This is a genomic window from Halopseudomonas sp., from assembly GCF_047631575.1.
In the GTDB taxonomy this organism is placed as follows: Bacteria; Pseudomonadota; Gammaproteobacteria; order Pseudomonadales; family Pseudomonadaceae; genus Halopseudomonas.
This window is the reverse complement of record NZ_JBLIAB010000011.1, coordinates 1-56,306: the sequence shown is the minus strand read 5'-3', so window position 1 is coordinate 56,306 and position 56,306 is coordinate 1. Positions and strand designations below refer to the sequence as shown.

The window sequence follows — 56,306 nt, the reverse complement described above, 5'->3', positions numbered from 1 at the left end:
TATCTTCTACCTGATTATGGACATCGCCATTCATTGGGGGGTGTTGCGTTATCTGCGCGAAGATATCAAGGCGGTGAGGTGGGTACCGGTAGTAGCCATTGTGCTGGATCTGCTGGCGCTTGGCGGCTTTGTCTGGGTCAAGCTGAACTCGGATCCCTTCATGCTTGCCGTGGCCGTTGTGGCCATGATCGTGATTGCAATTGGCGAGCAGATATTCCTGACATCGTCAGCACGGAAAAAAGCGGTGGACGATGAGAATACTCACGCAGACCACCATTAATATCTACGATTTGAAAAGGAGGTCAACACCATGATGAACGAGAGCATGTATGGAAATGCCATGTGGAGTGGGCACTGGCTATGGATGCTGGTGGTAGCCATCGTCGTCGTCGTGCCGGTCTGGCGAATATGCCGGCGCACTGGGTATCCGGGCTGGCTGGGACTGTTGATGCTGGTTCCGATGGTCAATCTGGTTTTGTTGTACTTTATCGCCTTTGCCGACTGGCCTGCGAGTAAAGTAGGAGCACGCAATGAGTGATCCCCAGCACGATCATCATGATCATGAAGGCCACGGCGAAAACGCTGTAAAAGACCCTGTTTGTGGCATGTCGGTCGATCCCCATACGGCAGAACATCGCAGTCAGCGTGCAGGCAAGAGTTGGTACTTTTGCTCTTCTCGATGTCAGTCAAAATTCGAAGACGATCCAGAGAAGTACCTCGGCGAAAAGAGTGCCGAGGCAGAAACGGTAGCACCCGGCACCATGTACACCTGCCCGATGCACCCCGAGATCCGTCAGCAAGGCCCCGGTGATTGTCCCATCTGCGGCATGGGCCTGGAGCCCGAAGAAGTCAGCCTGGACGACGGGCCCTCCGCAGAACTCACTGATATGACACGCCGATTCTGGATTGGTCTCGTTCTGGCGTTGCCTGTTTTTATACTTGAAATGGGGGGTCATCTTTTTGCGATTGATCACATCCTGTCTCCGCAAATATCCAACTGGATTCAGTTACTACTGGCCACCCCAGTGGTCGTTTATTGCGGCTGGCCGTTCTTTGTTCGAGGCTGGAAATCTCTTCTCACCCGCAACCTGAATATGTTCACGTTGATTTCCATAGGCACCGGCGTTGCGTTGTTTTATAGCCTGGTCGCAACATTGATGCCGCAGATTTTCCCGGGTGCCTTCCGCCAGGACGATGGCTCGGTCGCTGTGTATTTCGAGGCCGCGGCCGTTATCGTGGTGCTGGTATTACTCGGACAGGTACTGGAGCTGCGGGCCCGAGAGAAAACCTCCGGCGCCATCAAGGCTTTACTGGATCTTGCACCAGCAACCGCTAGGAAGCTGGGAGAGGAGGGCGCAGAGTCCGATGTGGCACTCGATCAGGTAAAAGTCGGTGACCGCCTCCGGGTGCGCCCCGGCGACAAGGTACCACTGGATGGTGAGGTTCTTGAAGGCAGCTCGAACGTGGATGAGTCCATGGTGACGGGAGAGCCCTTGGCAGTCAGCAAAAAAGCAGGCAGCCAAGTGGTCGGTGGCAGCATCAATCAGCAGGGCAGTTTCATTATGCGCGCCGACAAGGTGGGCCGCGATACGATGCTGTCCCAGATAGTGCAGATGGTGGCTAGCGCCCAGCGCAGTCGAGCGCCGATTCAAGGTCTGGCCGATAAAGTAGCCGGCTGGTTCGTGCCGGCGGTCATCGTCATCGCCGTCATTGCGTTTGTCGTCTGGTCAATATACGGACCTTCGCCGCCAATGGCTTTTGGGCTGATTGCTGCGGTGAGTGTATTGATCATTGCCTGCCCCTGCGCCCTTGGTTTGGCAACTCCCATGTCGATCATGGTGGGTGTTGGCCGTGGCGCTCAGATTGGGGTGCTGATCCGTGACGCGGAAGCCCTCGAGCGCATGGAGAAAGTAGATACGGTCGTGGTGGATAAAACCGGAACGCTGACCGAAGGCAAGCCGCAGGTGACCCAGCTGGTGCCAGCAGATGGCTTCAGCGACGAGGACCTGATGCGCTACGCCGCTGGTCTTGAAAAGGGCAGTGAGCATCCGCTGGCGCATGCCATTCTCGAGAAAGCCAAGGCCATGGAGCTGAAGCTCTCCGATGCCGAGGATTTCGACTCCCCTAACGGTAAAGGGGTAACGGGCAAGATCGATGGTAAACGGGTCCTGCTCGGTAATCGGCTGCTCATGGAGTCTGAGGATGTCGATACATCCGCTTTTGACAAAGAGGCAGACGAGCTGCGCAAGGACGGAGCTACGGTCATTTTTGCCGCAGTGGACGGGAAGATCTGTGGGGTACTGGCGATCGCCGATCCGGTCAAGGAGACCACCGCAGCGGCTATTGCCGCGTTACAAAAGGAAGGTGTTCGCGTGGTTATGCTGACGGGCGACAATCGCACCTCCGCCGAGGCTGTAGCCCGCAAACTCGACATCGATGAGGTAGAAGCGGAAGTGCTGCCTGAAGACAAGGGCAAGATCGTCCAGCGTCTCAAGGATGAAGGTCGTATTGTGGCAATGGCCGGCGATGGTGTGAACGATGCACCCGCCCTGGCCACCGCAGACGTCGGTATCGCCATGGGCACCGGCACGGATGTTGCCATTGAAAGTTCGGGCATTACGCTGCTGCGCGGTGATCTGATGGGGATTGTTGAAGCCCGGAAGTTGTCACGCGCTACGATGCGCAATATCCGCCAGAATCTGTTTTTCGCCTTCGTTTACAACGCGGCGGGAATACCGATTGCGGCGGGGCTTCTGTACCCATTTACCGGCCTTCTGCTGTCGCCAATCATTGCGGCGGCGGCTATGTCGTTGTCTTCGGTCAGTGTGATTACTAATGCTTTGCGATTGAGAGTTGTGAAGCTCTGATGCTAGTCCTTCCAGAGATTGACTCGGTAGATAATGGTTTCGTCTCAGTCTTCGGCTATCAGAAGTAAGGGTAGGGGATTGTAAGAATCTCCGAAAATAAAAAAGGCACGCTACCTATTGGGTAGCGCACCCTTATTTCTTCCCTGTATTTTACAGCTCGGCATTGCTCTGATCAGCGGCTTAACGCATCGTTTTCAGCTCGCCATAATCACCACTGGTCCGCAGTACCAGGGTGATGTCATTACTGTTCCGGTTACGAAAGAACCAGCCGTGGTTGCCATCGAACGCGGCCTGCAGCTCGCCTTCCCCTTCCAGCACTTCACGGCCTTTTTCATAGGAAATTGACTTGCCGCCGCCGTCGCCATGAGTGTCGTAGTTAATGGGCCCGCCCTCTGATGTCCAAGAGAAACGTGCAATGGCACCTTCATCCATTGTGAGTTTGAACTCGGTCCCTTCGCCGGGGGTGAGAACAACACGGATCTCATCTTGCCATTCGACTTCAGCAGTGGGTGCAAAGGCAAGCGCTTGCGTTATTGGCTCGGCTTCAAGGACAGGAACTGCAGGTGTTTCGGAGATGAGCTTAACTGGCGCTGTTAGGTTTTCATCGCTGGAGGATTGTATTGGCACCCGCTGGGCGGCTTCGTCAGCGGCTGCATCCAGCACCAGTTGCTCCTTGATCTCGCCCATCGTTGTCAAACCGAGCAGACGACCAGCGCCTGTTGGGTCCAGAGCGTATTCGGCTGGCATTACCACAGTGACTAGCAATACAAGCGCTATGATAAAAGCGATGATGGTAGAGCGAATCAGCTTTGTGGTGCTGGGTAACTCGTTAGCGGTTGGCATATCAGTGTTGTACATAAAAAGTCTCCAGAGTTAGGCAACGAAATAACCGGTTAGCTGATAACCGATGAGCAGGAAGCCGGCGCTCATCATGGCTACGTTGGCGGTATAGGCGTGACGGAAAAAACTATTGGTTTTACGCCAATAGCTCATGACAATGAGGATCATTGCCAAGGCCAGAAGCTGGCCGATTTCCACACCCACGTTGAACGCGAGCAGATTGGGCAGGAGTCCATCCGGAGAGATGTCGTACTCAATAATCTTCGTCGATAGACCAAATCCGTGAAAGAAGCCGAAGATCAGCGTGGCCGCTTTGGTATTGGGTTGGAAACCGAACCAGCGCTGATAGGCGCCCAGATTATCCAGTGCTTTATAGACCACCGACAGTCCAATGATGGCGTCGATGATGTAGCTGTTGATACCGACGTTGAAGTACACACCCAACAGCATGGTGATGGAGTGCCCCAGCGCAAAAAGGCTGACATAGATTGCGATGTGCTGCATGCGATAGAGGAAGAAAACGACCCCCAGAAGGAACAGCAGGTGGTCATAACCGGTGACCATGTGCTTGGCCCCCAGATACATGAACGCAATAAGGTTGACCCCGGATATTTCCTGGATATATCCCTTGTCTCCCTGAGCAATAGCATGAGCCAGGACATCGGCGCTCATTGCGAGCAAGCCGAGTACCAAGAAAATCCAGACAAGGTGACGACCGCCGGCGGCGGCGCTTGCGCGCCAATGGCCGTCAAACAAAGTTGACAACATAAAGACTCCAATTGTTTACGTTTAGGAAGCTGCAGTGCAGCAAGACTTAAACAATCAGCGAGTTCTTTGGCGGGCGGTCGAGTCGATAATGAATACTGCGGGGAGCGTCCTCAAGGGGGCCGGATTGTTGCAGTGAAACTGGATTTCTGGAGATTAAATGGATCGTCAATTGATCTGCGGATTCATGGGAGTGGTTGCTAGAGTCGTGGTGCGGGGACGACTCCGTCATTGACTCAGCACCCTGGAGGTGAGCATCGTGATCGTGCATGTTGTCATGCTGATCTATTGCCATGCCGTGAGTCAGGTAAACGACACCATGGGAAGAGGCACCACCGATGACCGATAGATTCATGCCCGCTAGAGCCAGCAGCATGACAAGCAGTGGAAGCAGTTTTTTGCGGTAGGTGCCTATAATCATGGCGGGAAGTTTAACATCCGGCCGAGTGATATAGGAATCAGGAGCGCAAGAAAATCCTACATAGCGAAATGCCTGACCCCCTTAGTCCGGCATTCCCCCATTGACCAAACCGCGATACTCGGCCGTTTCGTATCAATCACGCCCCTGACCGGGCTTAATCGTGAGCTGTTCTGATCGACTACGTAGTCTAGAGCACTGTTGATCTGGCGTGCATGGCTGGGCGGCTGATCGCTAGTTCAGCCTATTAGACTATGTCCAGCCTTGGGCTTGCGCACAGGGCCTTTCGATAGCAGTGCCGTTACATTGCAGGTAGAACGGTAATATCAATAATGCCATCAGGCAGATCGGTGATGTTGACCAGTGGTGTGGGGGTGCCAGTCTTCAGATCGATTGTGTGTAGAGTTTTACCGGCCAGCACATAGGTGATGGTGCTGCCCATGCCGTCGCTGACAATATCCATTGCCCCTGTCTCGAGACCCTTGGCGAGTTAGCCCACGGGCTGCTGTACACCATTGTTCGGTGGGTTCTGCAGCATCAACATGCCGGTGGTCAGATCGACGGTATACAGTTCGGTTTTTTCAGTTCCTGCGTAAGAGTTGGTGTAGGCGCCTGCGACGACTTTCGCCATCATATCGGCGTCATCAAAATCAGCTGAATAGGCAACGCTGCCGTCGGTAGCGACCTCACCGGTCTCAACGTTAGCGCGCAGGTTGGTGCCGTCGGCCGCTAGCAGACGCAGGCGGTCAGCAACAGGGTTAAAATCAACGACAGCGTGTCCCGAGCCGGGCAGAGCAACCAAGAGTTCCACGCCTGGGGTGGCTTTGCCGGTTGCTGGGTCGAGTGTATATAGCTGGGTCGCGCCGCCGATGGCATAGATCATGCGTTCGGCAGGACGCACGTCCATCCCACGCAAATCTTTTGCGCCGGCAACCTGCATGCTGGCGGTAACGCTGACCATGTCAGTGTCTATTGTGTGCAACATGCCGTCTGAACCCAGAGCTAGCAGCTGGGCAGCGCTGACGGCACCCGCAGCCAGTGTCAGTGAAGTGGTCAGGATAAGTTTGTTGAAAGTTCTCATCTGTACATCCTCGTGTTCGCAAAGGGTAGGTTTAGCCCACCTGGCAAGATGCTGTTACTAGCCACTTGCCAAGTAATACACGCGAACAAGGACTCTGGATGTCGACCACTATAAAAATTTTTCCCGGTCACTCAATTACTGGCAATCAGCACAGCACGACCGATGTACAGCACTGGCCCCGTCGGTTTCTTAAGCGGTGAGCCGCCAATGGGTTCAAGGGTCAGTTCAAATAGCTGTCCTGCTTCCACGGCGCCTATTTGTGTTCCATGCTGAGTCCCGTACTCCATTGCTTTACCGTTCATATAGGTTTTACCCGCTAGAAGCTAATACAGATGTCTCACGCGTAAACAAAGATGTTTGCACGTGTTTAATTGTTTTGAACGTGAAATTTTTTTGGAATAGATCTTCTGCCCAAACGTTACCTTGATGAAGACAACGAAAATCAGGAGTTTGACGATGATGAAACGCACATTAGCACTCGCAATTTGTTCCATTTTTGCTATCTCCGCACATGCTGCGGAAAACGCTAGCTCTGCCAATGCCAATGCCAATGCACGCATGAGTGCTCAGGGTGGCGGTGGTATGGATGCCGGTAATGGCACAAACGCTAATGCTGGTGGCCAGGCAGGAGCATCTGTGGGGATGTCAGCGAGCTCGCAAGGATCGGGAGAGAATAGCGGGGTCGATCAACGGGAGCGCGCTGAAGCTATGGGCGATGCCGCTGCTGGTCAGGCTCGTACGTCAGGTCAGGCAGCGCGTAACGCGGCTACCGGACAGATAGATCAGGCCCGCAGCACAAGCCGCCAGACTGTGGAAGCCGGTGTAGCGACTGGACGTGCGACGCAGGGTGAAGCCGAGTCACGAGCCCGTTCAGGCTTGAATGGGATATCTGAGCGAGCCGGTGATGCTAAAAGTCGCTTGAACAGCAGCTCGCGTTCTGAAGTGGGGGTCGGTATTAACCAAGGGATGGGTACATCCATTTCGGGCGGTGCTCGCTCTGAATTCCGCAGCAATATGGGTGCCACGATACGCACGCCTGCTGGCAATGGCGGTCTGCTTTAAACGCTCGCACGAAACACAGCTTGAGTGACATCAGCCGGGCCTCTAGGCCCGGTTTTTATTCGCCCACCAGACCATGGCCAAATACAGAGTCGGGCCCCGCTTCCCCCAAATCAACGGTGTCTCTTGCCAGACTCTCAGTCAGATTTGAAGATGAAGTTGGACTGCTGCCCATGGAGCACGCCAGGTAAGCTGTCACTACTGGCGTTGCTATGGATGTTCCGCTTTGGCTGCTGAACTTGCCTTCCCCATTAGCGAGTACAACATCAACTCCGCGTGCGGCAAAATCCACATGGGTGCCTTGGTTAGCCCACCGATAAATTCTATTGAACGAATCAACAGCGGTTACAGCTATTACATGGGGATATGCTGCTGGATAGAGTGGTGGAGCGGCGGGCCCTTGATTGCCCACCGCGGCTACTAACGGGATACCTGCTTCGACCATGCGTTGCGTTACTACCGCCAATAATCGGTTGTCAGGGCCCGCCATGCTGATGTTTACAATACTGACTTCCTGGGAGATCAGCCAGTTGAGACCCTCCACAAGATGCATTAGCGTCGCTCCGTTGGTCAGGTCCTGTCGGCTGAAAAAAACCGAGGCATTGACCAGTGTCGTTTGCGGCATCCGAACCTCAGATCGACCGGGCAGCCGCCCGACCAGTACGCTCGCGACAGCCGTGCCGTGTCCTGTGGGCTCAGCAATGTCAGCCAAAAAGCGTTTCTGTACGATAGAGGCATTGCTAAAGCTGGGGTGTTCAGTCTGGATAGCGGTGTCGACCATGCCCACGACAAGGGGCTTATTGCAAACATAGGGACGGGAGGGCCTATTGGTACCTTGGCTTTGCCCGGTCTGTGGGCTGTAGATATGGTTGCGATCCAGGCGTTCAAAAATAGACGCTGGCAGCATACGAGCCATGGCGGCCGGCGAATCCAGTGTTTCAGTCACGCTAAAACGCACCACGTTCAAGCCAAGCGACGCAAGGGGTACTTGGTCGATGATTCGGATGCCGGGTTGATCCAGCAGCTTTATCTCGCTCGACTCCAGCACCACCAGCCATTGCTTTTCAACGGCGCGCCAGCCATCTTCCACGCGGACATCAACAAAAGCCTGCGAGCCATCTGTTGCCATAACTAGGATGCGATCGGGTAATTCGGGTGTTAATTGCGGTAGCGGTACAGATGTTTCCACGACGGGATCGGCTATCGGCATCTCTCTGCGCCGCTCGGCTGCCCGTTCGATTAGTCGGTCAGTGCGATCCTCCACCCGCTGCTGGATGATACCTCCAGGTTGCTGCAGTTGGCCAAGACCAAGGGCATGGCTCGGTGCCGCCAGGCTAAAGCTGGCGAAGAGAAGGGCAGTACCGTAAAGAGTAATGTGTTTAGATTTCATAGAGTGAAAACGTCCCGGCAAGCAAAAAATTCCCTGATCAATGGAATAAAACTCCCTGAGTTTCGTTAACTGAATATAACGATGAGAGACGGCTCAATGAATCAAGAATTGAACCAAGAATTGAAGCAGTTGTTACCCGGGCTACGACGCTTTGCCTATTCGCTCACTGGCACGGTGCCGGATGCGGACGACCTCTTGCAGGGTACCGTTGAAAAGCTGCTGCGGCGAGCGCCGCCCGAGGGGGTGGAGCTAAATCGATGGGCGTTTCGAGTTTGTCGGAATCTGTGGATAGATGAATGTCGGTCCAGAAAGGTTCGCCATGAAGCCGCGCAGAAACCTGAACTGAGCGATGGACACATAGTGGATGGCGAACATGCGACGATCAGTCAGATAGAGTTCGAACAGGTCAATGCGGCCATGGCGCGCTTACCTGCCGGCCAGCGAGAAATTATTTCGCTGGTCGCGTTACACGGGCTGTCCTACCAGGAGGTCTCCGACACTCTGGAGGTTCCCAAGGGCACAGTCATGAGCCGTCTGGCCCGAGCGCGGGTTGCTTTGAGTGCGTTGTTGAACGTTGAATCTGCGAGGGCGCTGCCATGAATATCACCGACGAAACCCTATCGGCTTTTCTCGATGCTGAATTGTCCGAGCAGGAGATGCAGGCTGTTCGTGAGCTTTTACAAGTTGATCCCGAAGTAACTGATCGTCTGGCGCAGCTTGCCATTGTGGATCAGCAATTGCTGCGTCACTTTTCGGCTATCGATGCTCAGCCACTGCCCCAGGCTGTCATGGATTTGCTGGCGCAAGCAGAGCATGACGAAGCTTCTGACTTATCCGCTGCTGTCAAAGCGGGTAGCGTGCTGCCATTTCGCCAGCCCGCGCAGATCAAATCGAGATCTCGTCGATACTCCGGCATGGCTATCGCCGCGGCCGTGGTCATGGCACTAGGCCTGTCACAGCTGCTGGGCACTAACTCAGATGCGCAGTGGCAGCGTGTGGCAGGCGCGCTTGAGTCTTTTCCCAGTGGCGCCGCTCTGGAGCTGGAAGATGGGCGATTGCTGACGCCAAGATTGACCTTCGAAAATCAGCAGGGTGACTATTGTCGTCAGTATCATCTGCAAGGGGCTGAGCAAGCCTCCGAAAATATCGCCTGCCGTGCAGGGGGTGACTGGACTCTGACCGCTTCGATGGAGGTGGTGCAAACCGTATCAGCGGCTGAATATCAGACGGCCAGTGGTGGTTTTATTTTGGATGGTGAGCTGGATCAGATGATGTCAGATCAAGCGCTCAACTCAGATCAAGAACGTCTGTTGATAGCGTCAGGCTGGATCAAATAAGGATTGTAATGCATGAAATGCCCTGGCCTAGGACAGGCCAGATCAGTCTGATTCTGGAGCCTGTCAGCATGGGTTTGGGTTTTACCGTACTGCCAGCTTATGCGGTGGATGCTTTTCAGCACTTTGAGCTCGTGAGATCACATCGGCTGCCTAATCCAGTGAGCGAAACGCTTTATCTGGGGGTTCAGCGTCAGAAGGCCCTGCAGCGCAGGATGCAAACGGTGATTGTTGAAGCTCAAAAATGGCTTTAGATCGAGGAACGAGATCCTTTCAAAGCTTTTCCCTTTTTTATAGTGCCTCGCGCATCAACTCGATATAGCGCTTTGCTCCAAGCCCCAGCGGCCGATGCTTGACCCAGACCATATCTACCCAAAGCCACAATTCGTTAGTCATGTTCTCGAATTCGATCTCTACCAGACTACCCGAAGCGATCAGAGGCTGGATCAGGGTTCTGGGTAGCCAAGCCCAGCCGAGGCCAGCCTGAACCAAGCTGAGGGTTGCGAGGTGACTGTCGGTCAACCATATCTGTCTGGAGCGCACCATGCGCGGGTCGGACTCCGTCACATCGCCACTGGCCACGACGATCTGGCGCATATTCATCAGCTGTTCTTCTCTAATCGGTCTGCCATCAGCAGTCATGGCCGGGTAGCCGGGGCCCACCACAGCGACCAGCAGTTCGCTTCCGAACTCCTCAAAGCGCTCGCGCTCGTCGATAGCTGGGCGCTCAAACACCAGTGCAATTTGTACCGAGCCTTCGTGCAGCAGGCGCAGTGCATCCGCTTGGGGTTCGGACCGAATTTCAAGCTCCAGAGTAGGGAACTCGCTTGCCAGCGTCGCGAGTGGACCGTTCCATGAAGCGGAAAGCAGTTCTGGTGCGACTGCCAATGTTAGCCGCTTTTCGAGTCCTTGATGCAATTGTAGCGCCTGAGTCTGGAGCTCACGTAATTGCCGCTGTACTTGCCTGGCATTTGGCTCCAGGGCGCGAGCGGCGGTTGTCGGAATGGCTTCACGGGCCGAACGGTCAAACAGCTGGATATCCAGTTCGGCTTCAAGTTGAGAAATGCTCATGCTGATCGCTGAGGGTACGCGCTTGAGTGTGCGAGCAGCGGCCGAGAAGGAGCCACTGTCGAGCACTTCGAGAAAGACTTTTACGGTTTCGCTGGTGAATGCCATGATCTATCAGTTTTTCTGATTGGAGGTTTCTTTTTCTATCAGAAAATAGCACGTATATTCCAGCTATAAATGCAACGCAGTTGACATTCAACGCGCCATCGGAGTTCTTCATGCAAGGTTTAAAACGCAAGCTGGTTTATGTAGCGCTATATGAGGTGCTTGCGATCGCCGTTATCACGCTGACATTGCTGCTGCTGGAGCACCCATTGCTCGACGCGGGCATCGCCTCAATCATGACCTCGGCGGTAGCCGTCAGCTGGAACCTTATGTGGAATACGCTGTTTGAAGCCTGGGAGAGCCGGCAGCCAGACCGAACGCGCACCTTCAAGCGCCGCGCAATACATGCGCTGGGTTTCGAGTTGGGCTTGTTGGTCACACTGGTGCCATTGATGGCCTGGTGGCTGAGTATCTCGCTGCTACAGGCTTTGTTGTTGGATCTCGGTCTGCTGGTGTTTTTTGTGATCTATACTTTTTTGTTCAGCCTGGCATTTGACAAGATTTTTGGCTTGCCGCTATCGGCTCAACCTGAATTATCTGGGCCGCCTTGAAGAAAACGAACGCCGGGTTGAGGTTGAAGGACAGATATATCCGGTAATGCGACCTGGGCGGGATCAGGCCTTCAGCCTGTTACCATCGCGCCCTTTATTACATCTCACCTAATCGAGCAGCCGGCCCACAAGGCTGGCTGCTCCGGAGACATACCATGTCAAAAGCATCTGCGTACGCCGCATTAGATTCGTCCACCCCCCTTGAGGCCTATGAGTTTGAGCGTCGTGAGCCTGGCGATAATGACGTTCAGATCGATATTCTGTTCTGCGGTGTTTGTCACTCAGACCTGCACACCGCACGTAACGAATGGAATAATACCCAGTTTCCGTCAGTGCCTGGCCACGAAATTGTCGGCCGCGTGACGGCTGTGGGCGCGCATGTAACCGGCTTCAAGGTCGGCGAGTTGGCTGGTGTGGGCTGCATGGTCGATAGCTGCCAGTCCTGTGGCTCTTGCTCAGAAGGGCTTGAGCAGTACTGTGAGAATGGTTTCACTGGCACCTATAATGGGCCGGCCTTTGGCGGTGAAAATACCCTGGGTGGGTATTCTGACCATATTGTTGTAGATCAGAAATTCGTGCTGCGTATCAGCCACAAGGACAATCTGGCTGCTGTTGCGCCGCTGCTGTGCGCGGGCATCACTACGTACTCGCCGTTACGCCAATGGAACGTTGGGCCCGGTCAAAAGGTCGGAGTGGTTGGTCTGGGCGGCCTGGGGCACATGGCGGTGAAGATCGCTACAGCAATGGGCGCGCATGTTGTGCTGTTTACTACCTCGCCAAGCAAAAAAGAAGATGCCCTTCGCTTGGGTGCCAAGGAAGTCGTCATCTCCAAAAACAAGGATGAGATGAAAGCTCACCTGAACAGTTTTGATTTCATTCTCAACACGGTGGCAGCGCAACATGATCTTGACCCCTTCATGGCGCTACTCAAGCGTGATGCGACCATGACGCTGGTGGGTGCGCCCTCCGAACCGCATCCCGGGCTAAATGTGTTTGGTCTGATTTTCAAGCGCCGCCGCCTGGCTGGCTCGCTGATTGGCGGCATTGCCGAAACCCAGGAAATGCTCGACTTCTGCGCGGAGCACAACATCGTTTCCGATGTGGAAATGATCGATATTCAGGGCATCAACGAAGCCTATGAACGCATGATCAAAAGCGATGTGAAGTACCGCTTTGTGATCGATATGGCTTCGCTGAAAGCCGCTTAGTCAGGCTGGGTGTCGAATAGTTCTTGCTTTACTTGCCATCCGGCTGAGCAAAGCGAGGACTGCGTTTTTCCTTGAAGGCCGCAATCCCTTCCTCAGCTTCCGCACCACCCAAGGCAATTGCCATCAGCTGCTTTTCCTGGTCGAGTTGGCGTGCAAACGCCTCTCGGTCCGGGCCGTCAAGCAATTTCAGAATGGCACTCTGCGATTCGCGTGCGCCTTCGGCCAGTTGCTGACCCATCTCCAATGCGACTTCTAACGCAGACCCGGGCTCGACCACTCGGTTAACAACGCCTGCCTGGGCAAAACGCTCTATGGGTAAGCGACCACCAAACAGGGCAAGCTCCGCTGCTAATTGATGGGGCAATGATTGCGCCAGGAATACCGAGCCGCCACCGTCCGGCACCAGCCCTGCCTTGACGTAGGCCATGGAAATATAGCTGCCTTTGGCTGCTACGATCAGATCGGCGGCGAATGCCAGGGAAGCGCCGGCACCCGCCGCGCCGCCCTCAATCGCCGCAATCACGGGCTTGGAGCAAAATTTTAACTTCAGCACCAGGTCATGCAATTTTTGAATGAGCGCGGCGCGTTCTTCAACGGGCAGTGCTGCCCGAGTTTCAAGCGAGCGCAGATCGCCGCCCGAGCAGAAAAAGTCACCGGTTCCGCGCAATATGATATTGGCGATCTGCGGATTTGCTACCGCTTCATTGATATGGTGCTCGAGCAGAATGTACATCGCCGTTTCCAGAGCATTGCGCTTGTCCGGCCTATTTAGCGTCAGCACGAGTGAGGGGCCGCGGCGTTCAGCTAGAACGATGTCGTTGGTAGCGGGCAATGTCATGATGGCTCCTTAGGCGATGATTATGGGGTATGAATATACGCCTTTGACGCTCTGCGGCGGTGCGTATAAGTGGGTTGAATGGTGCGCAATCCTGGTGCTGTAGTAACAGCCTGTTGCAATGATACGAGTGCGATTCGGAGACAGCCTAAGGATAATAAAATGTTTTACGGGAGCTAAAAAAAATGTCCCAAGCGAGTAGTTGGAGCGCCGTGGATGAGTCACGCATTATTGAGATGGCGTGGGAAGATCGTACGCCCTTCGAAGCAATTGAAGCCCTGTACGGCCTCAACGAACCGGCAGTCATTCAACTTATGCGCTTGCAACTCAAGCCAGGCTCTTTCCGTCTGTGGCGCAAGCGCGTCAGTGGGCGCAAGACCAAACATGGCGCATTGCGTGATCCGGGTGTGATCAGGGGGTATTGTCCTACGCAATACAAACGTTAGCGTTTGCAACGCGCTCGCTCGTTATATCACCCCCCAAAGTATCTGAGCATCCAGATTCCCATTCCCATCATCATCAGATTTTCTGTCAGTGAGACAAATCCCAGGGGTACATTGCTGTCGCCGCCGGTGCAGGCGCATTTGAGTTTGCGCCTGTCGATATATACCGCCTTGAGCACCGATGCTGCGCCGATGGTCCCGATGAATAAGGCCACCGGAATGGCTAGCCAAAGCAAGCTCCCAGCAACCATGAGCACGCCGGCAAATAATTCAGCGTAGGGGTAGATGTAGGAGTAGGGCACTTTGCGGCGGGCGAGCAAATCGTAGTTCAGAAACATGGTAGAAAAGCTTTCCACATCCTGCAGTTTGAGTAGCGCCAGAATGCACATGCTGAAGGCGATAAACAGCTCAATGCTGCGCAGACTCAACAGCGCACCACCCGCCATCCAGATCACCGCTAGAGCCAGCAAGACCGAAACGGCGAATACCGTCAGGACGGGACGATAACTGGTTTCATCTGCAGATTTCACTTTCTTGCCAAAGTGCTGGCGCAGTTCGTCATAGCCACCGATACGGTTCTCACCGATAAAAGCCTGGGGTGTGGTATCAACACCATATTTTGCCATGAAGGCATCGGTTTCTTCCCGGGATGTCAGCCAGTTGTCGTCAACGGTGTAGCCTTCACGTCTGAGCAAATCGAGGGACTTGAGGCCAAAGGGGCAAAGATGCTTCTTCATCACCATGCGGTAAAGGGTGGCCTGCTTGTACGATTCTGTCGCCACTGAATTCGATGTCATTGGGTTCTCCTTGATGAACAGGGGTCTTGCGGACCCTAGAACGAGGCGACCATATGCCCGGCTAACCAAGTCTGAGGATCCTGGCCTTCGCTACTAATGTTGGCGTTGAGGATAAACTTGACGGGCGAGAGTTTCCAAATGCCGCCGACGGAAGCGCGCAACCAGGTATTCTGATCGCTATCAGTGTTGATGTTGAACTGATTGCCGCCGAGTAGTGTGCCGTTGATACCTGAGCTGGACTGGTTGAAGCGATGCACCGCTTCCAGGCCGGATGTCAAACTGAAACGCGGGCTGAGCGGTTTAAGTGTATTGACCCCCGCACGCCCCTCTGACGTCGAGAAATCACTGTCATTAAGCTTCGCCGGAGTTGTGCCGGAGCGCTCGGTGTAGCCGTCGATATCAGTTTTGATATGAGACAGATCTACGAACGGTGACAGTGCAGCCCCTGCAAACATCCCTGCGCGCTCCCAGTCTGTGCGTGCGCGAACTGACCAGGTCGTGGCATCAGTCTTGCCCACGGAACCGTCCAGATTATTGGCGGTTATGTAGCCGCGCTGTATGTCGAGATCAGCATCGCTGTAATAGGCTGTGAAGGTGCTCCAGGCATTGCTGCTCAAAGCCGCTACGGGAGTGATCAGCTCGAGTACGACGTATTGCCCGGTTTGCTCTTGCGACCCACCGAAAGCGGTATCCTGATCACTCCAGGATTTGCCCAGACCCAAACCGATCTGGGTGCGATTGTCATCAATGATCCAACAACCGCCCAGCTCCGCTAGCATGATTGATCCATCACCTTGATCACGGCTGTTTGAGCCCCAGTCACCCGAGGCCCACAGGCACGACTGGCTGCCAGGTTCGGCGCGCATGTCCAGAGGGTTGCCATGGCTGCCGTGCATCACGAGTGCAGCCTGATTAACCGCAGCCTGCAATAAACGTGTCTGCTCGGACAGGCTTTGCAAGGTTATAAAGGGCGTTAAGATCGTTTGCAGCGCCAGGTTTAACGTAGACTCTTTCTGAATATTGTAATCGGCCAGTGTGCGACCCTCTTCCAGAGTCTTGCCTTCAAAGACCAGCCGCTGCGCAGCTATTGGAATGTTCTCCTTTTCCAGAATCTTCTGTTTGACGTTGTCGATGCTATCGCTTGGTTCCACCTCCAGAGCAATAGTCTTGCCGGTCAGCGTCTTGACAAAAATCTGTAGGGCATAACTGGGCAGGGAGTAGGACAGGATAAGCAGTAAACCCATGACGTTTATTGTGTGCTTCACAGATATATCCATATCGAACAGAGTTATGCGCTTAATGCGCCATCAATAGTGCGTCCAGCACTTTAAAGTATATGCTCTAGCTATAATGCGCGAAAAGCTGAATCACAAGGTCAATGAATGGTGCCGGTCTTCCATATGGGCGCTGTCATGCTTTTTAGCCAAGTAATTCAACGCTTCAAACTGATCCAGGTGGCTTCAGCACAGGCCACACGCTCACCGTTAGTGCGGTACAGCGCGCTGCCAGCATTATGCTTTCGGCCGTCATGACTGATTGCCCAGGCTGAGACTGTGAGGATTTCGCCGGCGCGGACCGGTTGCTTGATACGCGCACTATAACGTCCCAGTAGGGCCATGCCCGAGATCGGTTTGACCGCAAAAAAACCGGGGCAATCCAGTGCTGCCCAAAGATACTCGCTGGCCACGTTGCCGTCGGCAGTGGCCAGATCGGCTTCTGGCTGCCAGAGCGCCGCAACTTGCTCTTGATGATTGCAAACATCACCGGCAAAGATACGCAGGCCGTCGCCCACGTCGCGGTTGGTACCGCACACAAAACAATTTGGTAGCTCATGGCCACCCTCGCGGCTCACACCGACAAAGCGTTTTTGGGCTTCTTCGGCTTCCTGCATTGAAGGCGATGTCGGGATATCCATCTCGAAGGAATAAGGTCGTGCGGTGGCCAGCAGCTGCTCACCGAGTTTCAGCTGCAGGCTGTCTTGGTAGGGATGCAGCTGCAGATCAGTATCCAGTGGTGGTGGTGCATGCAGGGTGACCTGACAGGGTTGCTTCATATGATTGGCCACAAGACCGCAGACATAACCGCCGTTGCCGCTGTTTGGCGGTCCGCAAAAGCGCCGCGCAATATGCAGTGTTGTACTGTTCATGGTAGCTTCAGTCCAAGAGTAATGCCCCATGTTACCTGTATGGCGCATTTATGCGGCCGAGAAATACGCGCCATCCAGAACGCTGATGTTGCTGTATCAAGACAGATATCCGCTCAGACTGTGGCCACTTCACCGACTATGTTGACAACGCCAGGGTAGGAGTCGAGGCCCCGATACGAAGGTTTTTGCACGCAGATCCTGATGAGCACAAATGCCGTAAGCCTTTACCTCACGGCACCTAACGACTAACGTCAGGTTTACTGATACTACGCGAAATCCCACCACTGCGTGCTGGCGGATGAGAAAAACACCTGAAATGACGAGAACTATTCTGAGAAATCTGTCGGTCGCCTTGTTTGTCCTTGCGGTGGCTAGCTGTAGCAAGATGCCGACGGGTGACCGCGGTAACTGGGTTGGTTATACCGAATCGGGGCAGGCTTCTTTTTATGCGGATAAATTCCAGAACAGGAAAACGGCCAGTGGCGAGCCCTACAGGCATAACTTGGAAACGGCCGCGCATAAAAAAATGCCCTTCGGATCCATCGTCAAGGTAACGAATAAGAACAACGGTAGAAGTGTCATCGTCAGAATTAACGATCGCGGGCCTTTTGTAAAAGGCCGGGTTATAGACCTGTCAAAATCGGCGTTTAGTCGTATCGGGAGTCTGTCTTCAGGCTTGGTCAACGTAAAGATTAATGTCATTCGTTAGGACAAATACGGGCTACCGATTCTCTCGGAGTCTGAGCAGGCCAGGTATATCGGCTGATCTGAACTGGCCTGCTCACGGCTTGCTCCGTTACTTGGCTTTCTGCCATTCAAACTTTTTGAATGCGCCATCGATCGGTGTTTTTGCGATGTGGTTGATGTAATTACTCATGATCTTCTGGGAAAGCACCAGGATCACTTCCAATACCTGCCGTTGGGTATAGCCGGCATCAAGGAAGCGCTGTACCGCATCAGAGCTGACTTCGCCACGCTGACGGACGACCGCAAGAGTGAAGGTGCGCAGGGCCTCTAGTTTATCGCTAGGCAGCGGTGTTTCATCGCGCAGTGCGTTGGTGATGTCGTCTGACACGTCCATCATTTTTGCGATACCGGTGTGTGCAGGGACGCAATAGTGGCAGGCATGCTCCACATTTATTGTCTGCCACACCACAGTGGTCTCGTCGTTATCAAAGCTGCAATCCAAAATCAGTTCATGCAGTTGATTATAGCCTTTCAGGACTTGAGGGGATTCAGCCATGACTGCGTGTAATCCGGGAATCATGCCGAAGTTTTTGAGGGAGTCCTCAAGCAGGGGCTTGGATTGTTCTGGAGCGGACAGCTTATCGTGAAGGGTAAAGGTAGGCATTGATGAATCCTCTTGAAGAAAGTTGTTGATTGATCACTCAACAACTGCAGCCTATCTATTTTTGAGCGATTATTCAATATATAATTCACTCACTAAAGTCTTCTGTACAGTCACATCGAGACGTTGAACACCATGGCAAGAATAGCCCGCTACGATCGACAATCGGCAATCGACAAGGCCGTCGCCCTGTTCTGGGAAAAGGGTTACTACAACGCGTCAATCAAACAGATCGAGCATGCTCTCGATATGCGCCCGGGAAGCATATACGCGGCCTTTGGTAGTAAAGACGGCTTGTTTCTTGAAGCACTGGCTCGTTATTCCAGAGAGTCTGGAGACTTCCTTACCAATTACTTGGCAAAAAGTCCGCAGGTCATTGATGGTCTTCAGGCGTATCTTAGGGAAATCGCGTCGGCCTGTGTGTCAGGTGGGCCAGTCCCCTCCCGCGCCTGCATGATAGTAAAAACCCTTCTGGAAACCAGTAGCACCCACCTGCTGATCAACCAAGAGGTTAACCGGGTTCTTGATTCAATCGAGCAGCGCCTCGGTGAGGTGCTTGAGCAAGCCAAAAGTAATGGTGAACTCAAGGCCGATATTGACTGCAAACGTCTTGCACGCCTTCTTCAAGCGCAGATCATTGGCTTGCGCTCCTTCGCACAACGGGATATCGGCGCTAGCGATGTCGTCGAGCTTGGCGAGGACATGGCGCGTATTCTCGACTCTTACCGAGTTTAACGTCTCGCCAAAAAGGCATGCAGTTTGACGCGATTCAAACCCTTTGCGGTCTTATGAGGCGTCGACTAAAGTATCTTGAAGGCGCATGCTGTATTTTGACAAGGCGTGTTTTTATTAGAATATTAACTGCCTGCAAGGTTCATTGGAAAACAACCAGAGACCACAATAATGTCTATTAGAATCAACGATGTTGCACCCGACTTCACGACGGCTTCCACTGCCGGTGAGCTCACATTTCATGATTGGATCGGCGATAGCTATGCCATCCTGTTTTCACACCCTAAAGATTTCACTCCCGTGTGCACCACCGAATTTGGCGCGGTTGCTCAACTTGCCCCCGAATTCGCCAAACGCAACACTAAAGTAATGGGCGTGTCGGTAGACAACGTCGAAGAGCACAAGAAGTGGAAACGCGATATCGAGTCTTTCTCCGGCGCCCCTGCTGATTTCCCGATCATAGACGACACGTCTCTGCAGGTATCCAAGCTGTACGACATGTTGCCCGCCGATGCCTATATGCCCGATGGACGAACGCCAGCTCACAGCGCCACTGTGCGGACTGTATTCATTATCGGTCCGGACAAAAAGATTCGCCTGACCATGTCTTATCCCATGGCCGTGGGCCGCAACTTCGCGGAAATCATGCGGGCACTGGATGCTATCCAGGCGACTGACGGCGCATCCATTGCCACCCCCGCCAACTGGGTACCCGGTCAGGACGTGATCGTTGCCCTGTCCCTGAATGATGCCCAGGCTGAGGAAAAATTCGGCAAGCTTGATATCAAGCTCCCTTATTTACGATTCGCGAAGGCTCCGAAGACATCCTGAAGTGAGTTAGCACCTGCTTGTGGGCAGAACAATTAAAGCTGCGAGAAGCCAAGATCAGTATGCCCGCATCGAGTCACGACACTGCGCAATCCCTGGCCGCTGCCACCTTGGCAGCGCAATTGCCTCATGGTATTCGCTCCCGGCAGGTGAATAACGGCAACGGCTTGAATATGCATATTCTCGAGGCCGGATTTGAGCAATCGGGCCGTGAGTGTGTATTGCTCTTGCACGGCTTCCCTGAGCTCGCTTATACCTGGCGCAAGGTAATGCTGCCTCTGGCTGCAGCGGGCTACCACGTGGTCGCGCCGGACCAGCGTGGTTACGGCATGACCGAAGGGGCCGATCTGCGCTACGACGGCGATCTTAGCCAATACCATGCGCTCAATCTAGTACGGGATGCCTTGGGTCTGGTGCTGGCGCTTGGCCATGGGTCCGTTGCAGCGGTCGTGGGCCACGATATTGGCTCGCCGGTGGCGGCAACCTGCGCCCTCACACGGCCCGACATATTCCGATCAGTAGTGCTGATGAGCGCTCCCTATTCAGGGGTGCCCGCCTATCGCTTTGACGGGCGCAACAGTGCTGAACGGGCGGCCCGTGTGCATCAGGATCTAGCGGAGCTCGCCACGCCGCGTCTGCACTACCAACGCTATTTCTGCATGCCCCAGGCCAATACTGATCTGCTCGATTGCTCGCAGGGGTTGCATGATTTCCTGCGTGCCTATTTCCACATGAAAAGCGCCGATTGGGCAGGCAATACACCCGCGCCCTTGGCATCCGCCAGTGCAGCAGATTTGGCCACCATGCCTGAGTATTACGTTATGGCGATGGGCAACACGATGCCCCAGACGGTCGCGTCTTGTATGCCGGCGGAGGCGCAGGTGAGTGCTTGCCATTGGCTGCCCGAGGAGGATCTGGCAGTGTACGCGCGCCTTTTCGCTACAACTGGATTGCAGGGTGGTCTGCAATGGTATCGGGCTTTTGCTTTGGCAGCGTCCCAGGCCGAATTGCTGCTGTTTACGGGTAAGACTATCGACGTACCGTCCTGCTTTATAGCTGGTGCCAGCGATTGGGGTATTTATCAAAGCCCTGGTGCTTTTGAAGCAATGCAAAGCCGCGCATGCACGGATTTGCGCAGCTGCGACCTGATACTTGACGCAGGACATTGGGTTCAGCAGGAGCAGCCCGAGGCTGTGGTGGAAAAGCTACTGGGGTTTCTGGCCTCACGGTTGAAATAACTGATCGGTTTCATCGAAAGAATGCATTTGGCTTCTGATTGGTTGGCGGTCAGACTTGTTCTTATCATTTATTTAGTAATTCAGAGGCCAACCCTATGAGCGATGTAATGCAGAGCATTCGATTTACCAACCAGACACTTGCCAACCGGTTTGCCCTTGCGCCCATGACACGTACCAGCGCCGAGCCTGACGGCGCGCCCAACGAGGCCATGGCCGATCACTATGAGGCTTATGCCAAAGGCGGCTTCGGTCTGCTAATCACTGAGGGTACTTATACCGATGGTGGCGCCAGCCAGGGTTACGCTAACCAGCCAGGCATTATCAATGACGCTCATATCGACGGTTGGAGGACGATCGTTGATCGTGTCCATGCGGCGGGCAGCACAATTTTTGCTCAACTTATGCATGCCGGCTCCCAGTTCCAGGCTAACCATTACACAGACCAGCCCATTGCCCCCAGCGCGGTAAAGCCCAAGGGAGTTCCACTGGGTATCTATGGCGATCAGACCGAATGGAAAACGCCGAAGAGCATGACCGAGGAAGACATCGAGTTCGCTATCAGAGGGTTTGTTCAGTCGGCATTGAATGCCAAGACTGCCGGATTTGATGGCATTGAGTTGCACGGCGCTAACGGTTACCTGCTACACCAGTTCCTGAGCACTTATTACAACCAACGAGATGATCGTTACGGTGGCAGTCTGGAAAATCGTTTGCGCGTTGTGGTTGACGTCATCAAAGCTGTCCGGCAGGCAGTAGGCAACGACTTCACGCTAGGGATACGCCTTTCACAAGTGACGGTAACGGATCCAGACTATCAGTTCCCGGAAGGAGAAGTCGGCTTCCGTCAGATTGCCGAAGCGGTACGCGACGCGGGTGCGGACTTTGTGCATACCACCGATGGCGATGTGCGCCGGGCAAATTTCATCGACGGGAACAAGACCTTGGCCGACGTAGTGGCTGAAGTGGATAACCTTGAGTTGATCATCAATGGTGGCATCGACGAGATCAATCTGCAGGATTGCGCCGCTGACTTCCCGCAAGCATTGTTGGCAATCGGCAAGAAAGCCTTGGCCAACCCTGACTTTGTTCAGCGCCTCAAAGATGGCAAAGAAATTGTTGATCTAGACTTTGCCATGCTCAAGCCCAAAGCCACCATCACCAATGAACTGGCCTGGCGCGCAAATCAGGTCGTCTGACCCCACTCCCCGGTAATCTGAACCCCCGCGCTGCTCTATCAAGGATTTGAGCGGCCGGGGGGTTCTCGTTTCTCTGGGCTGAAAGCTAGCGGCCGTTATTGCCCATCCACTTAGCTGTCGGGGGCGCTTCGTAGGCTTTTACTCTGGCCAATATCGATTCCACATCCGCTGCGACAATCAGCATTTCGCGGTAGGATGGCTTCATAAAGCCTTCGTTCATGGAATGATCGAGGAAGGCGATCAGTTTGTCGTAATAGCCGTGCACATTGAGCAGCGCGCAGGGCTTCTGGTGATGGCCGAGCTGAGCCCAGGTCCAGACCTCGAACAACTCCTCAAAGGTGCCGACGCCGCCAGGCAGAGCGATAAAACCGTCGGACAGATCCGCCATAATCGCCTTGCGTTCATGCATAGAGCCCACTTCGCGTAGCTCAGTCAGACCGCTATGAGCCAGCTCACGCTCGACCAGCTGACGGGGGATTACGCCAAGGACCTCACCGCCAGCGGCCAGCGCCGCATCCGCCATGGCGCCCATCAAACCGACTTGCGCGCCGCCATACACCAGACCGATGCCTGCCTTGGCCAGCGCCGTACCCAGCTGCTGGGCGGCTTCAAGGTATACAGGTTGATTGCCGGGACTTGAACCGCAGAAAACACAGAGTCTCACAAGCGCTCCTCAGATGGAGTAGGGGAAAGGCATGTCCGCCAGGTATGGAGAGCAATGCCGCACATTAACTGAAAAAGGTGCGTTTCTCAAAGCGGCGCGCTACGTCTGGGGTATCATCGCATTCGGCATACACACTGAATATATATCCGTCATAGAGAGGTTGCTGGATGGCGCTGAGAGTTGCAGTGGTTCTGTTGGTCCTTACCGCACTGGCGGGTGCCTGGTGGTTATTACAGATACTGGGAATGCCCGCGAGTCTGGCACCGGATATGCTCTCCGAGTGGCTTTCCAGTCAGGGCAGTGTCGGGCCACTTTTGCTTGTCATGCTGATGATTATCGCGGTGGTGGTCGGCCCCATTCCTACGCTCCCTGTAAGCGCGACTGCGGGTCTGGCCTTTGGTGTGCTCACGGGCACAGCAATCGCCGCTAGCGGTGCATTGATTGGTGCTATGGCAGCCTTCTGGATTGCTCGATTTCTTGGGCGTGAGGTAATCTGCAAGCGCTTTCCAGACAACCCGGTATTTGCCAGAGGGGGCTCACAACGCTTTCTGACCATCACCATTTTTTTGACCCGACTGATACCGGTTTTTTCCTTTGCCCTCATCAGCTATGCCGCGGGTGTCACGGCAATACACGCCTGGCGCTTTGCGGCAGCGACCTTGATCGGCATGCTGCCCATGACGATCGTTTTTGCTGGCCTGGGCAATACCTTCACGCTGCATCCCGTCTGGACCGTCCTGGCCGGGTTGGCCATTCTGGTCGTGATGGTTTGGCTACCCTGGTCCATCAGCCGTCACCCGAACTCCCGGCTAGCCCATTGGTTGAAGCTGCGATAAAGGAATAGCTCCTGAGAGGGCCAATTTTTAGCTCGGCCACCGAGCATAGCTCTTAGAAAAATCGATCCTCTTTCGATGTTATACCTTGTAGTAAGCCAGCAAGGTGCGCAGCTTATCGGCCAACAGTGTTAGATTCTGGCTGGCATCTCGCGTTTGGGCGACCAGTTCACCATTCTTCATCGCTTCGTCGCTGATACGCAGCACATTGCGATTGATATCTTCGGCTACGTGACTCTGCTCCTCTGCCGCACTGGCAATCTCAGTGTTCACTTGACTGATGCGCGTTACAGCCGCCATAACATCGCTGAAGGCCTTGCCTGCGCCTTGGGCTGCCTCGGCATTACTCACCGCGAGCGTACGGTTTTCAGCCATCATCGACGAAGACCGACTCACACCTTGCTGCACGCGTTCAATCATGCCGCGAATCTGTTCGGTTGAAGCTTGTGTGCGCTGGGCCAGGGAACGCACCTCGTCGGCAACGACCGCAAAGCCACGTCCTTGCTCTCCGGCGCGTGCTGCCTCGATCGCAGCATTGAGTGCCAACAGGTTGGTTTGACCGGCAATATTCACAATGACTTCCAGCACCGATCCGATGTCGTGGCTTGCGGAAGCGAGTTCATCGATCACGACCATGGACGAAGAAATCTCTTCCGCCTGGCCTTGAATACTACGAATGGTTGCAGCGAGCGAGTCTCTGCCTTCAAGCGCCTGTGCGCTTGCTTGATTGGCGGCGTCCTCGCCTGTCGCTGCACTTTGCGCGACACTCTGCGCGGTCAGACTCATCTCGTGCATGGCCGTCGCGACCATCTCGGTTTCAGTATTTTGAATATCTATTGAAGCATTCGATTTTTCAGCGACTTTCGACAGTTCATTAGCCTGAAGCAGTAGAGTGTTAGCTGATCCCAGCGCCTCACTAATAGTATGTTGTATGCGGTCCAGAAGCCGATCAAACGCGCGGGCCAGAATGCCGAACTCATCTTTGTTGGCACTTTTGAAACGAACGGTCAAATCGCCATTGCCGTCGGCTATGTCTTCAATGGCTTTGATATTGGCTTTCAGGGGTTGGCCGATCATAAGGTTCATCAACAGACTGATACACACGGCCAATATGACGCCTGCCAGGGTGATCATAAAGGCGATCGAAGTTGAGCTGGAGAACACCAGTTCACGTACTTCAGCCTTGGAGTATCCAGCGATAATGTTATATCCCCATGGAGTAAAAGCGCGTGTATCGACGTGCCAATCTGCATTGTTATCCGCGACGGCTGCATTGATGTCGTCTTCAGTCAAATGATCGGAATACATTCTGAGCTTACCGCTGGGGTCGCGTAGAGCAACAAAGCCATCTTCCAGTATCCGTGCACTGGAGATGGCTTCGGACAGGGCGCTCAGGTCTGCAGAGTAACCCACATACCAGATGCCCAGCGTATTGCCCTGGGCATCTTTGATGGGCTCGTAGCCGGTCAAGTAAGGCTTGCCGAGTATATCTACCTGGCCATAGAACGCGTTGCCCGCAAGGATCGCCTTGATTGCTGCACCATTGGGATCCAACAGCGTGCCAATGGCCCGTTGACCATCGCGCAGCACGTTGGTGGATACACGCACAAAATCGTTACCCTGCCGCGAAAAAAGTGTTGCCGTGCCGCCCATGATCTCGGTAACGCCATCTACCAGTTCAAAGTCATTGGCCTGTGGCAAGCCGCCCAGCAGCAGTTGCGGGGGGGAAACCGAACCCACACTCACATTGCTGCCAAGCGCAGGATTGCCTAACGTGGTGCCGCGTTGAATCAACAGCTGCATGCTGTTCTTGACCCGGTCGCTCATGATCGAATCGGTCAGGCCCAGAAGCCTCGCCGCTTCGCTAAGCCTGCTGGAGGCGCCCTCCAAGGCCTGATTGTTTATTTGTTTACTTTGAGTGACGGAGCTAAAGGCAACCGCGGCAATAATAAAGATCAACAGTAGGCAAGCCAGGGTAAGGACAAACTTTTTTTGAAGTGTCATCAGCGGTCAGCCTTTATGAGATATAACAATGCGATTTTTGTATCATCGATATCAATTATTAATAATAGTATTCGATTATTTTGATCGGCAACACTTTATTAGCTAAACCTCAAGATATTCAAAATCTGTTTTATGAATATTGCTCAGAACGACTGCATGAAAAATCAATCGTCCTACTCTGCGCTGCAGACAACTCAGCCCTAGATTATTCTCAATTATCTGCTGGTCTGCGATATCAGTTACGCTCTCTTATCGCGATCGAGATGATCAGCGTTTATTGGTCCAGGTTAAACATTTATGGCTTGAAAGTGGCGACGTGTATGGTTATCGCAAGATTCATCTGGATCTTGGTGACGTTATCGATGGGTCGATGAAGCCACGCATGACTGCTGAATTAGTGCTGGATGCTCTATTAGCAGCGGTCTGGCGCCGTAAGTCGTAAGCTTGTGTCATCGGTCGAGTGCGAAAAGCATCACTCCCAAGGTCGGGTGAGCGCCTGGAATATCCGGGGCGATTTACCGACATGTTATGCACCAGCAGGCAATATCCAGTGCTGCCGGTTAAAGGCACAGACGAAGAGGCTCACAATTGCCTCTGCAATAGTAGCGCCAATTGGAATTCTCCCGCATGCCGCAGAGCGGCGGCCTATAATCCGGTCTAATGATTACTTTATAAATGAGGGAATATGCACGAGATCATCTGTCCGCATTGCGGCAAAGCTTTCAAGATTGACGAGGCCGGGTACGCGGACATTCTCAAGCAGGTTCGCGACAGCGACTTCGACAAGCAACTGCACGAGCGGCTTGAGCTGGCGGAGCAGGATAAGCGCAACGCCGTGGAGCTCGCGCAAACCCGGGTTGCCAACGAATCGCAAAAGATTGCCGCGCGCAAAGATGCCGAGATACAGGAGTTGAAGGCCAGGCTGGAGGCGGGTGAGGTCGCACGCAAGATGGCTGTGACCGAGGCGCTTAACGCGGTGGAGAAAGAGCGTGATGCCCTTGTCAACGAACTTGCCCAGGCGAAGTACGATAAACAGGCGGTCTCTCAGCTAGCTGAATCGCGGCTTGAAAACGAACGACAAAAAGCCGCTGCTACGTTGAGCGCTGAGACTCAGAGCCTGAAGGCGAGGCTTGACGCAAGCGAAGTTGCGCAGAAGCTTGCGATCAATGAAGCAGTCGGTGTGGTTGAAAAGGAGCGCGACCTGCTGAAAAACGGGTTGCAGCGCGCCGAGCTGGAAAAGCATCTTTCCGAGACAGCGCTGAAAGACAAGTATGAGACGCAGATCAAGGACCGCGACGATGCAATCGAGCGGCTGCGGGACATGAAGGCGCGCCTGTCGACCAAGATGGTGGGTGAAACCCTGGAGCAGCACTGCGAGACCGAGTTCAACCGCATACGAGCAACTGCGTTTCCTAAGGCTTATTTCGAGAAGGACAACGACGCGCGCACCGGTAGCAAAGGTGATTATATCTTCCGCGATCTTGATGATGCCGGCACTGAGATCGTCTCGATCATGTTCGAGATGAAGAACGAAGCTGATCGCACCGCTACGAAAAACAAGAACGAGGACTTTCTGAAGGAACTCGACAAGGATCGCATCGAGAAGGGCTGCGAGTATGCGGTGTTAGTTTCGCTGCTTGAACCTGACAGTGAGCTCTATAACACGGGGATCGTTGACGTGTTCCATCGCTACCCGAAGATGTACGTTGTCCGGCCACAGTTTTTTCTGCCCATGATCACGCTGCTGCGTAACGCGGCGATGCACTCGCTGACATACAAGAAGGAGCTGGCGCTAGTGAAGGCGCAAAGCATTGATATCACCAACTTCGAAAACGAGCTCGATTCCTTCAAAAACGCATTTGCGAAGAATTACGACCTCGCTTCTCGGCGCTTTCAAACGGCGATTGATGAGATCGACAAGTCGATCGATCACCTGCAGAAGACCAAGGAAGCCCTGCTTGGTACTGACCGCAATCTGCGTTTGGCGAATGACAAGGCGCAGGACGTGACGATCAAGAAGCTGAACCGGGGCAACCCGACCATGGCGAACAAGTTTGCTGAACTAAAAGGTAAAGATCCTGCCGATGAAGAGTGATATGTGATAATCGTCGCATTCACTTGCCTGGCTTAACCTGGGCACTGATTCGGCGAACCGCTCACAGGGATTTCAACGGGGTCATCTTGGATGTCGGACTTTATGGCAGTAAACAGCAAGCAGGGCGCTGCAGCCCCGGCGTTTCATTTACAGCTACCCGATGGCTACCAGGCACCGGCTGAGTGGCGTGGTCAGAGCTGTATCATGTTGCCCGCTGCTCCGTGCTGGGCTGTGTTGGATTATGCCGCCGTGATGGCCAGCCGTGAGCTGCTGCAGGGCTTGTTTGCCGAGAATGATGCCTGGCCACCTGCTGATCTCACGGCCGCTGATGATGCCGCCGACCTGGCTTGGCATGAAGTTGAGTTTATCCACGGGAAGTCCTTTGCTTACAGCCTGCTGAGTACGGATTTGCAGCGTTGCTTGGGATGCCTCTATCTTTACCCCACAGCCAGTCGCGACCATCAGGCAGAGGCTTACCTGTGGACCGCGGTAACCGAAACGGAGTTACTGCGTTGTGCCGTGGTCGATGAAGTTATGCACTGGCTTGAAAGTTACTGGCCATTCAGTGCGCTGGCGTGGCCTGGGCGCTCCATTGCTTTTAGTGACTGGCCCCACGCTAACTACTACGCAGTGCAGCGGAACGCAATCTAGGCCCACCGACGAAGCGCTCGATACCTGCGCTCTTGAAGAAGGGTGGTGGTGCCTGGAATACGGTGAATGTTTACTACCTGATTGAGGATGTCTGAATGGATTGGCGTGGCAGGCGGCAAAGCCGCAACGTTGAAGATCGCCGGGGACAGCCCCTGCGCAGTGCCGGGGGTGCCGGTGGCGTTGTGATGCTGGTTCGGTTTCTACCCATGATGTTGCGCAGCAAGATCGGGCGCGTCGTTCTGGTGTTGGGGGTAGTAGTCTTCTTCGGTGCTCGGCTGCTGGGTATCGATCTGCTCCAAGTAGTGGACGGCAGTTCGCAAACTGCGTCGCGTCCGACCCAGCAGTTTTCCCCACAGGAGCAGGAGCTGGCCGAGTTTGTATCCGTTGTACTGGCAGATACCGAAGATACCTGGAATGGTATTTTCGCTGCTTCCGGCCAGCGCTATGAGGAGCCGCGCCTGGTGCTGTTTTCCAACCGGGTGAAGTCAGCCTGCGGCACGGCGAGCTCAGCGGTTGGACCTTTCTATTGCCCCGCAGACAATCAGGTGTATCTGGATCTGGTTTTTTTTCGGGATCTTAAGTCGCAGCTGGGTGCGCCTGGGGATTTTGCCCAGGCCTATGTGGTCGCCCACGAAGTAGGGCACCACGTGCAGAACTTGATGGGCATCAGCCAGAAGGTGCGTGCGTCCGGTGCTGGCAAGAGCGCGGCGCGGGTGAACGAACTGTCAGTGCGCCAGGAGCTTCAAGCAGACTGTTTTGCTGGTGTATGGGGTCATAACGCCAACAACCAGCAGCTGCTGGATGCGGGCGACCTGGACGAGGCGCTGACCGCTGCATCGGCCATTGGTGACGATCGTTTGCAAGGCCGTTCGGGTGGGGACGTTGTGCCCGATAGCTTTACCCATGGCACCTCCGAGCAGCGGGTAACCTGGTTCAAACGTGGCTTTACCAGCGGTGACGTGGCGCAATGCGACACCTTTAGCGCGCAGCTCTGAAGTCACTAATCGGTTTTGCTCATCCCTCGCGCAACAACTGCGCTGGATTGAGTCTCAGTGCCCGCAGTGTCGGCAACAGCCCACCTAGCAATGCCAGCGCGCTGACCGTACCTGCCACAAGAGCGCCAATCCACCACAGGTCGCTCACCGGCAACTTCAGCAGCGTGGCTGCCAAGGGCAGGGCGATCAGTGCGCCGAGTGCGGTGGCGAATAACGTTGAGAGAGCCGTGAGCAACCCGGTTTCCAGCAGCATGGATGCCGCAATAGCCTGGTGCCGGGCACCTAGACAGTGCAGCAGGTTGGCTTCATAGAGTTGACGCCTGCGGCTGACACTGACCACGCTGGAGAGTACCAGCAGGCTGGCCATGAGGCTGACTAGGGCGACGGCGGCAAGACCGGCAGCCGCCTTGTTAAGAAGACCGCCTGCTGTCTCGAGCCAGTCGGCGGTGCTGAGCGTCATCACATTCGGAATGTTTCTGGCTAGCCACTGCTGTGAGCTTTTCGCGGCTGGGTCGCTCTGATAGACCACGCCAACGTAGCGACCAATCAAGTCATCCAGTGCGCCATCCTGGAGTACACCTTCAAACCAGAAGCGGGTCTGCAGACCTTTTTGTCGGTAGATGGCCTTTATTTCAGCGGCAATGGGCTGGCCTACAGCGAGAAATTCCACCTGGTCGCCAACAGTCAGGCCGAGTTGGTTTGCTTCCCGGTCCTCCATCGCCATGAAGGCCGGTTCACCCGCTGATGCAGGGGCCTTCCACCAGCTACCGGCAACCAACTCGAGATCTTCCGGATTGCCGGACAGGTAACTGAGTTTGTATTCATCCCCCATGGCTTCGCGCCTGGCTTGGGCATTGTTTGCGAGCACATCGGCGATCGGTTGCTGGTTGATAGTTGCCAGGCGGCCACGGACCAAGGGCAGCAGCTCAGTGTGGCTCGCCGGGTCAAGCGAGGCAAGGCCAGACTCAAGCATTTCGATTTGGTCAGGCAGTACGTCGTACAGAATCAGGGCAGGGGATTCGGCCGGTATGGTGGATTCTAGCGCGCGCAGAAGGGTGCTCACCAGCAGGGTACACGCGACTACCAGCGTCAGCGCCGTGCCCAATGAGAGTAACGTTGCTCGCAGGGGCGAATCGGGTCGGTGCAGATTTGTCAGTGCTAGTCGTCGGGCAAAGTTGCGACCGGCAAAGCCGCTGTTTTCTAGGGCTTTGGCACCCCGTTGTAGACCTTTGATCAGCACTTCCAGCAGACCCCAGAGCACGACTACGGCGAGCAGGAACAGCAAGCCAAGTTGCGGCGATGGTAACCAGAATACCGTAGCCGTTATGTATACCGCCAGCAGCAGATAACTGGCGATGCGCCAACTGTGTGGTTCATGGCTAGCGGCCTGAACCTGGCCGCGGAACAGCCCTGCCGGCGAAGCCGCCAGGGCTCTGGCCAGCGCTGGCAGCGCAAAGACGTAGGCGGTGAGTACCGCAAAGAGCCAACTTAATAGAAGCGGTACTATCCATAAACTGATCCATTGGTCAGCGCTGCTTGCTCCGGACACGGCAAAGGCGTTGCCCGCAAGGGTGATGGCGGCAGCCGACAGTAGCAGGCCGATGGCGCCGCCGATCAGGCCAGCCAAGCTGCCGAGTATGCCAATCTGTAGCAGATAAATGCCGACCAGCGGGCGCCGACGCAGGCCAAGGGTTTGCAATGTGGCGATGGTGCCAAGTTTTTCGTCCAGATAGGCTTGGATGCTGTTGGCGACACCCAATCCGCCGATGAACAACGTGGTGAAGGCGATCATAATCAACGCCGTGGCAATCTGGTCCAGCCGCTCGGCGATGCGTTCGCTGCGCTCGGCAAAGGTGGTGGTATCCCAACGTGTCTCGGGAAAGGCCTGCTCGAATTCAGTCAACCAGCCAGTTAGCTCGCGGTCGGTCTGTACGCGGTATTCGTAATCAATGCGGCTGCCTGGGCCGATCAGCGTGGCTGCATGCAGCCCCTCTTCGGATATCATGATCGGCAGGCCTCGCCAGTTGGCGTTCAGACTGCGATCTGGTTGCGCTTGAATCAGAGCGCTGATGCGAAAGGTTGCGGTGCCAATCTGAATGGTGTCGCCAACCGACTGGCCCAGTCGTTCAGCCAGCAGGGGGTCCATGACGGCGCCCCACAGATCATCCTGACGTGCGGTAAGTTCGCCAAGGGATTGGTTTGGCGTGAGCAGCAGTTCGCCGTATAGCGGGTAGGCCGCATCGGGAATTAGGATCCCGGCCCTGAAGAAGTTCTCGCCTTGCTTGTCACTGACCATGCTGTCGAGTTCGCGCACCAGTGAGATGCGTCCGGTCCCGCGAATCCATGCCAGCACGCCCTCTGGCAGCGGCTCACTGGCATCCAGTTCGACATCGCCGCCCATTAGCGCACGGGTATCTGCCAGTAAACTCTGCTCGATCACTCGGTAGAGGCTGGCGGTGGCTGCTACCAGGGTGACGCCGAGTATCAGGCAGGCCAGAAAGACCTTTAGGACGGAAATACGCGAGCGCAGATCAGTGATCGCGAATCGCAACAACCACAGGGCCTTAGCGGACCTAAGGGGTTTGGCGGTTTTGTCAGATTGCATGCAGTCGTCCGCCCTCCATCCGCACGCGATGTTGACAGCGCTCGGCCACACGCTCGTCGTGGGTCACCAGCACCAGTGTGGATTGGCTTTGCTTGTGCAGGTCGAACAGCAGCGACAGTATTTTTTCGCCGGTTTCCTGGTCCAGATTGCCTGTTGGTTCATCGCCCAGCAGCAAACTTGGCTGGTGCACCAGTGCGCGGGCTATTGCGACACGCTGTTGCTCACCGCCTGAGAGCTGCCCAGGAAGATGCTGCACACGGTGGCTAAGTCCCACAGCATCAAGCATGTCCATGGCGCGCTCACGGGCGTTGGCCTGGCCGGTAATGTCCAGCGGCAGGCTGACATTACTCAGCGCAGTGAGGCCCGGCAGCAAATGAAATGACTGGAAGACGATGCCCAAGTGTTCACTGCGCCAGTCGGCCAGCGCGTTCGCATCCATGCCGCCCAGGCGTTGGTCACCAATCAGTATCTCGCCCTGATCGGGCCGCTCTAGGCCTGAGAGCAGCAGAAGCAGGGATGTCTTGCCGCTGCCGGAAGGGCCGGTAATCGCCAGTGTCTCGCCGGGTAGGACGGTGAGCGATGCATCTTTAAGTACGACAACGGTCCCTGACTCTGTTGGGTAGGCGAGATGAATTCCGTTCATTTTGACGCTGCTGGTCACAGGGTCTCCTTTGGCTGGTCTTGGCTCAAGAAAGATACCATGCCAAGCCAGCGTTGGTGTGTGATCTTGGTATTAGCGTTCAGAGGGAGTTGATTTGTGGCAAGGGGTTGCGTTTGCGATGATGCCGAGCATCCGTGTCGGGACCGCCGCCCCTGCCGGGGTGGTGGGAGCGCAGGAGTAGTTGTGGTTTCAGTGAGTCCGGATGTTGAAGTGGTTTGGGAGGAGCCGAGGCCTCGAGGCGAAACTCTGACATTCGCAGCGGGGCCGTCGCTCCTACCTGGGGAGTGTGTGTGCTGAATCTTTAAACGTAGAAGTCCAGTTCTTCCTGGGCTTTGAGCAAGTCCCTCATCGTGATGGGGTCTTCGCCGAAGAAAAAGATCAGGCCCCAATGGGTGCCGAAGGCCGATCGATCCGGAACCGTTTCTTCTGCGGGTGCAACCAGTTCGTGGGACTCGAAGTAGGGGTGATCAATCGTTTCCGAAGGCATTTCCAGCTTGCTGACCACACGACGCCGTGGATACACACCAAAGCACCCTGCATAGCCCTTGGCATCGACCACTTCGCGTGGGAAAAAGGCATCCACTTCTTCTTTAGTGCTTTTGGGATCGAACACCAACATCGAGGCCTGGTACGCGCTGAATCCATAAGCTCGCTCAATCAACTCAAAGGCCTTGAACCCTGGCGGACGGTAGGCGACTTCACCAAAGTACATCTCACCGTCTGCGGTGACGAAGTACTCGGGATGAATCAAACCGAACTGGATGTCGAAGGTTTTGATCAGCAGTTCGATCTGCTTGGTGATCGCTGGACGCCAGCTCTCGAGCTGCTCGGTAGCAGGGACGAATACCGAGTAGCCCAAGGTGACGTATTCGGAAATATTCAGGAATTGGATTTTACCGTTATGGATCCAGGCCTCAACAGCAAACTCCCAGCCATCCAGATGACTTTCCATCAACAGCGGATATTCCTCGACGGGAATGGCGTCAATATCTTCAATTTTGCGAATCATCCGATGGCCGAGGCAACCGGCTTTGTCGAACGCTTTGACATGAATCGGGTCATCGGGGTCGCCGTCCAGTTTGAGCAGTGTCTGGTTGACGCGCTTCATGAAGCGAATGATGTCTTCTTTCTTGTGGGCTTCCTCGAAAATACCGACACGAATACCGCCAAGCTGAGCGCGGCGCTTCATTAGCGATTTGTCGCGAAACAGAATGGATTGACCATACATGCGCGGGCTGTCCATCAGGACCGAGTTGATGGCACCAGACCATTCGACCGTTTCTTCGAAAAGCGGTATGGCGACGTCAACGCCTTCAGCCTTTAGCTTTTCGGCAATCTCCATGGAGCGATCATTAAGACGGGTGAAATCCCAGGATATGTAAGGGATCTTGTTTGCAGTACAGAAATCTGATGCCCAATCCGGAGCAACCACGATATAGCGACGGTCAAACTTCTGCGCGGCCTTGATTGCATTGACACTCCAGCCAAGCAGGGCAATGTAGCCTTTGTTCGGGTCCTTGGCGGTTTCGGTTCCTTTGACAGAATCCATGTTGGGATCGAGCTAGGAAGCTACATCAGCGGATAGTTGAGTTTCTGACATTTTAGACATGTACATTTTCCTTGTTGACGACTCCTTACAGACTGCACTTTTAGGGTGTGCATCGGTCTGGTGGAGTCTTGAGATAGCCTCGACTACTAGAGGCTGGGTGACCACGCATTGGATGGAAGACGATGGCTCGAGACACTTCGCTTGGAGCACAATTGGCGGGTCAATTTGTTTCAATATTAAGAACAGTGTAGACGAATTTTCGTCATCTACCCATTTTGGAGTATGAAATGGATTGAAAGTTGACGGCGGCCGTTGAAATATTCGATAGCAGGTTGACCAATGCATTGAGTGGTTGGCTACCGCTCTGGCACGCTATCTCGGGGCTCTGAGGAATTTAAGAGCTACGGTTATGACCACGACACAAGAAATGACAATGCCGACATAAAACAGGAAAAACGCAATGCCGTTGGCGATGGATGAATCGGCATTAAAGATCAGCCCGCGAGCATCAGGGAATATCGGATCCATTACCGATGCAATCACGATGGTCCATGCCACAATAACCATGGCTGCGGCCAGACGATAAATGGGTATCACACGCGTATGTATGATCGGCACGATAGCCGCCAGTATCCATAGCAGCAAGCCATTGGTGATGCCTTCCATGTGGGCCATCCGCCAGGAATCATAGGTGCCGGGTAGCTGGTAGGCGATTGCCCCGGGGAACGGCCAGAGTCTGATTTCGCCAATCAGAAAAAACAAAAAGGCAAAGCCCACGACAAAACCAAACATTAGCACCAGGGCGCCATGTCCAATGAGTAAGCGTTGGGCCCTTGCAAGTTCATCTATCATTATTGAGATCCCTTGTCTGGTGGTTATAGCTGAAGCTGGTTTTCAGGTTGTTGGTGTCCAGTACGGCGAGTTCACGATTGCCTCGGTTGTAAGTATTGACCCAGTCAATGCACCACTGGGGATCTTTGATCGTCGAGGGGTGATGACCGGGCAGGCAGGCAGTCATCAGCGCAGGCAGCATGTTGGCGAAGAATTTTGTAATTATCTTGAGCAGTGCCCAGCGTGAGCTCAGATTGGTCCATAAGCCGTCTTTTTTAAGCATGGCCTGATAGGCTTTTCTGCTGTACTTCACCACATGCGCCGTGGCAAATAGGGTGCCGTAGACGCGATAGAAGTAGTTGCCATACACGGTTTGGTAAGCATCGAAAGCGACGTTCTTGTGCTCTATTTCTTCGACAAAGTGCCAGAGTATCAGTGATGCCACGCGGGAGTCTGAGCCGCCGAACAAAGAGTCCCGATTATTGACCAGCCAGTGGCCAATGCCCAAGGCCATGGACTCGAAACCGCAGGCATAGGCCAGGTTGAATTTCAGTGAACGGTTTTTTTCGAAGTGCGCAAAGTCGGCTTTCATCTGCTCCTCAATACCTAGGAGTTCTGGGTATCCCTGTTTGATCAGCAGGTCATTGAATCTGCGATGTTGCTGATAGTGCTGGGCTTCCTGACCCATATACAGCTTCACTTCATTCCTCAGGGTCTCGTCACCGATCTTCTCGAGAGCCTTGCGCATGGTCTTGATCAGGTAGGGTTCGAGAAAGGGCATGGCCAGTGATGCGCCATTGACCATGTGGCTCCACTCCGGTTTGCTGTTATTCCAGTGCGGATCGAAGATGTCGGTAAAGCTGAACGGCATCTTGCGCACAAGCAGTGCGTGAGCTGATGCGGGTGCGAGATTAGTATTGTCTGAGTTCTGCTGATCGTTCATGACTGTGCTCCTCGTAAGAGGCTGTTGTTCGCCCGCAGCCGGCTTGCTCGTTTTCAATTCAATCCTAGCGAAATCATCACTATTGGGGAGGTTATTAGGTGACTTCGTGGGGTTAATAGATGACAATAAAACTTTGAAGGAACTTGGGAATGGGTTTGCAACCAAGTGAGTGGCGGGTTCCGAGTAGCTACTCGCGAGTTGTGGCGCGGGAGCTTGATTTGGCCGAACGTGAGCTTGCGTTGTTGCTAAGCGGTACGGGTCTACCTACCACTATCCTGTTGCCGGGAGACGAAAGTCACCTAAGCGCAGCGCAGCAGCTGCGCATTCTGGAAAATGCCCAGTCCATCATGTCCTCACCCGAATTTGGCCTGCGCCTGGGTTGTCGACTGAAACCGTCCAGCCACGGGCCAATGGGATATCTGGTGCTTAGCAGTCCCGACGTGCTCACGGCCATGGAATCTTTTGCCGAGTACCTGCCGTTGCGATTGCCTTTTTCGGCAGTGCAGATCACTCAAGACGCCGATTGGCTGACTTATACCCTGCAGTTGAAAGTAGATGCCAGTCCGGCTGTGCGTCGGGTGTTGCAAGAATGCTTTGCGCTGATGTTGCAGTCGGTAGTCGAATCAGTTGTGGATCGCGAACTGACTGAATCCCGTATTGGTCTGGCGCATGGGAAACCGGCTTATCACAGGTTGTATGCCGAATACCTGCATTGCCCCGTGCAGTTTTCCCAGCCGGCTAACACCTTTCAAGTTCCCATCGAACTTGCTCTCCAAGCCAATGCGGCGGGTCATTCTGAGTCCTATGCGGTGGCTCGAGCTTTGTGCCGCGGACTGCTGGAGCACATGCCATCCAGTCAGTTGTCGACCCGTGATCGGGTTCGGCGTCTGTTGTTATCCAATCCGGCAGGAACCATGACGGCAAATGATGTGGCTCGGGCCTTGTTTGTCACCAAGCGAACTTTGCAAAGGCGACTTGAGTTGGAGGGCACAAGCTATCGAGGCGTTACCGAATCGCTGCTGGCCGAGCTTGCCACCCGCCATCTGGGAGAGGGCGGGCTTACCATAGAGTCAGTAGCAGTGATGCTCGGATACAACGATACAGCGGCCTTTCGTAAAGCCTTCCATCGCTGGTTTGGGCAAAGTCCCAGCGACTACCGGGCAGCTATCAAGAGTGCAGCAGGGTTAACCGTTGCGGCGCTTGACCAGTGATTTTTGGAGTGATGTCGTTTCCTTGGTGGCCTGAAATACGGACAGTGCAGGGTCGGCTTTGCCATTGCGTCCAAGACGATCGATCTGCGCAAAATACCAGTACTGCACAGCGAAGGTAGCCATGGCTTTCAGTGCGTTGACCTTGCTGAGAAACGCTAGCCAGCTGGGGAACAGGGCCAGGCGGTTTTCATAGCGAGGGAGTTCAGCCAGTCCGGCGAGCAATTGCGCCGGAGCGTCAGTCATGACGCACATGGGGCGGCCCAGGCCTATCAAGTCGGCGCCGCCGCTGTCCAGTGCCTGTTGCATCACCACCTTTTGTCGGAACCCACCGGTGACCATCAACGGCACTGAAATCTTGCTGCGCATGGCCAGGGCAAAGTCGACAAAATAGGCTTCGCGTTGTTGGGTGGATTTAGCCACCTTTTGTGGCTCTTCCGCTTCGACGCCCTCGACGCCTAGCAGTTTGGGTTGCTCGTAGGTGCCGCCGGAGATTTCGATCAGATCGACCCCTGCCTGCTCTAGCCATTCGACCACTTGCAGACTGTCTTCGAAGTCAAAGCCACCTTTCTGGAAGTCGGCACTGTTGAGTTTGACGGCAACAGGGAAGTCCGCGCCGACGGCCTCACGTACGGCGGCGACGGAATCTAGCAGCACTCGGGCACGATTTTCCAGGGAGCCGCCGTACTCATCGCTGCGCTGGTTGCTCCGTGGGCTGAGAAACTGCGACAGCAGATATCCGTGGGCTGCGTGTATCTGCACCCCGGTAAAGCCAGCGGCTTTGACCGCCGTGGCGCACACGGCGAAGCGTCGGACGATATCGGTAATTTCTGACTTTTCCAGTGCGACCGGCTCACCGAACTGACCGCCGGGCAGGCCCAGCTTGATCGGCGAGGGCGCTTTGGGGTGGGGGTTGATCATTTTCATGGTTTGCCGGCCGGCGTGGCTGATCTGCGCCCAGAAGTGGTTGCCGTTGCGCGTGGCAGCGTGCGCCCAACGACTCAGAGCTGCCTGCATTGCAGCATCGGGTTCGCGGTCGATGAATACATTGCCTGGACGTTCAAGATGATCGCGGTCGATTTGAATGTTGCCCGAGAGCAACATCCCCGCACCCCCATCACTCCAAAGCCCATACAGCCGCTCAAGTTCAGCGGTAGGCACGCCATCGGGAGTGGCCAGGCCTTCGGTCATAGCGGCTTTGGCCAAGCGGTTGGAAATAACGGCGCCGCAGGGCAGGGTAAGTGGGTCGGCCAGGGATTTGCTCATGGGGTACTCTTTTTTGTTTTTGCAGGTACTGGAAGTGTATTCGGTTTTTTTACCTGGAAGATACTGTTTGTGCTGGGTGCATTCTGCTTCGCGGCGGGGCCGCCGCTCCTACCGGCGATGATGGAGCCTGCTGGGAGTTCGATATTACATTCGGCGTTGATATTGAAATTTATTGCAACAGATTTCTATATCTGTTGTCAGATCCTAATAACAAAGAATTATCCCGCTAAATTTAACAAAAGGAACTTTCGAGTAGCCCATGATTGAATGGACTTTGGCGAATCAGACACTCTTCAACGCTGGCGTTAGTGCCGTCACGGTGATCATTTGGGTCATATACGCACAGCTGCTGTACTCAGGGTTTCGTCGCCAGCGCACGCCCAGTGTGACCATCAATCGTGGCAGGCAAAAAGATCTGGACGCCCTGTGCATCATTAGTAATATGAGCCAGGAGGCTGTCTATGTGGAATATATCCTCGCTACCCTAAGAACATCAAAAGGCACTGTTTCAATGGATGTCACGGATTGTGAGCGGTTTTCCTCGGAAGAGCGCGATGACGAAAACGGACAAGGGCAGAACGCCTCAGCGCTTTCTGACAACCTTCATGACAATACCCGGCAAGGTCCTATGCTCTCAGGACGTTTTATGCATATCGGTACGTTTAATGGCGTAATCATGCGCCTGGCACGGGCGGCAGGCATCCCAATGCGGGGCAACCGCCCGGAGGGTGACATACACTTGGAATGTCTGACCATTCAGATTATTGCCCTGTACGGGCCGGACTCGCGGCCGATCAGCGCTAGCAGGAGCTTTAACATCAAGAACGAGCAAGGCGAGGGCATATTGACTCCCTCGTCTTGGCAAACCTATCAAGGTGTTTCATTCCTGCATCGTCGCCGGCTGACCAAGATCGTTGACGAAATGAACGAAACCAACTTTTCGATCAGCTCGACTATTCGCATGGATCGCGATTAGTTTGGATTGGAGGTCATCTTGTTGAGGCGGTATTGTTGATAAGCCGTTCTATGGCCCGGTTGATTGACGCCTGTTCAGTGAGTTGATCAAACAGATCTCCCGCCGGTCCACCGTGGATCAGACCTAGCAGTACGCCAAGCACGGAGCCACGGTGAACGTTGTCGCCGCCGACTTCCGCATTTAGCTGCAGCGCTTTCAGTGGGTCTTGCTGGTGCTTGCACGCGAAGTACAACACTGCTGGCCATGAATCGCTGATGTAGCAGGCGGTCGACAGTGTCCTACCGACTACTTCCCGCTCTGGGCGATTGCCTTCTACCAGTTTGGTAAGCTCGCGGCGGGGCAACCCTCTAGTGGCCGTTAGCAGCAACTCTTTTACAGATGTACTGTCGTCGCGAAAGAGTAAGCCGTCGATCAGGTCAACGTAGGCATCGCATACATCCGCCAGCGAGGCGTCGGGGTGGGTCAGAGCTAAGTACTCACGGCACAGCCGACGGGTATCAGCCAGTGATGTTCCGTTTAAACGCTCGCCAATCACCAGTGGGGCAATGGTTACCAAGCCGCCGACGGAGGGGGTGTCGTGGGTGACTGCAGCGCACTGGTCTGGCGCCGAACCTGCGTTTAAATTGGAGAAGAAGCCCCGGTGGTAGGACTCGGCGTAGGTATCCGGGTGGGCCGGTTCGTCCGAGGTCATCAGTTGTATATAAGCTTGCAGAAAGCCATCGCGGTCATAATGCCCGCCAGACTGGTGCATGACGTTCATCAGTGCCAGTGCGCAATGGGCATTCAGAGTGTTATCTCCGGCGCTCATGCCCTGATGGTAATGCACGTTCGAGCGATTCCAGAATGACGCTTTCCCTTTGAGAATAACATCGCCAACAATATCGGCTTTGCCTGCGGCGCCGGCGCTTTTGCGACCACCCTGGCTGGTCGAGTGCAGGGACATGATGGACGATGGGTGGAATTCGGGGGGCGCCTCAAAGGTTTTTATGCCTTTAGGAAATGCCTTGTCGAGATCGTGGACGTTATAGAACCAGTGTACTGGCATCGCCAAGGCGTCACCAATAAACAGGTTTTGCAAGGCGGCAGTCGCCCTGGCAGTTATGTGCTTTTCCATGATTTTGCCCTCTGGTGTATCTGGAATCAGTTACCTAGAATACAGGGTCTGATGGGCAATAGAGGGGCTTGCGTCTTCGTTTGCTTAACAGGATATGTACGATGCAACGTAGTGTCGGGAGGTATTCGACTTCCAATAGGATCATTTTGGTAAAAATGCCAACGGGACAGTCAAACTGACATGGTGGGGTACCTCCGCGCTTGTTGCCTAAAAATCAATTTTGGTCAGCCGTGAAATTAGTTAGATTTTTATTGAACTAATAAAAAAATATGCTGCCTTAGCGTTCGCACAGTTTCCTTCCATATACATCTTATATTTTAAAATTATTGCTTAGCCGCTAAAATAAAACTTCCCATGGCTGAGAAAGGTGTGTAATTAAGCTAGTGTCTTAGCTGGTTTTAAATAAGTTCGTCCCGTTAAAAATGTCTATAAAAAATAGGCGAAGCATACAAATTAATATATCCCTTTGTTATATTTTTGTGCTTTAAAAGTTCACACCTAAAAATCATGTAGTGCTACTTTCTTCGGTTTTTTGCCGGTGCGATCTGTTTTCGTGCGCTCGGAAAAAATAATGGGATCGTATGTGCTACTTAAAAAACCTCAGTGAAAATGAAATTGATCAGTATAGCGATTGCCTCCGCGATTATAGCCTGGGCGCCGGCTGGCTTTGCTCGCGAAGCAGTTGCGCTTCCTGGCGTAGTCGGTGCGGAAGGTGAGCTAAATGGTGTCGACACGACGGGTGATGCAATTTTGACCGTTGGCGATAATCAGAATATCAACACGTCTGATGATCTAGGTGGCGCGTTTACAACCGCAAGCGGCGGTACCGGCGAAATCTTGTTTTCGGGAAGCTCGACGGTAACCGGGGATACAGGTCAGACGGGTACCCGGTACCGCAATATAAGCGCCGGTGCGGCTGGCGAAACGGTGACACTTAATGGGGCGCTTTTTGCACAGACCTTATCAGTCAGTGGTACGGGCACTGTCAACCTGTTGGGTGACGTTATCGTGGCACCGAATTTTGTAGGCGATGGCGTTTTAAATTTCGGTGCAGGCAAGAGTCTGATTGGCGCAATCACGACCAATACAGCGAATACCGGTACCCTTATCCTGAATAATGGTAGTCGTGTGACTGGTGCCATTGGTGGTGCAAGCGGCCTGAAGTTCGTCAGAGTGTCGGGTGGGAATGCCTCCATTACCGGCTCGGTGCAAGCGCGAGGATACGAACTCGGCGCAAATACCTTGATTATTGATGGTGCGTTAACCACTAACGCCAACGGTACTATCGCGAGCACGCTCGCCGGCAACGCTCTATACGGTAATATCCAGCCAACCGGTTCTTCGAATATTGATGCCAGTGGCGTTACTGTTATTCCAACCGTCACGGGTATATTGACGCCCGGAACCACGTTTACGATCGTCAGGGGCCTGTCTGGCACCGTTGGCGCTACTGTGAACGTCCTCAACACCAACCCGCTTTATACCTTCTCCAGTGTGCCAACCACCACCGGTGATGTCCTTATTACTGTTGAAAGTGTGCCTCTGGCGCAGAGTGTCGCTGGCCCCGCTTCGAACCTTTTGGGCGCGCCTGGCCCAGCAGGTTACGACGTTCAGAGCGTCCAGAGTATAATCCTTGCCCTGCCAACGTTAACCAATGTGCCTAATGCTCTGAAACAACTGAACCCCGGCAGTACCAACCTGGCCGCCCCGTGGGTTGCCGGACAAGCCACAGGGCTCATGGATGACGCCTTGATAGCCCGCCTGGACGAGGTCCAAAGCCAGTGCAGTGAGACTGGCTACAAGCCCGAAACAGCAGATGTGTACACGTGTCAGCGCGACGAGCAGCCCAACAATTTTTGGCTGAAGGGCTTTGGTGGTCTAGGCGACCAGGACGATGTCGGTGCAGCTAACGGTTACGATACCAAGGCCTATGGCTTTGTGTTGGGCTATGACATGCCGGTGAGCGATACTACCCGTGTCGGTGTCAGTACGGGCTACGTGCAAAGCGACATCGAAGAAAACGGTTTCTCCGGCAAAACGGCGGTTGATTCTTATCAAGTGAAGGCATATGTCGAATATGCGCCGCAACCTTGGTACGTCCAAGGCTCTTTAGCCGCTGGCATAGACCGTTATGACGGCTCACGGCAGATCGTATTTCCTGGTTTGAGTCGTAGTGCTAAATCCAACTATGATGGCCGACAATATACTGCGTTGGTTTCTGCTGGTAAGCATTTCTCCCTTGATCAGGCGATCACCGTTACCCCGTTCATGTCATTACAGGCGTCCAATATTCAAGTGGACGGCGATACGGAGCATGGTGCTGGAGACCTGAATCTGAATGTGAGCGATCAGGACTACAACTTTGTTCAATCGAGATTAGGTATTAAAGCTGAGCGCGTTATACATGTCGGTAAAAATACCTACATCCCAGAAGTTCATACCAAGTGGCTGCATAATTTTAACTCAACGACTATGGAGCAAACTGCAGCCTTTGCCAGTGGTGGCTCGGCATTTGATGTCGAGGGTATAGATCAGGATCGGAATCTTTATAATGTCGGTGCGGGCATGACACTCCTGTCGTGTAATTGCGATAAAGACTCCTGGGCCGTCAAAGGGCAATATGACTACAAGTGGAATAAAAGTGATTATTCGTCAAATCAGTTTTCAGTAATCGCAAACCTCAACTTTTAATGATTTACTAATTATGGGTGTTTGCCAAATCGGGAAATCGGGAAATCGGGTTTCGGTCTTTGTGTGTGATTAACAAATCGAGATCTCCGGGCTTAACCGCGACAGGCTGCTGGTGCACAAACACCAGCAGCCTGTCAGGCGAAAAATGAAAGTCCGCCTTATGCGGAAACTGACGAATAGTCAGATTATTTAATACAGCAACGCACTGGAGTACGTCATATGAATACATCAAAATTGGTATTGACCGGTCTTCTGCTCACCTTTCTGGGTCTGAGCGGTTGTTCCAACATGTCGCACCAAGATAAGACCACCGCTGGCGGTGCTGTTGTTGGCGGCGTGGCGGGTAATGTGTTGTGCGGTACTGCGCTTTGCACCGGTGTAGGTGCGGCAATAGGTGGCGTGATCGGTAATGAGGTTGGTAAAAAGAAGTAGTCGTTGAGTAGAGCGTGTACACGTGCAGTACGGGCGCGCTCTACTTTAAAGAAAGGATGATGCGTTTGGCGATCGCCCTGATGGTTATGTTCTTCTCTATCAATTCTTTTTCCAGTGCTTTATAAGCTGTTGGATCAAGTCGCCTAAATCTGCAGATATGAAGTTTGGTTGTGGCAGCTCGGCCACTGGAAGAATGGCGTTGTGTGGTCGAGTCAGCAGCGCTCCGTGACAGCCTACAGCCTGGGCTCCTGCGGTATCCCACAGGTGACAGGCGACCAGAACAAGATCAATTGTCTGCATACTCAGTTCATCGGCAACCATCTGATAAGTTTCCGGTGCGGGTTTGAACTTGCCTATAGCGTCAACGCTAAAGCTGCGCTCAAAGAAGTCTCCCAACCCCGCACGCTCAAGTGGCGAAGGCGATGAGCCGCCTGGTGAATTGCTCAATGTCACCAGTCGAAAGCCGGCTTTACGCAAGGTATTCAGCGCCGGCGCTACATCTGTGTGGGCGGGCATTACACTCAACCGCTGTTTCAACTCCTCGATATCGGTCTGCTCAATGGCAATGCCGTGAATGGTGCCGACCATATGCAAGGTGCCGATGGCCAATTCGCCAAAGGGGGCGTAACGGCCAGACAAGGTCATGGTTTGCGAGTAGAGAATCAGTTGGGCAAACCACTCGCGCAGGACTACGCCATCACCAAATACGCGCTCAAACAAGGGACTAAGGGTAGTGATATCGAGCAAGGTTTCATTCACATCGAAGACGATGATGGGTGTTCGCTGTTGATCGGTCATGCAGCACCTCTATGCGGACAATTGTGGGTGATTCGCTCATGTCCGGTATATGATTCGCGCCCCAGCGCTTAAGTTCAAATCTCAGGTCATCATGTCCAGTAACGCCATCTACACCGATCTATCGGGTTTTTACGACTTAATGTGCGCCGATATCGATTACAGCGCTCAGAGCTATTGTGTTCAGCGCTTGCATCAGCTGCTCGGCGGCAATGGGAAAAGGCACCTCGATCTGGCCTGTGGTACTGGACCACATGTGCGCCATCTGCTCGATGCAGGGTATGAAAGCAGTGGCCTCGATATCAATCAGCCGATGCTGGACAGGGCGCTTATACGTTGCCCGGAAGCTGACTTTTCCCTGCAGGATATGTGTCATTTTACCGTGAATCAGCAGTTTGACCTGATTACCTGCTTTTTGTATTCGATTCATTACAGTGCCGAACTTATCAGGTTGCAGGCGTGCATCGCCAGCGTGCATAGGGCGCTGGTGACAGGGGGGCTGTTCTGCTTCAACGCGATCGACAAGCACCAGATCGACAACGGCTCTTATGTATCGCATACCACCACACAGGCTGACACTCTATTGAGTTTTAGCTCCTGCTGGCATTACTTGGGCGATGGCGAGCAGCAGTCTCTCAAATTGCGCATTGAAAAAAAAACGGCTGCCGAAAGGCATGTGTGGCACGACCAACACAGCATGGTGGCTGTCAGTTTCAGCCAATTACTGGCGCTGTTGGAGCCCTACTTTGAAGTACATGTGCTGGGGCATGACTACGAGATCATCACTCCCTGGGACAAGACGTCCGGGAATGCGATCTTTGCTTGTGTGAAGATTTAGAGCACGGCGCGGCTAGGGATGGGCACAGCATGACTGTGCCCCAGTCAATCAATCCCAGCTCAACGCACCCCCCGTCTGATACTCGATTACTCGCGTTTCAAAGAAGTTCTTTTCCTTCTTCAAATCCATGATTTCACTCATCCACGGGAATGGGTTGACGGTACCTGGGTACTCTTCCTTCAGGCCGATCTGTGTCAGACGCCGGTTGGCAATGAACTTGAGGTAGTCCTCCATCATGGCGGCGTTCATGCCCAGTACGCCACGGGGCATTGTGTCGCGTGCGTATTCGATTTCCAGCTGGGTGCCCTGCAGGATCATCTGCGTGGCTTCGTCTTTCATGCTGGCATCCCATAGGTGGGGGTTTTCGATCTTGATCTGATTGATCACATCGATGCCGAAGTTCAGGTGCATGGACTCGTCACGCAGGATGTATTGAAACTGCTCGGCGACGCCGGTGAGCTTGTTGCGTCGGCCCATGGAGAGGATCTGAGTAAAGCCGCAGTAGAAGAAGACACCTTCAAGTACGCAGTAGTAGGCGATCAGGTTACGCAGCAATTCCTTGTCGGTCTCGACCGTGCCGGTATTGAAGGTTGGGTCTGAGATGGAACGGGTGTACTTGAGGCCCCACGCGGCTTTTTTCGCGACCGAAGGGATCTCGTGATACATGTTGAAAATCTCGCCCTCATCCATGCCCAGTGATTCAATGCAGTATTGATAGGCGTGGGTGTGGATTGCCTCTTCGAAGGCCTGGCGCAGGATGTACTGGCGGCATTCTGGGTTGGTGATCAGGCGGTAGACGGCCAATACCAGGTTGTTGGCGACCAGGGAGTCGGCGGTAGAGAAGAAGCCTAGGTTGCGCTTGACGATACGGCGTTCGTCGTCGGTCAGGCCCTCGGCGGATTTCCACAGGGCGATATCGGCGGTCATGTTGACCTCTTGCGGCATCCAGTGATTGGCGCAGCCGTCCTGGTATTTTTGCCAGGCCCATTCATATTTGAACGGCACCAATTGATTGAGGTCGGCGCGGCAGTTGATCATTTGCTTGGCATCAACGTTGACGCGGGCGGCAGAGCCTTCGAGTTCTTCGAGCCCTTCCTGGATATCGAGTTGATCAAGGGCGGCCTTGGCGCGGGCAACGGCGCTGGAGTCATTGCTGGCAACCTGGCGGGCGTTATCAACAGCGGCGACGGCCTGTTGGTCAGGTTTGGTGTCTACGGCCAGGTCGTGGGTCGAGGTGGAACTCGGCGCTCCCAGGGGGGGTGTGGTGGTTTGGTTGTTGTCTAATTCGTCCCAGCTGAGCATGGTATGTCTCCAATATTCTTGTGCAGAAGCAACTTCAAAATGGGTTCCCGCATTCGCGGGAATGACGGGGCGGGGGCCCCTTAGTGTTACTGACAAGCCTCACAGTCGGGTTCATCAATGGCGCAGGCTTTTGGGACCGGGGCAGGTCCAGCGGGAGCGCCATTGGAGACGGCATTGAGTTTGCCGGTATCCACGGTGGATTTCTCGGTGCTGGTAGCCGCCAAGGCGCGCAGGTAATAGGTCGTTTTTAGTCCGCGGTACCAGGCCATGCGATAGGTCACGTCGAGCGCTTTGCCAGAGGCACCGGCGATATACAGGTTAAGTGACTGTGCCTGATCGATCCATTTCTGGCGGCGGCTGGCGGCTTCGACGATCCATCTGGTTTCCACCTCAAAGGCGGTGGCGTACAGCGCTTTGAGGTCGGCCGGGACGCGTTCGATCTGCTGTACCGAACCGTCGTAGAACTTCAGATCGTTGACCATCACCGGGTCCCAGAGTTTGCGGGCCTTGAGGTCGCGCACCAGGTAGGGATTGATCACGGTGAATTCGCCGGACAGGTTGGATTTGACATAGAGGTTCTGGTAAGTCGGCTCGATGGACTGCGATACACCAGTAATGTTGGCGATGGTTGCGGTCGGTGCGATGGCCATGATGTTGGAGTTGCGGATGCCTTTCTTGGCTCGCTGGCGCAGTGGTTCCCAATCCAGGGTCTGGCTGCGATCGACTTCAATGTATTTGGCGCCGCGCTGCTCGATGAGGATGTCCAGCGAGTCCAGCGGCAGAATGCCCTGGCTCCAGAGTGAACCATCAAAGCTGGCATAGTTGCCACGCTCTTCGGCCAGGTCACAGGAGGCCTGAATGGCGTAGTAGCTGACGGCCTCCATTGACTGGTCGGCGAAGCTGACGGCCGCGTCAGAGCCGTAAGCGATGTGCTGCAGGTACAGCGCGTCTTGAAAACCCATAATGCCCAGACCCACTGGACGGTGTTTGAGGTTGGAAATTTTCGCCTGTGGCACCGAGTAGTAGTTGATGTCGATGACGTTATCCAGCATGCGCAGGGCGGTCTTGATGGTGGCTGCGAGCTTGGTCGTGTCCAGCTTGCCATCTTTGATGTGGTTGGGCAGGTTGACCGATCCTAGGTTACACACGGCGATTTCATCGGCCGAGGTGTTCAGGGTGATTTCGGTGCACAGGTTGGAGCTGTGTACGACGCCCACATGCTGCTGCGGGCTGCGCAGGTTGCAGGCATCTTTGAAGGTGATCCATGGGTGGCCGGTCTCGAACAGCATGCTGAGCATCTTGCGCCACAGATCTCGGGCTTGAATGGTCTTGTGCAGTTTGAGCTTGCCGTACTCGATCAGCGCTTCGTAGTACTCGTAGCGCTCCTCGAAAGCCTTGCCCGTCAGGTCGTGCAGGTCGGGTGTGTCGGACGGGGAGAATAGTGTCCACTTGCCGTCTTCAAAAACGCGCTTCATGAACAGGTCTGGAATCCAGTTGGCCGTGTTCATATCGTGTGTGCGGCGACGGTCGTCACCGGTGTTCTTGCGCAGCTCGAGAAACTCTTCGATATCCAGGTGCCAAGACTCCAGGTAGGCACATACAGCGCCTTTGCGCTTGCCGCCCTGGTTGACCGCGACTGCGGTGTCGTTGACCACTTTCAGGAAGGGTACAACACCCTGAGACTTGCCGTTGGTGCCTTTAATGTAGGCACCGAGTGCCCTTACGTTGGTCCAATCGTTACCTAGGCCGCCAGCAAATTTGGATAGCATGGCATTGTCGTGGATTGCATGATAAATACCTGAGAGTTCGTCAGGTATGGTGGTCAGGTAGCAACTGGAAAGCTGTGGGCGCAGTGTGCCGGCGTTGAACAGCGTCGGCGTGGAGGCCATGTAGTCAAAACTGGAGAGCAGCTTATAGAATTCTATAGCGCGGCCGTTGCGATCGGCTTCTTCAATGGCCAGGCCCATGGCAACGCGCATGAAGAAGACTTGCGGCAGTTCGAAGCGTACGCCGTCATTGTGTATGAAATAACGGTCGTACAGTGTCTGCAGACCGAGATAAGAGAACTGCTGGTCGCGGGTATGATCTAACGCTGCGCCCAGAGCGTCCAGATCAAACTCCTTCAAACGCGGGTCTAGCAGTTCCAGCTCGGCGCCCTTGTTAATGTAGGCGGGAAGGGCTTTGGCATAGAGTTCGACCATCTGATGATGGGTTGCGCTATCGGCCACATCCAGAAAGCCCAGCGCTTCGGCGCGCAGGGTATCCATTAAAAGACGAGCGGTCACGTGACTGTAGTTGGGCTCGCGTTCGACCAATGCGCGGGCGGCCATGACCAGCGCCGTATTCACATCATGCTGGGTGACTCCGTCATACAGGTTCTTCAGCGTTTCGCGCTCGATCAGCTTGGCATCCACTTCGGCCAGACCCTCACAGGCCTCGTCAATGATGGTGTGCATGCGGCCCAGATCCAGCGGCAGGCGGCTGCCATCGGCTTGGGTGACATTCAGCGTCGGATGGGCTTCGACTGGCTGACGCGCCCGGCGCTGACGGGAATGCTCCTCACGGTAGAGTACGTAACTGCGGGCCACTTTCTGCTCGCCGGCACGCATCAGGGCGAGCTCCACCTGATCCTGAATCTCTTCGATATGCAGTGTGCCGCCGGAAGGCATGCGGCGCTTGAAAATACTGCTGATGGTCTCAGTGAGCTGACTGACTGTTTGATGAATGCGACTGGAGGCTGCTGCCTGGCCTCCCTCCACAGCAAGGAAGGCTTTGGTGATGGCAACCTTGATCTTGTCATCGGTGTAACCGACAAGGGTGCCGTTGCGCTTGATCACGCGAATCTGGCCCGGAGCGGTCAGATTCAGATCCTGCTCGTGCTGATTGCCTTGCTGTGAGCTCGGCCGGATGGTGTCAGTGGTGTCTAAGGTAGGATTAGAGTTGGGCTGCATGGTGATTTCCTTGGCATGGCCGGTAACACAATATGTAGTGTTTTATTCTTTGGGTGAAGCTCGTCTCTGAATAGATTATCTATATGTGGTGTCTATATAACCGTTTGGCACAAGATAGAGTGTGATCGGCTCCTGCGCAAGCCGATTTTTAGATGACTGAATCATGGCTGATTGACGGCTAGTCGCGTCTTAGCCAGTAAATTCGGGCTTTTTAATGCTATTAGCGGCGAAAAATCACACAAGAAAATTATGTAACCACTACATGTAGTGTTTATAAGGTGTGACGGCTATCTCGTTTTGACGTCGGCTAGGCGTTTTGTCGGAGAGTGTTACAATCGCGGCTTCCCGAAATGAGATAGGCAGGTTGGCGGACGCATGGCAGCTGATAATGAACGCATACTCATAGTCGAAGATGATCTTAAATTGGCTGATCTGATTCAGGCGTTCCTTCGCTCGCAGGGTCTGGAGGTCGATTTGTTGACCGACGGTGCGGGGGCGGTAGAACACATTCTTGCCAGCAACCCTGATCTGGTGGTACTCGATCTGATGTTGCCGGGCGAAGACGGCCTGTCGATCTGCAAGCGTTTGCGCGCGGCCGGATATGCGCGGCCGGTATTGATGTTGACAGCCCGCAGTGATGATGAAGACCATATTCGCGGGTTGGAGTTGGGCGCAGATGATTACGTTAATAAACCAGTGAGGCCCCAAGTGCTGCTCGCGCGCATCCGCGCATTGTTGCGTCGTAGTCCAGATGTGGAGGCATCGAGTGGTGCCCCGGTTAACCGGCTTACTTTTGGTCCGCTGGTGATCGATCACGCACGACGCGAGGCCTGGTTGCGCAATCAATTGATCGATCTAACCGGTGCGGAGCTGGATCTATTGTGGTTGCTGGCGATTAACGCTGGACGCGTACTCAGCCGTGAGGAAATCTTCAATGCGCTGCGAGGAATCGAATATGACGGTCAGGACCGCTCTATAGACGTACGCATCTCACGGATCCGTCCAAAGATTGGTGATGATCCTGAATTGCCGCGTATCATCAAGACGGTGCGTAGTAAAGGCTACCTGTTTGTTGCCGTGCAACCCTGAACTTCAAACCTGAACCGGGCGCCCTGTGAACTCCATTTTCCTGCGCATCTACGGTGGCATGCTGCTGATTCTGATTGTGGTGTCGCTGTTGGCGCTGCTGGGAATCCGTTTGGTCAGCGAATTCCGTGACGAAGCGTACCGGGAGGATATTGCTACCGGTACTTTTCGCTTGATGGCTGATAATCTGCAGCCAATGGAAGGCGCGGAACGTCTGCGTGCGCTGGCCGCCTGGACACGCTTGATCGGTGTTTCGCTGCAACTCAAACCATTAATTGAGCTGGATCTAGATTCACGTCAGCGCACGCAGCTGGCCCGCGGTCGAGTGTTGGTCAAACCGACGCTGGATGATGAAGTGCGGGTGTTCAGCCGCGTGGATGAGAATATGGTGCTAACCACTGACATTCAACGTATCACTGAACAGTTAGGCCGAGCGACGCTTTTTCTATTGGTGGACGAACTGGTCCGTCATCCTGAATCCGATATGCCCGGACGCCTTCAGCGACTGCGGCGCGACAAGCAGTTTGGTTATCCGTTGATGCTCACACGTATCCGCGAGACTGATCTGGATGCTGACCAGCGACGCCGACTGGAAGAGTTTGATACGGTGATGACCCTGGGCCCTGACGGCTACTCGGTGCTGTTGTACATGAAGGTGACAGATACTGACTGGGTGCTGCGTCTGGGTCCGCTTTATCAAATGGAAGACTATCCTAGAGAGCTGTTGTTGATTACCGTACTGCTGGTGCTCACACTGAGCGGGCTACTGATCTATTTGCTGGTGCGCCAACTGGAGCGGCGCCTGACGTCGCTGGAGGCGGCCGCTATGTTGCTGACCCATGGCAACCTGGATGCGCGGGTGGACGCTTCGGGGCAGGATCCGGTAGGGCGGGTTGCTCGGGCCTTTAACGATATGGCCAGCCATCTTCAGCGATTGATGAAAATTCAGCAGGAAATGATCGGCGCGGTATCCCATGAGTTGCGCACACCCATTGCACGCTTGCGCTTTGGTCTGGAGATGGTCGAGACCTCGAAAAACGAAGTAGACACAGCCCATTATGTGCATGGTATGGATGCAGATCTGAGTGAGCTTGATATTCTGGTTGATGAAATTCTAACTTACGCGCGGTTGGAGCAGGGAGCCCCTGCGCTGAGTATGGTGCTGGTGAACGTGCCGGAGCTGATCGAGCGTGTAGTGAGCGAATTGGCGCCCTTGAATAAGGCAGTTACCATCGAGGTAGTGGATAACAGTTACCACCGGGCTAAGGCAGTCGATGCCGAGCAGCGCTACCTCACCCGGGCAATCAGCAATCTCATTACTAACGCCATGCGCCATGCCAGCAGTCAGGTTCGAGTTAGCTGCCGGGTGGTATACGGCCGCTGCGTGGTAAGTATCGAAGATGACGGCCCGGGCATCGAGACTCATTTGCGCGAAAAAGTCTTCACACCGTTCTTACGTCTGGACGATAGCCGCACGCGCGCATCGGGCGGCTATGGGTTGGGTTTATCGATCGTCAGACGGGTTATGTACTGGCACAACGGAACTGCCCATGCCAGCAGTTCTGATGCCCTGGGTGGGGCGGACTTTGTGCTGGAGTGGCCACTGCGACGAGGTTAGGCCACGTGTTCAGCGGGTGTGACCATTCACTAGTAGGCGAAAAGCTGTACTCGCAGGTTTGGGATCGGGCGTGCGCCCACAAATCAGATCACAATAGATAGCCCCCTCACCAATGCGGATAATGAAGTAGGCCAGGCTATCGGCGTCCATCTCGGGATTGATCAGGCCCGCATTTATCTGTTCTTCGAACAGTTTGCGCCAGGTTTCGATCAACCGACTCTGCAGCCCGGAAATATTCGAGGTCAGTAGTTGCAGTCCCCACTGTGGCTCGGCCCGGAGAAAGTCATGCATGGCCTTGGCATTAATTAGCGCGATATTGATATCGGTATAGATCTGCACCAGAAACTCGATGCCCTTGAGCTTGGAGTCAGCCTCGGCCCGCTCGATTGCCTCATCGTACAAATACTTGTATTGGGACCAGAGAATCTCGCCCATCAGCAAGTCCTTGTTGCCAACCCAGCGCATCAGAGTTGCTCGTCCGACGCCCAATTCTTCCGCCAGTAGCGATAGATTCAGTCGGCGGCCTTCCAACCACCAACGGCGGGCCATGCGAAATGCGCTCATTGGTGTCGCGCGCTCATCGGACTTGCGCTGTGACAGGGCCATTGAGAGGGGGGTAGGTTGGCTGCTCATGGTTTCTAATCCGGATTGTGTATGGCATTTCGTATTGTAGCAACATCGATACCAAGATTATAAGTGTCCCGGTTGTGCTACGGCTCAGCCGCGTCCGATAAAGGGCATTTTGGTTGCCATGATGGTCATGAACTGGATGTTGCTCTCCAATGGCAGGCCGGCCATCTGTACAACGGCTTGCGCAACGTGTTCTACATCCATCACCGCCTCCACAGCAATATCGCCATTGGCCTGGGGTACGCCTCGCTGCATTGGTGAGGCCATCTCGGTTGCGGCGTTACCAATATCAATCTGGCCGCAGGCGATGTTGAAACGTCTGCCATCGAGCGAAGTGGATTTGGTTAGCCCGGTCATTGCATGTTTGGTCGAGGTGTAGGGCGCTGAGTTGGGGCGCGGCGCATGGGCAGAAATTGAGCCATTGTTGATGATGCGTCCGCCCATTGGTTGCTGACTTTTCATTATCTTGAAGGCCTGTTGAGTACAGAGAAACGCCCCGGTCAGGTTTGTTTCGAGGGTCGCTTGCCAGTGGGCGAAACTGACGTCCTCAAGTGGAACAGGCGGTGCGCCAGTACCAGCGTTGTTGAACAACAGGTCCAAACGTCCGAAGTGTTCCCGTGTTGCCGCAAACAGGGCTTCAACCGATTCGGGCTTACGGACATCAGTCACTACGGCTAATGCGTTTTGGCCCTGCTCGTCGGCGGCATCAATTGTGGTGTTGAGTTGCTCTTCGCGTCGACCGGCAAGTACCACGCGATAGCCTGCCTTGAGTAATGCTAGCGCTGTGGCGCGGCCAATACCACTGCCGGCGCCGGTTACCAGTGCGACGGGTTTGATCTCGGACATGGGTGATTTCCTGCTGTTATTGATGACTTAGCATAACGCAGATGCAAAAAAACCGGTTACTCAGAAGTAACCGGCTGTTGATGATTCGCGCGTTCTGCGCTGGACGCGTTCCTCTTAGTTGATACCTTTACGCTCAACGTCCCAACCGCGGTCGATGCACAAGCCACAACGGCTACCGTAGAAAGTGCTTTCGGCACTGCCGTCGTTCATCAGATGAAAACGGAACCAGGCCGTGGATGGGCCGCGGAAATCACCGGCGTTGCCGATGGGCTCAAAATGGCTGGCGTTGGTGCGCTCGCCCCAGAACACCGGCACGTTGGCGTTTCGGAAAACGGGGGCGGCGTTCAAACCTGGTGCTGCGATGGTGTCACTGCCGCCAGTCATCAGGAACATGGGACCATTTTGCTGGCTCTGTGAGCTGGAGCGGTGGCCCAGTCCAATGGTGTAGGGCTGGAAGGGCGCAGTAACTGTAATGCGACCATCACGACCGGCCATGATGGTTCCGCCACCACCCTGAGAATGACCTGCGGCGCCTACGCGATTGACGTTCAACTTGCCGGCGTAAGTACCGGAACTACGACCGTTCTGTTCGACGAGAAAATCCAGACAATCAATCATCTCATCGCCGGAGCCAGCGTTAGATGTGCGTGCTGCAGCGACTACGAAACCTTGGCTTGCCCAATGGGTGAGCAGGCTGTCGTAGGTCGACGGTGAAGCGCCGGTGCCGTTCCCCCAGATGATGATTGGGTGGCGTCGACCTTCCTCACCTAATGTGCGCGGGCGATAGATGGTACAACTTGGTCCGGCATTAACGCTGGTGGTTGAGAACGATCCCGAGCGGCTGAAATCGGAGACGGAGGGGAATATCGAGTCGCCGCCAGTAGGTGGCTCAGGCGTCGGATCGGGCGCCGGAGCGTAAGCCATGACGCTGGTTGACATCAGGAGGGCGGCGGTAAGGCTGGTCAGTTTGAATGTTGCCATTTTCATAGTGATCTCTCTTCAGTTTGTTGTTTTTGAAGTCACTGAGCCTTTGGGTGCTATCGGTTGTTAGGCTCTCAGCACGATCAAATATAGAGATAGAGGCTATAGTAGACACTCGCCTGTTTGGGTTAAATATGGGACATATCTATAAAAAGATAATAATTAGAGTCTTTTCCCATCAATATAAAGCAGGCAATAAAAAGGCCGGACGCTTTGGGCGACCGGCCTGGTAGACGATTTTTACTTTGGTATCAGTTGATACCCTTGCGCTCAACGTCCCATCCGCGGTCCATACACAGGCCGCAACGGTTGCCGTAGAAGGTGCTCTCGGCGCTACCGTCGTTCATTAAGTGATAACGGAACCACGCAGTGGACGGGCCGCGGAAATCACCGGCGTCGCCGATGGGCTCAAAATGACTGGCAGTGGTTCGCTCGCCCCAGAAAACGGGCACGTTGGCGTTTCGAAAAACCGGTGCGGCGTTAAAGCTCGGCGTGGCAATGTAATCACGACCACCCGTCATCAGGAACATCGGACCATTTTGCTGGCTTTGCGAGCTGGAGCGGTGGCCCAGTCCAACGGTGTAGGGCTGGAAGGGTGCAGTGACGGTAATGCGACCATCACGCCCCGCCATGATCGCTCCACCACCACCCTGGGAGTGGCCTGCAGAGCCAACGCGGTTGACGTTCAGCTTGCCGGCATAGGTGCCGGAGCTGCGGCCATTTTGTTGCACAAGATAATCCAGACAATCGATCATCTGGGCACCTGAGCCGGCGTTGGATGTGCGCGCTGCGGCGACGACAAAGCCCTGGCTTGCCCAGTGGGTGAGCAGAGCGCTGTAGGTTCCCGGAGAGCTGCCGGTGCCGTTGCCCCAGATGATGATCGGGTGACGTCGACCCTGGTCACCTAGAGTTTGTGGACGAAAAACGGTACAACTTGGGCCTTCGTTGCCACTGGTAGTGGAGAAGGAACCGGAACGGCTGAAATCAGATACCGATGGGAAATCCGAACTTCCGCCGGACGGCGGTGTGGGTGTCGGACTGGGGCTGTAAGCCATAACGCTGGTCGACATCAGCAGAGCAGCGGCTAGGCTTGTCAGTTGGAACGTTGCTTTTTTCATAGTGGTTTCTCTTCAGTTTGTTGTTGTTGTTGAGATCACAGAGCCTATGACATGCAACTGATGATTAGGCTCTTAGCACGGCTGAATATAAGGTTACTGCCGCTGTATCACACTCGCCTATTCGGGTGAAATATGAAACAAGACATAAAAAATGGCTCATATTGGATTGTTTTTTACATCAATTAGATGAGGACCATAAAATGGTCAGGCATGCGTGGCGACCAGCCTAACCAAGGGTGCGGCGCTGGGTGAGCTGGTCAACTTGAAAGCAAAGGACGCACTCATGGGTTGTCTACAGGTAGCATTATTGCTGTTTTTTACAGAGTTCTATGGCTTAAAGCTCATAACAATGCCTTGACGCAATGGATGCATGC

General features: G+C 54.4%; 53 protein-coding genes and 2 pseudogenes (1 of these 55 running past the window's edge). 27 read left to right on the top strand and 28 right to left on the bottom strand.

The annotated features are described in order from the left end of the window. The 3 genes in view from ACJAXR_RS14830 to ACJAXR_RS14820 are tightly spaced (at most 30 nt apart) and all read left to right on the top strand, a layout consistent with a single transcriptional unit that may run on beyond the window. Positions 1-280: the end of an APC family permease gene (locus ACJAXR_RS14830; RefSeq protein WP_415059037.1), read on the top strand. The gene continues 1,073 nt to the left of window position 1, outside the view; 280 of the gene's 1,353 nt are visible here — the last part of the coding sequence; the start codon falls outside the window, past its left edge; its stop codon occupies positions 278-280. A 30-nt stretch (positions 281-310) separates the two neighbouring features. After that, positions 311-538 carry a hypothetical protein gene (locus tag ACJAXR_RS14825; RefSeq protein WP_415059036.1) on the top strand — a complete coding sequence of 76 codons (228 nt, stop codon included), beginning with the start codon at positions 311-313 and terminating at the stop codon, positions 536-538. Continuing rightward, positions 531-2,867 (top strand): heavy metal translocating P-type ATPase, encoded by a 2,337-nt coding sequence (locus ACJAXR_RS14820; protein WP_415059035.1) that lies wholly within the window; start codon positions 531-533, stop codon positions 2,865-2,867. The genes ACJAXR_RS14825 and ACJAXR_RS14820 overlap by 8 nt, the downstream gene beginning before the upstream one ends. 180 nt (positions 2,868-3,047) lie before the next feature. Here ACJAXR_RS14820 and ACJAXR_RS14815 read toward each other — a convergent pair whose 3' ends face one another. From ACJAXR_RS14815 to ACJAXR_RS14795, 5 genes and pseudogenes are all read right to left on the bottom strand, one after another. Next, the gene (locus tag ACJAXR_RS14815; protein ID WP_415059034.1) at positions 3,048-3,725 is read right to left on the bottom strand and encodes a hypothetical protein; all 678 of its coding nucleotides are present in this window, start codon (positions 3,723-3,725) and stop codon (positions 3,048-3,050) included. A gap of 15 nt (positions 3,726-3,740) precedes the next feature. Continuing rightward, positions 3,741-4,475 carry a HupE/UreJ family protein gene (locus ACJAXR_RS14810; RefSeq protein ID WP_415059033.1) on the bottom strand — a complete coding sequence of 245 codons (735 nt, stop codon included), beginning with the start codon at positions 4,473-4,475 and terminating at the stop codon, positions 3,741-3,743. 716 nt (positions 4,476-5,191) lie between these two features. Next, positions 5,192-5,353 carry a hypothetical protein gene (locus ACJAXR_RS14805; RefSeq protein WP_415059032.1) on the bottom strand — a complete coding sequence of 54 codons (162 nt, stop codon included), beginning with the start codon at positions 5,351-5,353 and terminating at the stop codon, positions 5,192-5,194. Positions 5,354-5,380: 27 nt separating this feature from the next. Further along, entirely contained in the window at positions 5,381-5,971 is a 591-nt protein-coding gene (locus ACJAXR_RS14800) for a DUF4394 domain-containing protein (protein ID WP_415059031.1), read from the bottom strand. 131 nt (positions 5,972-6,102) lie between these two features. Then, positions 6,103-6,219 (bottom strand): annotated as a pseudogene (locus tag ACJAXR_RS14795) (anti-sigma factor); the annotation flags it as partial. A gap of 208 nt (positions 6,220-6,427) precedes the next feature. Between ACJAXR_RS14795 and ACJAXR_RS14790 the strand changes: the two are divergent. Beyond that, positions 6,428-7,033: a hypothetical protein gene (locus tag ACJAXR_RS14790; RefSeq protein WP_415059030.1), complete on the top strand. Its 606-nt coding sequence runs from the start codon at positions 6,428-6,430 to the stop codon at positions 7,031-7,033. Positions 7,034-7,088: 55 nt separating this feature from the next. Here the strand turns inward: ACJAXR_RS14790 and ACJAXR_RS14785 are convergent, their stop codons facing one another. Beyond that, positions 7,089-8,420 carry a S8 family serine peptidase gene (locus ACJAXR_RS14785; protein WP_415059029.1) on the bottom strand — a complete coding sequence of 444 codons (1,332 nt, stop codon included), beginning with the start codon at positions 8,418-8,420 and terminating at the stop codon, positions 7,089-7,091. A 96-nt stretch (positions 8,421-8,516) separates the two neighbouring features. Here ACJAXR_RS14785 and ACJAXR_RS14780 point away from each other — a divergent pair, with 96 nt between their 5' ends. The 3 genes from ACJAXR_RS14780 to ACJAXR_RS14770 are packed head-to-tail and all read left to right on the top strand — an operon-like array spanning position 8,517 to position 10,008. Continuing rightward, entirely contained in the window at positions 8,517-9,020 is a 504-nt protein-coding gene (locus ACJAXR_RS14780) for an RNA polymerase sigma factor (protein ID WP_415059028.1), read from the top strand. Beyond that, a complete protein-coding gene (locus ACJAXR_RS14775; RefSeq protein ID WP_415059027.1) occupies positions 9,017-9,757 on the top strand; it encodes an anti-sigma factor family protein in 741 nt (246 codons plus the stop codon). Before ACJAXR_RS14780 ends, ACJAXR_RS14775 begins: the two co-directional genes overlap by 4 nt. A gap of 8 nt (positions 9,758-9,765) precedes the next feature. Continuing rightward, on the top strand, positions 9,766-10,008 hold the full coding sequence (locus ACJAXR_RS14770; protein ID WP_415059026.1) for a LysR substrate-binding domain-containing protein: 243 nt from the start codon (positions 9,766-9,768) through the stop codon (positions 10,006-10,008). 37 nt (positions 10,009-10,045) lie between these two features. On the opposite strand, the gene ACJAXR_RS14765 is transcribed toward ACJAXR_RS14770, so the two are convergent. Continuing rightward, positions 10,046-10,930, bottom strand: coding sequence for a LysR family transcriptional regulator (locus ACJAXR_RS14765; RefSeq protein ID WP_415059025.1), 885 nt, complete (start codon positions 10,928-10,930; stop codon positions 10,046-10,048). Positions 10,931-11,040: 110 nt separating this feature from the next. Between ACJAXR_RS14765 and ACJAXR_RS14760 the strand changes: the two genes are divergently transcribed. Both ACJAXR_RS14760 and ACJAXR_RS14755 read left to right on the top strand, forming a co-directional pair. Further along, positions 11,041-11,478, top strand: a complete 438-nt coding sequence (locus ACJAXR_RS14760; protein WP_415059024.1) for a PACE efflux transporter — start codon at positions 11,041-11,043, stop codon at positions 11,476-11,478. 155 nt (positions 11,479-11,633) lie between these two features. Further along, on the top strand, positions 11,634-12,686 hold the full coding sequence (locus ACJAXR_RS14755) for an NAD(P)-dependent alcohol dehydrogenase (RefSeq protein WP_415059023.1): 1,053 nt from the start codon (positions 11,634-11,636) through the stop codon (positions 12,684-12,686). A 28-nt stretch (positions 12,687-12,714) separates the two neighbouring features. On the opposite strand, the gene ACJAXR_RS14750 is transcribed toward ACJAXR_RS14755, so the two are convergent. Continuing rightward, entirely contained in the window at positions 12,715-13,524 is an 810-nt protein-coding gene (locus ACJAXR_RS14750; protein ID WP_415059022.1) for an enoyl-CoA hydratase-related protein, read from the bottom strand. A 182-nt stretch (positions 13,525-13,706) separates the two neighbouring features. Between ACJAXR_RS14750 and ACJAXR_RS14745 the strand changes: the two genes are divergently transcribed. Then, positions 13,707-13,967 carry a TIGR03643 family protein gene (locus tag ACJAXR_RS14745; protein WP_415059021.1) on the top strand — a complete coding sequence of 87 codons (261 nt, stop codon included), beginning with the start codon at positions 13,707-13,709 and terminating at the stop codon, positions 13,965-13,967. A gap of 26 nt (positions 13,968-13,993) precedes the next feature. Here ACJAXR_RS14745 and ACJAXR_RS14740 read toward each other — a convergent pair whose 3' ends face one another. The 3 genes from ACJAXR_RS14740 to ACJAXR_RS14730 all read right to left on the bottom strand — a co-directional run bounded on the left by ACJAXR_RS14740 (position 13,994) and on the right by ACJAXR_RS14730 (position 16,907). After that, on the bottom strand, positions 13,994-14,761 hold the full coding sequence (locus ACJAXR_RS14740) for a MauE/DoxX family redox-associated membrane protein (RefSeq protein WP_415059020.1): 768 nt from the start codon (positions 14,759-14,761) through the stop codon (positions 13,994-13,996). A gap of 35 nt (positions 14,762-14,796) precedes the next feature. Continuing rightward, positions 14,797-16,026, bottom strand: a complete 1,230-nt coding sequence (locus ACJAXR_RS14735; protein WP_415059019.1) for a ubiquitin-like protein — start codon at positions 16,024-16,026, stop codon at positions 14,797-14,799. Positions 16,027-16,193: 167 nt separating this feature from the next. Then, complete coding sequence (locus ACJAXR_RS14730; protein ID WP_415059018.1) at positions 16,194-16,907, bottom strand: hypothetical protein; 714 nt, start codon at positions 16,905-16,907, stop codon at positions 16,194-16,196. A 298-nt stretch (positions 16,908-17,205) separates the two neighbouring features. Here ACJAXR_RS14730 and ACJAXR_RS14725 point away from each other — a divergent pair, with 298 nt between their 5' ends. Further along, on the top strand, positions 17,206-17,616 hold the full coding sequence (locus ACJAXR_RS14725) for a septal ring lytic transglycosylase RlpA family protein (RefSeq protein ID WP_415059017.1): 411 nt from the start codon (positions 17,206-17,208) through the stop codon (positions 17,614-17,616). 87 nt (positions 17,617-17,703) lie between these two features. Here ACJAXR_RS14725 and ACJAXR_RS14720 read toward each other — a convergent pair whose 3' ends face one another. After that, positions 17,704-18,258 (bottom strand): carboxymuconolactone decarboxylase family protein, encoded by a 555-nt coding sequence (locus ACJAXR_RS14720; RefSeq protein WP_415059016.1) that lies wholly within the window; start codon positions 18,256-18,258, stop codon positions 17,704-17,706. A 132-nt stretch (positions 18,259-18,390) separates the two neighbouring features. Here ACJAXR_RS14720 and ACJAXR_RS14715 point away from each other — a divergent pair, with 132 nt between their 5' ends. The 4 genes from ACJAXR_RS14715 to ACJAXR_RS14700 all read left to right on the top strand — a co-directional run bounded on the left by ACJAXR_RS14715 (position 18,391) and on the right by ACJAXR_RS14700 (position 22,249). Beyond that, positions 18,391-18,990, top strand: coding sequence for a TetR/AcrR family transcriptional regulator (locus tag ACJAXR_RS14715; RefSeq protein ID WP_415059015.1), 600 nt, complete (start codon positions 18,391-18,393; stop codon positions 18,988-18,990). 168 nt (positions 18,991-19,158) lie between these two features. Next, positions 19,159-19,818 (top strand): peroxiredoxin, encoded by a 660-nt coding sequence (locus tag ACJAXR_RS14710; protein WP_415059014.1) that lies wholly within the window; start codon positions 19,159-19,161, stop codon positions 19,816-19,818. Positions 19,819-19,877: 59 nt separating this feature from the next. Continuing rightward, positions 19,878-21,053 (top strand): alpha/beta fold hydrolase, encoded by a 1,176-nt coding sequence (locus ACJAXR_RS14705; RefSeq protein WP_415059013.1) that lies wholly within the window; start codon positions 19,878-19,880, stop codon positions 21,051-21,053. Positions 21,054-21,148: 95 nt separating this feature from the next. Continuing rightward, entirely contained in the window at positions 21,149-22,249 is a 1,101-nt protein-coding gene (locus tag ACJAXR_RS14700; protein ID WP_415059012.1) for an NADH:flavin oxidoreductase, read from the top strand. 85 nt (positions 22,250-22,334) lie between these two features. On the opposite strand, the gene ACJAXR_RS14695 is transcribed toward ACJAXR_RS14700, so the two are convergent. Then, positions 22,335-22,913 carry a TIGR00730 family Rossman fold protein gene (locus ACJAXR_RS14695; protein WP_415059011.1) on the bottom strand — a complete coding sequence of 193 codons (579 nt, stop codon included), beginning with the start codon at positions 22,911-22,913 and terminating at the stop codon, positions 22,335-22,337. A 167-nt stretch (positions 22,914-23,080) separates the two neighbouring features. Between ACJAXR_RS14695 and ACJAXR_RS14690 the strand changes: the two genes are divergently transcribed. Beyond that, positions 23,081-23,749 (top strand): TVP38/TMEM64 family protein, encoded by a 669-nt coding sequence (locus ACJAXR_RS14690; RefSeq protein WP_415059010.1) that lies wholly within the window; start codon positions 23,081-23,083, stop codon positions 23,747-23,749. Between the two features lie 78 nt (positions 23,750-23,827). Here the strand turns inward: ACJAXR_RS14690 and ACJAXR_RS14685 are convergent, their stop codons facing one another. Further along, positions 23,828-25,750: a Cache 3/Cache 2 fusion domain-containing protein gene (locus ACJAXR_RS14685; protein WP_415059009.1), complete on the bottom strand. Its 1,923-nt coding sequence runs from the start codon at positions 25,748-25,750 to the stop codon at positions 23,828-23,830. A gap of 247 nt (positions 25,751-25,997) precedes the next feature. Here ACJAXR_RS14685 and ACJAXR_RS14680 point away from each other — a divergent pair. The 4 genes and pseudogenes from ACJAXR_RS14680 to ACJAXR_RS14665 form a co-directional block, all read left to right on the top strand. Then, positions 25,998-26,186, top strand: a pseudogene (locus tag ACJAXR_RS14680) (IS3 family transposase); the annotation flags it as partial. 249 nt (positions 26,187-26,435) lie between these two features. Next, a complete protein-coding gene (locus tag ACJAXR_RS14675) occupies positions 26,436-27,845 on the top strand; it encodes a DUF2130 domain-containing protein (protein WP_415059008.1) in 1,410 nt (469 codons plus the stop codon). 90 nt (positions 27,846-27,935) lie between these two features. Continuing rightward, positions 27,936-28,496: a hypothetical protein gene (locus tag ACJAXR_RS14670; RefSeq protein WP_415059007.1), complete on the top strand. Its 561-nt coding sequence runs from the start codon at positions 27,936-27,938 to the stop codon at positions 28,494-28,496. A 95-nt stretch (positions 28,497-28,591) separates the two neighbouring features. Then, complete coding sequence (locus ACJAXR_RS14665) at positions 28,592-29,491, top strand: neutral zinc metallopeptidase (RefSeq protein WP_415059006.1); 900 nt, start codon at positions 28,592-28,594, stop codon at positions 29,489-29,491. Positions 29,492-29,510: 19 nt separating this feature from the next. Here ACJAXR_RS14665 and ACJAXR_RS14660 read toward each other — a convergent pair whose 3' ends face one another. The 5 genes from ACJAXR_RS14660 to ACJAXR_RS14640 all read right to left on the bottom strand — a co-directional run bounded on the left by ACJAXR_RS14660 (position 29,511) and on the right by ACJAXR_RS14640 (position 36,080). Next, the gene (locus ACJAXR_RS14660; RefSeq protein WP_415059005.1) at positions 29,511-32,096 is read right to left on the bottom strand and encodes an ABC transporter permease; all 2,586 of its coding nucleotides are present in this window, start codon (positions 32,094-32,096) and stop codon (positions 29,511-29,513) included. Next, positions 32,086-32,739, bottom strand: coding sequence for an ABC transporter ATP-binding protein (locus ACJAXR_RS14655; RefSeq protein ID WP_415059045.1), 654 nt, complete (start codon positions 32,737-32,739; stop codon positions 32,086-32,088). The genes ACJAXR_RS14660 and ACJAXR_RS14655 overlap by 11 nt, the downstream gene beginning before the upstream one ends. 319 nt (positions 32,740-33,058) lie before the next feature. Then, positions 33,059-34,306, bottom strand: a complete 1,248-nt coding sequence (locus ACJAXR_RS14650) for an ATP-grasp domain-containing protein (RefSeq protein ID WP_415059004.1) — start codon at positions 34,304-34,306, stop codon at positions 33,059-33,061. 372 nt (positions 34,307-34,678) lie between these two features. Further along, the gene (locus tag ACJAXR_RS14645; RefSeq protein WP_415059003.1) at positions 34,679-35,158 is read right to left on the bottom strand and encodes a hypothetical protein; all 480 of its coding nucleotides are present in this window, start codon (positions 35,156-35,158) and stop codon (positions 34,679-34,681) included. Beyond that, positions 35,148-36,080, bottom strand: coding sequence for a metal-dependent hydrolase (locus ACJAXR_RS14640; RefSeq protein ID WP_415059002.1), 933 nt, complete (start codon positions 36,078-36,080; stop codon positions 35,148-35,150). Before ACJAXR_RS14640 ends, ACJAXR_RS14645 begins: the two co-directional genes overlap by 11 nt. 149 nt (positions 36,081-36,229) lie before the next feature. On the opposite strand from ACJAXR_RS14640, the gene ACJAXR_RS14635 reads away from it, so the two are divergent. After that, positions 36,230-37,291 (top strand): AraC family transcriptional regulator ligand-binding domain-containing protein, encoded by a 1,062-nt coding sequence (locus tag ACJAXR_RS14635; RefSeq protein WP_415059001.1) that lies wholly within the window; start codon positions 36,230-36,232, stop codon positions 37,289-37,291. Here ACJAXR_RS14635 and ACJAXR_RS14630 read toward each other — a convergent pair. Continuing rightward, complete coding sequence (locus tag ACJAXR_RS14630) at positions 37,265-38,554, bottom strand: NADH:flavin oxidoreductase/NADH oxidase family protein (protein WP_415059000.1); 1,290 nt, start codon at positions 38,552-38,554, stop codon at positions 37,265-37,267. The two genes, ACJAXR_RS14635 and ACJAXR_RS14630, sit on opposite strands and share 27 nt — an antisense overlap. Positions 38,555-38,813: 259 nt before the next feature. Between ACJAXR_RS14630 and ACJAXR_RS14625 the strand changes: the two genes are divergently transcribed. Then, complete coding sequence (locus ACJAXR_RS14625) at positions 38,814-39,530, top strand: hypothetical protein (RefSeq protein WP_415058999.1); 717 nt, start codon at positions 38,814-38,816, stop codon at positions 39,528-39,530. A gap of 13 nt (positions 39,531-39,543) precedes the next feature. Here ACJAXR_RS14625 and ACJAXR_RS14620 read toward each other — a convergent pair whose 3' ends face one another. Further along, on the bottom strand, positions 39,544-40,644 hold the full coding sequence (locus ACJAXR_RS14620) for an ADP-ribosylglycohydrolase family protein (protein WP_415058998.1): 1,101 nt from the start codon (positions 40,642-40,644) through the stop codon (positions 39,544-39,546). Between the two features lie 609 nt (positions 40,645-41,253). Between ACJAXR_RS14620 and ACJAXR_RS14615 the strand changes: the two genes are divergently transcribed. Both ACJAXR_RS14615 and ACJAXR_RS14610 read left to right on the top strand, forming a co-directional pair. Beyond that, positions 41,254-43,335: an autotransporter domain-containing protein gene (locus ACJAXR_RS14615; protein ID WP_415058997.1), complete on the top strand. Its 2,082-nt coding sequence runs from the start codon at positions 41,254-41,256 to the stop codon at positions 43,333-43,335. A gap of 219 nt (positions 43,336-43,554) precedes the next feature. Continuing rightward, positions 43,555-43,767, top strand: coding sequence for a glycine zipper 2TM domain-containing protein (locus ACJAXR_RS14610; protein ID WP_415058996.1), 213 nt, complete (start codon positions 43,555-43,557; stop codon positions 43,765-43,767). 99 nt (positions 43,768-43,866) lie between these two features. On the opposite strand, the gene ACJAXR_RS14605 is transcribed toward ACJAXR_RS14610, so the two are convergent. Beyond that, positions 43,867-44,565: a haloacid dehalogenase type II gene (locus tag ACJAXR_RS14605; RefSeq protein ID WP_415058995.1), complete on the bottom strand. Its 699-nt coding sequence runs from the start codon at positions 44,563-44,565 to the stop codon at positions 43,867-43,869. 91 nt (positions 44,566-44,656) lie between these two features. Between ACJAXR_RS14605 and ACJAXR_RS14600 the strand changes: the two genes are divergently transcribed. Then, a complete protein-coding gene (locus ACJAXR_RS14600) occupies positions 44,657-45,400 on the top strand; it encodes a class I SAM-dependent DNA methyltransferase (protein WP_415059044.1) in 744 nt (247 codons plus the stop codon). A gap of 48 nt (positions 45,401-45,448) precedes the next feature. On the opposite strand, the gene ACJAXR_RS14595 is transcribed toward ACJAXR_RS14600, so the two are convergent. After that, a complete protein-coding gene (locus ACJAXR_RS14595) occupies positions 45,449-46,702 on the bottom strand; it encodes a ribonucleotide-diphosphate reductase subunit beta (protein ID WP_415058994.1) in 1,254 nt (417 codons plus the stop codon). Between the two features lie 86 nt (positions 46,703-46,788). Continuing rightward, positions 46,789-49,653 (bottom strand): ribonucleoside-diphosphate reductase subunit alpha, encoded by a 2,865-nt coding sequence (locus tag ACJAXR_RS14590; RefSeq protein WP_415058993.1) that lies wholly within the window; start codon positions 49,651-49,653, stop codon positions 46,789-46,791. A 375-nt stretch (positions 49,654-50,028) separates the two neighbouring features. Between ACJAXR_RS14590 and ACJAXR_RS14585 the strand changes: the two genes are divergently transcribed. After that, complete coding sequence (locus ACJAXR_RS14585; protein ID WP_415058992.1) at positions 50,029-50,742, top strand: response regulator; 714 nt, start codon at positions 50,029-50,031, stop codon at positions 50,740-50,742. A gap of 25 nt (positions 50,743-50,767) precedes the next feature. Continuing rightward, positions 50,768-52,357: an ATP-binding protein gene (locus tag ACJAXR_RS14580; protein WP_415058991.1), complete on the top strand. Its 1,590-nt coding sequence runs from the start codon at positions 50,768-50,770 to the stop codon at positions 52,355-52,357. Positions 52,358-52,366: 9 nt separating this feature from the next. Here the strand turns inward: ACJAXR_RS14580 and ACJAXR_RS14575 are convergent, their stop codons facing one another. From ACJAXR_RS14575 to ACJAXR_RS14560, 4 genes are all read right to left on the bottom strand, one after another. After that, a complete protein-coding gene (locus ACJAXR_RS14575) occupies positions 52,367-52,990 on the bottom strand; it encodes a QsdR family transcriptional regulator (protein WP_415058990.1) in 624 nt (207 codons plus the stop codon). An 84-nt stretch (positions 52,991-53,074) separates the two neighbouring features. Beyond that, positions 53,075-53,833 (bottom strand): SDR family oxidoreductase, encoded by a 759-nt coding sequence (locus ACJAXR_RS14570; RefSeq protein WP_415058989.1) that lies wholly within the window; start codon positions 53,831-53,833, stop codon positions 53,075-53,077. Between the two features lie 114 nt (positions 53,834-53,947). Continuing rightward, complete coding sequence (locus tag ACJAXR_RS14565) at positions 53,948-54,814, bottom strand: alpha/beta hydrolase (RefSeq protein WP_415059043.1); 867 nt, start codon at positions 54,812-54,814, stop codon at positions 53,948-53,950. A gap of 251 nt (positions 54,815-55,065) precedes the next feature. Next, complete coding sequence (locus ACJAXR_RS14560; protein ID WP_415058988.1) at positions 55,066-55,932, bottom strand: alpha/beta hydrolase; 867 nt, start codon at positions 55,930-55,932, stop codon at positions 55,066-55,068. Between the last annotated feature and the right edge of the window lie 374 nt (positions 55,933-56,306).

Coding starts and splice junctions, on each gene's coding strand:
- ACJAXR_RS14560 (WP_415058988.1), bottom strand. CDS start 55,932: ATGAAAAAAGCAACGTTCCAACTGACAAGCCTAGCCGCTGCTCTGCTG.
- ACJAXR_RS14800 (WP_415059031.1), bottom strand. CDS start 5,971: ATGAGAACTTTCAACAAACTTATCCTGACCACTTCACTGACACTGGCT.
- ACJAXR_RS14765 (WP_415059025.1), bottom strand. CDS start 10,930: ATGGCATTCACCAGCGAAACCGTAAAAGTCTTTCTCGAAGTGCTCGAC.
- ACJAXR_RS14730 (WP_415059018.1), bottom strand. CDS start 16,907: ATGAACAGTACAACACTGCATATTGCGCGGCGCTTTTGCGGACCGCCA.
- ACJAXR_RS14620 (WP_415058998.1), bottom strand. CDS start 40,644: ATGGAAAAGCACATAACTGCCAGGGCGACTGCCGCCTTGCAAAACCTG.
- ACJAXR_RS14810 (WP_415059033.1), bottom strand. CDS start 4,475: ATGTTGTCAACTTTGTTTGACGGCCATTGGCGCGCAAGCGCCGCCGCC.
- ACJAXR_RS14755 (WP_415059023.1), top strand. CDS start 11,634: ATGTCAAAAGCATCTGCGTACGCCGCATTAGATTCGTCCACCCCCCTT.
- ACJAXR_RS14655 (WP_415059045.1), bottom strand. CDS start 32,739: ATGAACGGAATTCATCTCGCCTACCCAACAGAGTCAGGGACCGTTGTC.
- ACJAXR_RS14785 (WP_415059029.1), bottom strand. CDS start 8,420: ATGAAATCTAAACACATTACTCTTTACGGTACTGCCCTTCTCTTCGCC.
- ACJAXR_RS14715 (WP_415059015.1), top strand. CDS start 18,391: ATGGCAAGAATAGCCCGCTACGATCGACAATCGGCAATCGACAAGGCC.
- ACJAXR_RS14625 (WP_415058999.1), top strand. CDS start 38,814: ATGATTGAATGGACTTTGGCGAATCAGACACTCTTCAACGCTGGCGTT.
- ACJAXR_RS14640 (WP_415059002.1), bottom strand. CDS start 36,080: ATGAACGATCAGCAGAACTCAGACAATACTAATCTCGCACCCGCATCA.
- ACJAXR_RS14775 (WP_415059027.1), top strand. CDS start 9,017: ATGAATATCACCGACGAAACCCTATCGGCTTTTCTCGATGCTGAATTG.
- ACJAXR_RS14650 (WP_415059004.1), bottom strand. CDS start 34,306: ATGGATTCTGTCAAAGGAACCGAAACCGCCAAGGACCCGAACAAAGGC.
- ACJAXR_RS14690 (WP_415059010.1), top strand. CDS start 23,081: ATGGCGCTGAGAGTTGCAGTGGTTCTGTTGGTCCTTACCGCACTGGCG.
- ACJAXR_RS14635 (WP_415059001.1), top strand. CDS start 36,230: ATGGGTTTGCAACCAAGTGAGTGGCGGGTTCCGAGTAGCTACTCGCGA.
- ACJAXR_RS14670 (WP_415059007.1), top strand. CDS start 27,936: ATGTCGGACTTTATGGCAGTAAACAGCAAGCAGGGCGCTGCAGCCCCG.
- ACJAXR_RS14740 (WP_415059020.1), bottom strand. CDS start 14,761: ATGACATCGAATTCAGTGGCGACAGAATCGTACAAGCAGGCCACCCTT.
- ACJAXR_RS14780 (WP_415059028.1), top strand. CDS start 8,517: ATGAATCAAGAATTGAACCAAGAATTGAAGCAGTTGTTACCCGGGCTA.
- ACJAXR_RS14805 (WP_415059032.1), bottom strand. CDS start 5,353: ATGGATATTGTCAGCGACGGCATGGGCAGCACCATCACCTATGTGCTG.
- ACJAXR_RS14570 (WP_415058989.1), bottom strand. CDS start 53,833: ATGTCCGAGATCAAACCCGTCGCACTGGTAACCGGCGCCGGCAGTGGT.
- ACJAXR_RS14700 (WP_415059012.1), top strand. CDS start 21,149: ATGAGCGATGTAATGCAGAGCATTCGATTTACCAACCAGACACTTGCC.
- ACJAXR_RS14575 (WP_415058990.1), bottom strand. CDS start 52,990: ATGAGCAGCCAACCTACCCCCCTCTCAATGGCCCTGTCACAGCGCAAG.
- ACJAXR_RS14820 (WP_415059035.1), top strand. CDS start 531: ATGAGTGATCCCCAGCACGATCATCATGATCATGAAGGCCACGGCGAA.
- ACJAXR_RS14710 (WP_415059014.1), top strand. CDS start 19,159: ATGTCTATTAGAATCAACGATGTTGCACCCGACTTCACGACGGCTTCC.
- ACJAXR_RS14675 (WP_415059008.1), top strand. CDS start 26,436: ATGCACGAGATCATCTGTCCGCATTGCGGCAAAGCTTTCAAGATTGAC.
- ACJAXR_RS14745 (WP_415059021.1), top strand. CDS start 13,707: ATGTCCCAAGCGAGTAGTTGGAGCGCCGTGGATGAGTCACGCATTATT.
- ACJAXR_RS14720 (WP_415059016.1), bottom strand. CDS start 18,258: ATGCCTACCTTTACCCTTCACGATAAGCTGTCCGCTCCAGAACAATCC.
- ACJAXR_RS14645 (WP_415059003.1), bottom strand. CDS start 35,158: ATGATAGATGAACTTGCAAGGGCCCAACGCTTACTCATTGGACATGGC.
- ACJAXR_RS14595 (WP_415058994.1), bottom strand. CDS start 46,702: ATGCTCAGCTGGGACGAATTAGACAACAACCAAACCACCACACCCCCC.
- ACJAXR_RS14825 (WP_415059036.1), top strand. CDS start 311: ATGATGAACGAGAGCATGTATGGAAATGCCATGTGGAGTGGGCACTGG.
- ACJAXR_RS14600 (WP_415059044.1), top strand. CDS start 44,657: ATGTCCAGTAACGCCATCTACACCGATCTATCGGGTTTTTACGACTTA.
- ACJAXR_RS14605 (WP_415058995.1), bottom strand. CDS start 44,565: ATGACCGATCAACAGCGAACACCCATCATCGTCTTCGATGTGAATGAA.
- ACJAXR_RS14585 (WP_415058992.1), top strand. CDS start 50,029: ATGGCAGCTGATAATGAACGCATACTCATAGTCGAAGATGATCTTAAA.
- ACJAXR_RS14660 (WP_415059005.1), bottom strand. CDS start 32,096: ATGCAATCTGACAAAACCGCCAAACCCCTTAGGTCCGCTAAGGCCCTG.
- ACJAXR_RS14630 (WP_415059000.1), bottom strand. CDS start 38,554: ATGAGCAAATCCCTGGCCGACCCACTTACCCTGCCCTGCGGCGCCGTT.
- ACJAXR_RS14790 (WP_415059030.1), top strand. CDS start 6,428: ATGATGAAACGCACATTAGCACTCGCAATTTGTTCCATTTTTGCTATC.
- ACJAXR_RS14565 (WP_415059043.1), bottom strand. CDS start 54,814: ATGGCAACATTCAAACTGACCAGCCTTACCGCCGCCCTCCTGATGTCA.
- ACJAXR_RS14610 (WP_415058996.1), top strand. CDS start 43,555: ATGAATACATCAAAATTGGTATTGACCGGTCTTCTGCTCACCTTTCTG.
- ACJAXR_RS14770 (WP_415059026.1), top strand. CDS start 9,766: ATGCATGAAATGCCCTGGCCTAGGACAGGCCAGATCAGTCTGATTCTG.
- ACJAXR_RS14705 (WP_415059013.1), top strand. CDS start 19,878: ATGCCCGCATCGAGTCACGACACTGCGCAATCCCTGGCCGCTGCCACC.
- ACJAXR_RS14725 (WP_415059017.1), top strand. CDS start 17,206: ATGAGAAAAACACCTGAAATGACGAGAACTATTCTGAGAAATCTGTCG.
- ACJAXR_RS14590 (WP_415058993.1), bottom strand. CDS start 49,653: ATGCAGCCCAACTCTAATCCTACCTTAGACACCACTGACACCATCCGG.
- ACJAXR_RS14665 (WP_415059006.1), top strand. CDS start 28,592: ATGGATTGGCGTGGCAGGCGGCAAAGCCGCAACGTTGAAGATCGCCGG.
- ACJAXR_RS14685 (WP_415059009.1), bottom strand. CDS start 25,750: ATGACACTTCAAAAAAAGTTTGTCCTTACCCTGGCTTGCCTACTGTTG.
- ACJAXR_RS14750 (WP_415059022.1), bottom strand. CDS start 13,524: ATGACATTGCCCGCTACCAACGACATCGTTCTAGCTGAACGCCGCGGC.
- ACJAXR_RS14615 (WP_415058997.1), top strand. CDS start 41,254: ATGAAATTGATCAGTATAGCGATTGCCTCCGCGATTATAGCCTGGGCG.
- ACJAXR_RS14815 (WP_415059034.1), bottom strand. CDS start 3,725: ATGTACAACACTGATATGCCAACCGCTAACGAGTTACCCAGCACCACA.
- ACJAXR_RS14760 (WP_415059024.1), top strand. CDS start 11,041: ATGCAAGGTTTAAAACGCAAGCTGGTTTATGTAGCGCTATATGAGGTG.